52 protein-coding genes (2 of these 52 cut by a window edge) are annotated in these 56,295 nt (G+C 61.1%); 37 read left to right on the forward strand and 15 right to left on the reverse strand.

The features are described 5' to 3' along the window. Window positions 1-249 carry the 5' portion of a serine hydrolase gene (locus B9Z34_RS06340; protein ID WP_108427272.1) on the reverse strand. It extends 927 nt beyond the left edge of the window, so 249 of the gene's 1,176 nt are visible here — the first part of the coding sequence; the start codon lies at window positions 247-249; its stop codon lies off the left edge, out of view. Window positions 250-391: 142 nt separating this feature from the next. Here B9Z34_RS06340 and B9Z34_RS06345 point away from each other — a divergent pair, with 142 nt between their 5' ends. Both B9Z34_RS06345 and B9Z34_RS06350 read left to right on the forward strand, forming a co-directional pair. Further along, window positions 392-751: a MerR family transcriptional regulator gene (locus B9Z34_RS06345; RefSeq protein ID WP_108427273.1), complete on the forward strand. Its 360-nt coding sequence runs from the start codon at window positions 392-394 to the stop codon at window positions 749-751. Continuing rightward, the gene (locus B9Z34_RS06350) at window positions 748-1,158 is read left to right on the forward strand and encodes a PaaI family thioesterase (protein ID WP_108427274.1); all 411 of its coding nucleotides are present in this window, start codon (window positions 748-750) and stop codon (window positions 1,156-1,158) included. Before B9Z34_RS06345 ends, B9Z34_RS06350 begins: the two co-directional genes overlap by 4 nt. Window positions 1,159-1,192: 34 nt before the next feature. Here B9Z34_RS06350 and B9Z34_RS06355 read toward each other — a convergent pair whose 3' ends face one another. After that, window positions 1,193-1,807 (reverse strand): CYTH domain-containing protein, encoded by a 615-nt coding sequence (locus tag B9Z34_RS06355; protein ID WP_108427275.1) that lies wholly within the window; start codon window positions 1,805-1,807, stop codon window positions 1,193-1,195. A gap of 7 nt (window positions 1,808-1,814) precedes the next feature. Beyond that, window positions 1,815-4,751 (reverse strand): excinuclease ABC subunit UvrA, encoded by a 2,937-nt coding sequence (uvrA, locus tag B9Z34_RS06360; protein WP_233249450.1) that lies wholly within the window; start codon window positions 4,749-4,751, stop codon window positions 1,815-1,817. A 161-nt stretch (window positions 4,752-4,912) separates the two neighbouring features. Between uvrA and B9Z34_RS06365 the strand changes: the two genes are divergently transcribed. The 4 genes from B9Z34_RS06365 to B9Z34_RS06380 all read left to right on the forward strand — a co-directional run bounded on the left by B9Z34_RS06365 (window position 4,913) and on the right by B9Z34_RS06380 (window position 9,166). Then, window positions 4,913-6,100 carry an MFS transporter gene (locus B9Z34_RS06365; protein ID WP_108427359.1) on the forward strand — a complete coding sequence of 396 codons (1,188 nt, stop codon included), beginning with the start codon at window positions 4,913-4,915 and terminating at the stop codon, window positions 6,098-6,100. Window positions 6,101-6,167: 67 nt separating this feature from the next. After that, a complete protein-coding gene (gene ssb / locus B9Z34_RS06370) occupies window positions 6,168-6,665 on the forward strand; it encodes a single-stranded DNA-binding protein (protein ID WP_108427276.1) in 498 nt (165 codons plus the stop codon). A 72-nt stretch (window positions 6,666-6,737) separates the two neighbouring features. Then, window positions 6,738-7,733: a C4-dicarboxylate ABC transporter gene (locus tag B9Z34_RS06375; protein WP_108427277.1), complete on the forward strand. Its 996-nt coding sequence runs from the start codon at window positions 6,738-6,740 to the stop codon at window positions 7,731-7,733. 98 nt (window positions 7,734-7,831) lie between these two features. Beyond that, window positions 7,832-9,166 (forward strand): DUF3422 family protein, encoded by a 1,335-nt coding sequence (locus B9Z34_RS06380; protein WP_108427278.1) that lies wholly within the window; start codon window positions 7,832-7,834, stop codon window positions 9,164-9,166. 22 nt (window positions 9,167-9,188) lie between these two features. On the opposite strand, the gene mnmA is transcribed toward B9Z34_RS06380, so the two are convergent. Beyond that, window positions 9,189-10,325 carry a tRNA 2-thiouridine(34) synthase MnmA gene (mnmA, locus tag B9Z34_RS06385; protein ID WP_108427279.1) on the reverse strand — a complete coding sequence of 379 codons (1,137 nt, stop codon included), beginning with the start codon at window positions 10,323-10,325 and terminating at the stop codon, window positions 9,189-9,191. 137 nt (window positions 10,326-10,462) lie between these two features. On the opposite strand from mnmA, the gene B9Z34_RS06390 reads away from it, so the two are divergent. Then, window positions 10,463-11,128 carry a lytic transglycosylase domain-containing protein gene (locus B9Z34_RS06390; protein ID WP_233249452.1) on the forward strand — a complete coding sequence of 222 codons (666 nt, stop codon included), beginning with the start codon at window positions 10,463-10,465 and terminating at the stop codon, window positions 11,126-11,128. Window positions 11,129-11,142: 14 nt separating this feature from the next. On the opposite strand, the gene B9Z34_RS06395 is transcribed toward B9Z34_RS06390, so the two are convergent. Both B9Z34_RS06395 and B9Z34_RS06400 read right to left on the reverse strand, forming a co-directional pair. Further along, window positions 11,143-11,901, reverse strand: coding sequence for a sulfite exporter TauE/SafE family protein (locus tag B9Z34_RS06395; RefSeq protein WP_233249453.1), 759 nt, complete (start codon window positions 11,899-11,901; stop codon window positions 11,143-11,145). Continuing rightward, window positions 11,898-12,392, reverse strand: coding sequence for an NUDIX hydrolase (locus tag B9Z34_RS06400; RefSeq protein WP_108427280.1), 495 nt, complete (start codon window positions 12,390-12,392; stop codon window positions 11,898-11,900). The genes B9Z34_RS06395 and B9Z34_RS06400 overlap by 4 nt, the downstream gene beginning before the upstream one ends. A 144-nt stretch (window positions 12,393-12,536) precedes the next feature. Between B9Z34_RS06400 and B9Z34_RS06405 the strand changes: the two genes are divergently transcribed. From B9Z34_RS06405 to B9Z34_RS06420, 4 genes are all read left to right on the forward strand, one after another. After that, a complete protein-coding gene (locus B9Z34_RS06405; RefSeq protein WP_108427281.1) occupies window positions 12,537-14,114 on the forward strand; it encodes a Re/Si-specific NAD(P)(+) transhydrogenase subunit alpha in 1,578 nt (525 codons plus the stop codon). A 31-nt stretch (window positions 14,115-14,145) separates the two neighbouring features. After that, window positions 14,146-15,561: a Re/Si-specific NAD(P)(+) transhydrogenase subunit beta gene (gene pntB / locus B9Z34_RS06410; protein WP_108427282.1), complete on the forward strand. Its 1,416-nt coding sequence runs from the start codon at window positions 14,146-14,148 to the stop codon at window positions 15,559-15,561. A 206-nt stretch (window positions 15,562-15,767) separates the two neighbouring features. After that, the gene (locus B9Z34_RS06415; protein WP_108427283.1) at window positions 15,768-17,450 is read left to right on the forward strand and encodes a long-chain-fatty-acid--CoA ligase; all 1,683 of its coding nucleotides are present in this window, start codon (window positions 15,768-15,770) and stop codon (window positions 17,448-17,450) included. A gap of 97 nt (window positions 17,451-17,547) precedes the next feature. Continuing rightward, entirely contained in the window at window positions 17,548-18,309 is a 762-nt protein-coding gene (locus B9Z34_RS06420; protein ID WP_108427284.1) for a 5'-methylthioadenosine/adenosylhomocysteine nucleosidase, read from the forward strand. A gap of 7 nt (window positions 18,310-18,316) precedes the next feature. On the opposite strand, the gene corA is transcribed toward B9Z34_RS06420, so the two are convergent. Together corA and B9Z34_RS06430 are read right to left on the reverse strand one after the other, a co-directional pair. Then, entirely contained in the window at window positions 18,317-19,303 is a 987-nt protein-coding gene (gene corA / locus B9Z34_RS06425) for a magnesium/cobalt transporter CorA (protein ID WP_108427285.1), read from the reverse strand. Window positions 19,304-19,460: 157 nt separating this feature from the next. Next, window positions 19,461-20,699, reverse strand: coding sequence for a patatin-like phospholipase family protein (locus tag B9Z34_RS06430; protein WP_233249455.1), 1,239 nt, complete (start codon window positions 20,697-20,699; stop codon window positions 19,461-19,463). 67 nt (window positions 20,700-20,766) lie between these two features. On the opposite strand from B9Z34_RS06430, the gene B9Z34_RS06435 reads away from it, so the two are divergent. The 4 genes from B9Z34_RS06435 to hprK all read left to right on the forward strand — a co-directional run bounded on the left by B9Z34_RS06435 (window position 20,767) and on the right by hprK (window position 24,132). After that, on the forward strand, window positions 20,767-21,987 hold the full coding sequence (locus tag B9Z34_RS06435; protein WP_108427286.1) for an MFS transporter: 1,221 nt from the start codon (window positions 20,767-20,769) through the stop codon (window positions 21,985-21,987). Between the two features lie 223 nt (window positions 21,988-22,210). Then, the gene (gene hpf, locus B9Z34_RS06440) at window positions 22,211-22,540 is read left to right on the forward strand and encodes a ribosome hibernation-promoting factor, HPF/YfiA family (protein WP_108427287.1); all 330 of its coding nucleotides are present in this window, start codon (window positions 22,211-22,213) and stop codon (window positions 22,538-22,540) included. Between the two features lie 157 nt (window positions 22,541-22,697). Beyond that, window positions 22,698-23,165 carry a PTS sugar transporter subunit IIA gene (locus tag B9Z34_RS06445; protein ID WP_108427288.1) on the forward strand — a complete coding sequence of 156 codons (468 nt, stop codon included), beginning with the start codon at window positions 22,698-22,700 and terminating at the stop codon, window positions 23,163-23,165. Between the two features lie 25 nt (window positions 23,166-23,190). Continuing rightward, a complete protein-coding gene (hprK, locus tag B9Z34_RS06450) occupies window positions 23,191-24,132 on the forward strand; it encodes an HPr(Ser) kinase/phosphatase (RefSeq protein ID WP_108427289.1) in 942 nt (313 codons plus the stop codon). A 15-nt stretch (window positions 24,133-24,147) separates the two neighbouring features. Here the strand turns inward: hprK and fur are convergent, their stop codons facing one another. Further along, the gene (fur, locus tag B9Z34_RS06455) at window positions 24,148-24,576 is read right to left on the reverse strand and encodes a ferric iron uptake transcriptional regulator (RefSeq protein ID WP_108427290.1); all 429 of its coding nucleotides are present in this window, start codon (window positions 24,574-24,576) and stop codon (window positions 24,148-24,150) included. Between the two features lie 85 nt (window positions 24,577-24,661). Between fur and B9Z34_RS06460 the strand changes: the two genes are divergently transcribed. From B9Z34_RS06460 to B9Z34_RS06505, 10 genes are all read left to right on the forward strand, one after another. Then, window positions 24,662-25,201: an outer membrane protein assembly factor BamE gene (locus B9Z34_RS06460; RefSeq protein ID WP_108427291.1), complete on the forward strand. Its 540-nt coding sequence runs from the start codon at window positions 24,662-24,664 to the stop codon at window positions 25,199-25,201. A 57-nt stretch (window positions 25,202-25,258) separates the two neighbouring features. Next, complete coding sequence (gene dapB / locus B9Z34_RS06465; RefSeq protein ID WP_108427292.1) at window positions 25,259-26,074, forward strand: 4-hydroxy-tetrahydrodipicolinate reductase; 816 nt, start codon at window positions 25,259-25,261, stop codon at window positions 26,072-26,074. A gap of 14 nt (window positions 26,075-26,088) precedes the next feature. Beyond that, window positions 26,089-26,733, forward strand: coding sequence for a MotA/TolQ/ExbB proton channel family protein (locus B9Z34_RS06470; protein ID WP_108427293.1), 645 nt, complete (start codon window positions 26,089-26,091; stop codon window positions 26,731-26,733). A gap of 3 nt (window positions 26,734-26,736) precedes the next feature. Further along, entirely contained in the window at window positions 26,737-27,165 is a 429-nt protein-coding gene (locus B9Z34_RS06475) for a biopolymer transporter ExbD (protein ID WP_108427294.1), read from the forward strand. A gap of 113 nt (window positions 27,166-27,278) precedes the next feature. Continuing rightward, complete coding sequence (gene leuS / locus B9Z34_RS06480; protein ID WP_108427295.1) at window positions 27,279-29,996, forward strand: leucine--tRNA ligase; 2,718 nt, start codon at window positions 27,279-27,281, stop codon at window positions 29,994-29,996. A gap of 13 nt (window positions 29,997-30,009) precedes the next feature. Next, window positions 30,010-30,606, forward strand: coding sequence for an LPS assembly lipoprotein LptE (gene lptE, locus B9Z34_RS06485; protein ID WP_108427296.1), 597 nt, complete (start codon window positions 30,010-30,012; stop codon window positions 30,604-30,606). A 22-nt stretch (window positions 30,607-30,628) separates the two neighbouring features. Next, on the forward strand, window positions 30,629-31,681 hold the full coding sequence (holA, locus tag B9Z34_RS06490; RefSeq protein WP_108427297.1) for a DNA polymerase III subunit delta: 1,053 nt from the start codon (window positions 30,629-30,631) through the stop codon (window positions 31,679-31,681). A gap of 268 nt (window positions 31,682-31,949) precedes the next feature. Further along, window positions 31,950-33,230, forward strand: coding sequence for a glutamate-5-semialdehyde dehydrogenase (locus B9Z34_RS06495; protein WP_108427298.1), 1,281 nt, complete (start codon window positions 31,950-31,952; stop codon window positions 33,228-33,230). A 124-nt stretch (window positions 33,231-33,354) separates the two neighbouring features. Further along, the gene (gshA, locus tag B9Z34_RS06500; RefSeq protein WP_108427299.1) at window positions 33,355-34,650 is read left to right on the forward strand and encodes a glutamate--cysteine ligase; all 1,296 of its coding nucleotides are present in this window, start codon (window positions 33,355-33,357) and stop codon (window positions 34,648-34,650) included. 112 nt (window positions 34,651-34,762) lie between these two features. Then, a complete protein-coding gene (locus B9Z34_RS06505; protein WP_108427363.1) occupies window positions 34,763-36,631 on the forward strand; it encodes a potassium transporter Kup in 1,869 nt (622 codons plus the stop codon). Between the two features lie 117 nt (window positions 36,632-36,748). On the opposite strand, the gene asd is transcribed toward B9Z34_RS06505, so the two are convergent. Then, entirely contained in the window at window positions 36,749-37,606 is an 858-nt protein-coding gene (gene asd, locus B9Z34_RS06510) for an archaetidylserine decarboxylase (RefSeq protein WP_108427300.1), read from the reverse strand. Window positions 37,607-37,834: 228 nt separating this feature from the next. Here asd and B9Z34_RS06515 point away from each other — a divergent pair, with 228 nt between their 5' ends. Together B9Z34_RS06515 and B9Z34_RS06520 are read left to right on the forward strand one after the other, a co-directional pair. Beyond that, window positions 37,835-38,764, forward strand: a complete 930-nt coding sequence (locus tag B9Z34_RS06515; RefSeq protein WP_108427301.1) for an ATP-binding cassette domain-containing protein — start codon at window positions 37,835-37,837, stop codon at window positions 38,762-38,764. Between the two features lie 2 nt (window positions 38,765-38,766). Further along, window positions 38,767-39,573 carry an ABC transporter permease gene (locus B9Z34_RS06520; RefSeq protein ID WP_108427302.1) on the forward strand — a complete coding sequence of 269 codons (807 nt, stop codon included), beginning with the start codon at window positions 38,767-38,769 and terminating at the stop codon, window positions 39,571-39,573. Window positions 39,574-39,599: 26 nt separating this feature from the next. On the opposite strand, the gene B9Z34_RS06525 is transcribed toward B9Z34_RS06520, so the two are convergent. Together B9Z34_RS06525 and B9Z34_RS06530 are read right to left on the reverse strand one after the other, a co-directional pair. Then, window positions 39,600-40,124: a hypothetical protein gene (locus tag B9Z34_RS06525; RefSeq protein WP_108427303.1), complete on the reverse strand. Its 525-nt coding sequence runs from the start codon at window positions 40,122-40,124 to the stop codon at window positions 39,600-39,602. A gap of 129 nt (window positions 40,125-40,253) precedes the next feature. After that, on the reverse strand, window positions 40,254-41,498 hold the full coding sequence (locus B9Z34_RS06530) for a glycosyltransferase family 4 protein (RefSeq protein WP_108427304.1): 1,245 nt from the start codon (window positions 41,496-41,498) through the stop codon (window positions 40,254-40,256). A gap of 111 nt (window positions 41,499-41,609) precedes the next feature. Here B9Z34_RS06530 and B9Z34_RS06535 point away from each other — a divergent pair, with 111 nt between their 5' ends. From B9Z34_RS06535 to B9Z34_RS06545, 3 genes are all read left to right on the forward strand, one after another. Next, window positions 41,610-42,458, forward strand: a complete 849-nt coding sequence (locus B9Z34_RS06535; RefSeq protein WP_108427305.1) for a 3-hydroxybutyryl-CoA dehydrogenase — start codon at window positions 41,610-41,612, stop codon at window positions 42,456-42,458. A 110-nt stretch (window positions 42,459-42,568) separates the two neighbouring features. Then, complete coding sequence (locus tag B9Z34_RS06540; RefSeq protein ID WP_108427306.1) at window positions 42,569-43,375, forward strand: crotonase/enoyl-CoA hydratase family protein; 807 nt, start codon at window positions 42,569-42,571, stop codon at window positions 43,373-43,375. 27 nt (window positions 43,376-43,402) lie between these two features. Continuing rightward, the gene (locus tag B9Z34_RS06545) at window positions 43,403-44,422 is read left to right on the forward strand and encodes a serine/threonine protein kinase (RefSeq protein ID WP_108427364.1); all 1,020 of its coding nucleotides are present in this window, start codon (window positions 43,403-43,405) and stop codon (window positions 44,420-44,422) included. Between the two features lie 129 nt (window positions 44,423-44,551). On the opposite strand, the gene htpG is transcribed toward B9Z34_RS06545, so the two are convergent. From htpG to B9Z34_RS06560, 3 genes are all read right to left on the reverse strand, one after another. Continuing rightward, window positions 44,552-46,522 carry a molecular chaperone HtpG gene (gene htpG / locus B9Z34_RS06550; protein ID WP_108427307.1) on the reverse strand — a complete coding sequence of 657 codons (1,971 nt, stop codon included), beginning with the start codon at window positions 46,520-46,522 and terminating at the stop codon, window positions 44,552-44,554. Between the two features lie 261 nt (window positions 46,523-46,783). After that, the gene (locus B9Z34_RS06555) at window positions 46,784-47,692 is read right to left on the reverse strand and encodes a pseudouridine synthase (protein ID WP_108427365.1); all 909 of its coding nucleotides are present in this window, start codon (window positions 47,690-47,692) and stop codon (window positions 46,784-46,786) included. Between the two features lie 155 nt (window positions 47,693-47,847). Further along, window positions 47,848-48,558, reverse strand: coding sequence for a Crp/Fnr family transcriptional regulator (locus B9Z34_RS06560; RefSeq protein ID WP_199220082.1), 711 nt, complete (start codon window positions 48,556-48,558; stop codon window positions 47,848-47,850). A 156-nt stretch (window positions 48,559-48,714) separates the two neighbouring features. Between B9Z34_RS06560 and B9Z34_RS06565 the strand changes: the two genes are divergently transcribed. The 7 genes from B9Z34_RS06565 to B9Z34_RS06595 all read left to right on the forward strand — a co-directional run. After that, window positions 48,715-50,661: a long-chain fatty acid--CoA ligase gene (locus tag B9Z34_RS06565; RefSeq protein ID WP_108427367.1), complete on the forward strand. Its 1,947-nt coding sequence runs from the start codon at window positions 48,715-48,717 to the stop codon at window positions 50,659-50,661. Beyond that, window positions 50,658-51,440, forward strand: a complete 783-nt coding sequence (locus tag B9Z34_RS06570; protein ID WP_108427308.1) for an ABC transporter ATP-binding protein — start codon at window positions 50,658-50,660, stop codon at window positions 51,438-51,440. Before B9Z34_RS06565 ends, B9Z34_RS06570 begins: the two co-directional genes overlap by 4 nt. 12 nt (window positions 51,441-51,452) lie before the next feature. Continuing rightward, window positions 51,453-52,382, forward strand: a complete 930-nt coding sequence (locus tag B9Z34_RS06575; RefSeq protein ID WP_108427309.1) for a branched-chain amino acid ABC transporter permease — start codon at window positions 51,453-51,455, stop codon at window positions 52,380-52,382. A gap of 12 nt (window positions 52,383-52,394) precedes the next feature. After that, a complete protein-coding gene (locus B9Z34_RS06580) occupies window positions 52,395-53,471 on the forward strand; it encodes a branched-chain amino acid ABC transporter permease (protein ID WP_108427310.1) in 1,077 nt (358 codons plus the stop codon). Window positions 53,472-53,580: 109 nt separating this feature from the next. After that, on the forward strand, window positions 53,581-54,918 hold the full coding sequence (locus tag B9Z34_RS06585; protein WP_108427311.1) for an ABC transporter substrate-binding protein: 1,338 nt from the start codon (window positions 53,581-53,583) through the stop codon (window positions 54,916-54,918). Window positions 54,919-55,054: 136 nt separating this feature from the next. After that, the gene (locus tag B9Z34_RS06590; protein WP_108427312.1) at window positions 55,055-55,864 is read left to right on the forward strand and encodes an ABC transporter ATP-binding protein; all 810 of its coding nucleotides are present in this window, start codon (window positions 55,055-55,057) and stop codon (window positions 55,862-55,864) included. 45 nt (window positions 55,865-55,909) lie between these two features. After that, window positions 55,910-56,295, forward strand: the 5' end (the start) of a protein-coding gene (locus B9Z34_RS06595) for a phenylacetate--CoA ligase family protein (protein WP_108427313.1). 877 nt of this gene lie beyond the right edge of the window; only the first 386 of its 1,263 coding nucleotides appear in the window; it begins with the start codon at window positions 55,910-55,912; the stop codon falls past the right edge of the window.

Here is a 56,295-nt window from a genome sequence, read left to right on the forward strand (position 1 = left end):
CACCGGTTTGGTCATCGAATAGATGCGGAAGATGCTGTCGGTCTGCATGGGTGTGCCCGTGGCCGGGTCTTGCTGGCCCACGGCCTCGAACAGGGCGATTTGCCCGCGTCGCGCCACCATGGCCACGGCACCGGGCAGTCGGCCGTTGGCCACTTCGCGGCGCAACACGTCCATCAGCCGCTGTGTGCGGTCGGGGCACAGGCCCACGTCAGCAGGGTGGGCGTGGGGCAAAGCAGGGTGAGTGGTCATCGGGGACTCCTGAAGAATGATGTTTTGTACACCAGCACGGCGCAGCGGAGTATCACCTGCGGCGCAGACGCTCGCTTGGCTTGTCGCCCATGCGTCAAAGAGATCAACCTTTGCACTGCGCGAGCGTTGCTAGACTGAATTCATGCGCATTTCAGAACTTTCAGCCAAGACCCAGGTGTCGGTGCACCGCTTGCGGCGATACGAGGCCGACGGCCTCATTGAAAGCCAGAGACTGCCCAATGGCTACCGTGTGTACGACGAAAAAACCGTGCAGCACGTCATCTTCATCGCCATGTCTCGGGAGATGGGTTTCTCACTGCCCTTTATTGCCGATTATTTGCCGCGCTTCAAAACGGGCAAGTTGTCGGCGAAAGACATGATCGAGGCGATCCGCCAGCGTGTGGCCGACATCGACCAGGTCATCGCCGAACACCAAGCACAGCGTAAGAAGCTGATTGACCACATCGGCTGGTTCAAAAACAAGCAAAGGAAATCGAAATGAGTCCACTCGACATGTTGAAAAAGATCAACGCCGTGGCCGAATTCAACCGCTGGTGCGGCATCGAGGTGACAGTGGCTGAACCCGGCTTTGTGGAAATACAGATGCCTTGGCGACCGGAAGTTGGTCAGTATTCGGGCTTCCTGCACGCGGGCTTGATCGGCACCTTGATCGACACCGCCTGTGGTTTCGCAGCAGGTACCGTGGCGGGGCCGAATTTGCTGGCGGCCAATTTCTCGGTCAACTGCTTGCGGCCAGCGGTGGGGAAAAAGTTCTTTGCCCGGGCTCGGGTGGTCAGGCCGGGGAAAGCGCAGGTGTTCACCAGCTGTGATTTGTTCGCGGTGGACGCAGAGGGTGAAAAACTGGTGGCCAACGGTCAGACTTTACTGACGGTGGTTCAAGCCGCCTGAGTTTGTATGAGTTTGTGCGTGTCGGTTTGCCTTGTCAGTGGGTGCGCCGCCAAAGTGCCATCCCTCGCTGAGCCTTGCTCGCGTCGCTGGGCGTGAGCGCCACAAGGCCTTGCGGTGTTTGGCGCAGCACATCGGCCAGCGCCAACAGGGCCGATTCGGGGCCGCTCAGCAGTTCAAGCTCCAGCTCCAGCAGGGGCTCGCTCAAGTCGGTACCGGGCACATGGATGCGGCCCTGGTCCAGCGCCACTTCGATCTGTGCGCCTGCTTGGGAGATCACCCAGCGCTGGCGTTCAAAGTCGGTGCAAAACAGCGCTTTTAAACACGGCCGCATCGCCATCAAGTCGGCGGCCAGTGCGGCGTCATCGACCAGCGTGTCGAACTGCAAAGCGCTGGGTGTTGTGGGTGCTTCCCACTCTTGCCTGCGGGACAGGCCGTTTTCGCTTCGTCCTGCCGTCTTGACGGTCAGCAGCCATTGCTCGCCCGCCAGCCTTTCGCGCACCGCCATGCTGCGCTGTTGCAGGGTCAGGTCGGGTGTGTCGAAATAGGTGTTCAGCAGTCGTAGCGTGCTGCTCGTGCCCGTCAGCAACGGGTGGTCCAGCAGGCGAGGCAGGTCTTGCGCGCTCAGGCTGAGTTTGAGTTCGGTTTCCATGTGTACTTCATGGCTTGGGCAGCAGCCTTTGCAAATAGTGCCCCGTGAAGCTCGCCGGGTTTTTGGCCAGTTGCTCAGGCGTGCCTTCGCCCAGCACCGTGCCACCGCCTGCGCCGCCTTCGGGGCCCATGTCGATCAGCCAGTCGGCGGTTTTGATCACGTCGAGGTTGTGTTCGATGATGACGATGGTGTTGCCCGCGTCACGCAGCTGGTGCAGCACTTTGAGCAGCAAATCGATGTCGGCAAAGTGCAGGCCGGTGGTGGGTTCGTCCAAGATGTAGAGCGTGCGGCCGGTGTCGCGCTTGGACAATTCGAGTGCGAGCTTGACGCGCTGCGCCTCACCGCCCGAGAGCGTGGTGGCGCTTTGGCCGAGGCGGATGTAAGTCAGGCCCACATCCAGCAGGGTTTGCAGTTTGCGGGCGATGTTGGGCACGGCGCTGAAGAACTGATGTGCGGCTTCCACCGTCATGTTCAGGATCTGCGCGATGTTCTGGCCCTTGTATTGAATTTCCAACGTTTCGCGGTTGTAGCGCATGCCGTGGCACACATCGCAGGGCACGTACACATCGGGCAAAAAGTGCATCTCCACCTTCACCATGCCGTCGCCCTGGCAGGCTTCGCAGCGGCCCCCGGCCACGTTGAAACTGAATCGCCCGGGGCCGTAGCCGCGCTCGCGTGCGGCGGGCACTTCGGCCATCAGCTCGCGGATGTGGGTGAACAGGCCCGTGTAGGTGGCGGGGTTGCTGCGCGGCGTGCGGCCAATCGGCGACTGATCGACGTTGATGACCTTGTCGAAGTGCTCCAGCCCTTTGATCTCTTCATGGGCGGCGGCATCGCCCTGGGCGCGGTGAATCTGGTGCGCCGCAGCGGTGTAGAGCGTGTCGTTGACCAGGGTCGACTTGCCCGAGCCCGAGACGCCGGTCACGCACGTGAGCAACCCGACGGGAAACTTCACGTTCACGTTCTTCAGGTTGTTGCCGCTGGCCCCGATGATTTCGATAAAGTCCTTGCCAGCCTTGTGTCGCTTGGGGATCTCGATCTTTTTGCGGCCCGACATGTACTGACCGGTCACCGATTCAGCTGCAGCCATGATGTCGGCACAAGTGCCTTGCGCCATCACGCGCCCGCCGTGCACGCCCGCGCCCGGCCCCATGTCGATCACATGATCGGCCACGCGGATCATGTCTTCGTCGTGCTCGACCACCAGAACGCTGTTGCCGATGTCGCGCAGGTGTTGCAAGGTGCCGATCAGGCGGTCGTTGTCGCGTTGGTGCAATCCGATGCTGGGTTCGTCCAGCACATACATCACGCCCGTGAGGCCCGAGCCGATCTGGCTGGCCAAGCGGATGCGTTGCGACTCGCCGCCCGACAAGGTGTCGGCGCTGCGGTCCAGGCTCAAATAGTTCAGGCCTACATCGTTCAAAAACTTCAAACGCAAGGCGATTTCGCGCACCACCTTGTCGGCGATCTCGGCCTTGGCGCCATGCATTTTCAGGCCCTGAAAATACTGCTGCGACTCGCCCAGTGTGATGTGGCTGATCTCGTAAATGGCGCGGACTTGTGCGCCTTCACCAATGCGCACATGGCGGGCTTCGCGCCGCAAGCGCGTGCCTTGGCAATCGGTACAGGCCTGCGTGTTGCGGTAACGCGCCAGGTCTTCGCGCACCACGGCCGAGTCGGTCTCGCGGTAGCGCCGAGTCATGTTGGGGATGATGCCCTCAAACGGATGTTTTTTACTGACCTTTTTGCCCTGCGAGGCACCGGACTCCATCACATAGCTGAACTTGATTTCTTCGTCGCCCGAGCCGAACAACAAAACTTGTTGGTGTGTTGCAGCGAGTTTTTCAAACGGCGTTTCGATGTCGAACTGGTAATGTTTGGCCAGGCTTTCGAGCATGCTGAAGTAAAAGCCGTTGCGCCGATCCCAGCCCTTGATGGCCCCACTGGCCAGGCTCAGACTGGGGAAAGTGACCACCCGCTCGGGATCGAAAAACGCCATGGTGCCGATGCCGTCGCAAGTGGGGCACGCACCCATGGGCGAGTTGAACGAGAACAAGCGCGGCTCCAGCTCGCTGATGGAATAGCTGCACACCGGGCAGGAGAATTTGGCGTTCAACAGGTGTTCTTGTCCGGTGTCCATCTCCAGCGCCACAGCGCGGTGCTCGGCCAGGTGCAGTGCCGCCTCAAAGCTCTCGGCCAGGCGCTGGCGCAGGGCGTCGCGGGCTTTGGCGTCATCTTCCGACCGAACCTTGATGCGGTCCAACACCACGTCGATGTTGTGCTTTTCGGTTTTCTTGAGGGTGGGCAGGTCTTCCACCTCAAAGGTCTGGCCATTGATGCGAAAGCGCACATAGCCCAGCGCCTGCATCTGCTCAAACACCTTCTCGAACTCGCCTTTTTTCTCGCGCGCAATCGGTGCGAGGATCATCAGCTTGGTGTCTTCGGGCAGGGCCAGCACGGCATCCACCATCTGGCTCACGGTCTGTGCTTGCAGGGGCAAGTTGTGCTCGGGGCAATACGGCGTACCGGCGCGTGCGTACAGCAGACGCAGGTAGTCGTGGATCTCGGTGACTGTGCCCACGGTGGAGCGCGGGTTGTGGCTGGTGGCTTTTTGTTCGATGGAAATCGCGGGCGACAGGCCCTCGATCAGGTCCACATCGGGTTTGTCCATCAGCTGCAAAAACTGCCGGGCATAGGCCGACAGGCTTTCCACATAGCGGCGCTGGCCTTCGGCGTACAGCGTGTCAAAGGCCAGACTCGACTTGCCCGAGCCTGACAGCCCGGTGATCACCACCAGCTGGTTGCGCGGGATGTCGAGGTCGATGTTTTTCAGGTTGTGGGTGCGCGCTCCCCGCACACTGATGTGGCTTTGCCGCAGCGCCGAGGCCAGATACTTCGCTTCTGGCGGTTCGTCAGGCAAGAGAGGAGGGTCAACAAGGTTCACGGTGGGCGGTCAAATAAGCAAAACCTTTGATTATCCCCGCCCGCATGGTTTTGGGCACCGGGGGCCGTCAATCAGGGACAATCCGGCTTTTGGTTTTGCCCACGGGCGGGATTTTTTTTGTGGCCGACGCTTCGCATTCAATGGCTTTGGATTCTTTGGACATGACCCCCACCGAGCGCCGCGCCAGCGCCTCGCTGGCCAGCATTTTTGCGCTGCGCATGCTGGGTTTGTTTCTGGTGTTGCCGGTTTTTGCGCTGGAGGCCCGCCGTTATCCTGGCGGCGAAGACCCGGTGTGGCTGGGCTTGGCCATGGGCATTTATGGGCTGACACAAGGTCTTTTGCAGCTGCCCTTTGGCATGGCCTCGGACCGCTTTGGCCGCAAGCGTGTCATCGTGCTGGGCTTGCTGGTCTTCGCCTTGGGCAGCTTTTGGGCGGCTGCGGCCACCGACCTGACCGGTTTGCTGATGGGGCGCAGCCTTCAGGGGGCGGGGGCGGTGTCGGCGGCGGTCACGGCTTTGCTGGCCGACCTGACACGCGACGAGGTGCGCACCAAGGCCATGGCTTTGGTGGGCGGCAGCATTGGGTTGATGTTCGCCCTGTCCTTGGTGGTGTCGCCCCTGCTCACGGCCTGGATCGGTTTGCCCGGCCTGTTTGGGCTGACGGGTGTGCTGGCTTTGGTGGGCATCGGGGTGGTCATTTGGGGGGCGCCGCCTGCGCCCGAGCCGATGCCGGGGCAGGGTCGGGGCCGCTTGCGCGAGGTGCTGGCCCATGCCGACCTGATGCGCCTGAATGTGGGTGTGTTTGTGTTGCATGCGGTGCAGCTGGCCATGTGGGTGGCCGTGCCCGCCTTGTTGGTGCAGGCCGGGCTGCCGACGGCACAGCACTGGCAGGTGTATTTGCCAGCCGTGCTGCTGTCCTTCTTGTTTTTGGGCGTGGTGTTTGCCATGGAGCGCCGTGGGCATCTGAAAAAGGTGTTCCTGCTCTCGATCGGCCTGATTGTGCTGGTGCAAGCTGGCCTGTTCTTCCAATCGGTGGGCACCACCAGCTTGGGGACTTTGGCGGCCTTGCTGCTGGTGTTCTTCTGTGGCTTCAATGCGCTGGAAGCCACCCAACCCAGTTTGGCTTCGCGCATTGCCCCCCGTGCCATGCGCGGCACGGCCATGGGGGTTTACAACACCTTGCAGTCGCTGGGCTTTTTTGTAGGCGGACTCTCGGGTGGCTGGCTGGTCAAGTCCTGGGGCAGCCCGGCGCTGTTTTTGTGTTGTGGGGTGGCCATGCTGGCTTGGTTGCTGGTGGCCTGGCCGATGCAAACCCCGGGCCGAAGTGCACCGCTCGGGCAAGCGGCCTGAGGGCGGCCCCCTGCAGCTGCAAGGCCGGGGAATGGCCTCATAATTCAGACATCATCGAGGAGTTTTCATGGCATCCGTCAACAAAGTCATCATCGTCGGCAACCTGGGCCGCGATCCTGAAACCCGCTATTTGCCTTCGGGTGATGCGGTCAGCAACATCAATGTGGCCACCACCGACCGCTACAAGGACAAGGCCACGGGCGAGATGAAAGAAGCCACCGAGTGGCACCGCATCAGCTTTTTTGGCAAATTGGCCGAAATCGCAGGCCAGTACCTGAAAAAAGGCTCGCAGGTCTATGTGGAAGGCAGCCTGCGCACCCGCAAGTACACCGACAAAGACGGCATCGAGAAATTCGCCACCGAGATTCGGGGTGAAACCATGCAGATGCTGGGCGGTCGCCAGGGCATGGGCGGCCCGTCCGATGACGGCGGTGGCGGCTACGCACCGCGCCAGTCGGCACCCGCAGCACGTCCTGCCGCAGCGCCTGCGCAGCGTCCTGCGGCCGCAGCACCCAAGCCTGCTGCCAGCAGTTTTGATGACATGGACGACGACATCCCGTTCTGAAGACCGGCTCGTCTGCAAGCTCCCCAACCCGTGGTTTGCACCACGGGTTTTTTTACAGAAAAAAATTGCCACATGACAGAGCGTGTGTCTTTTGCATCCGTGCAGCATTTGGGTTTTGCGTGGTTTGCCATGGTCATGGGTCTGTGCGGCTTGTCACTGGCATGGTTGCGCGCTGTGCCGCACTGGGGGCCTGTGGCCTTGCAGGTGTCGCTGGTTGTGGGCGTGTTGGCGGGTCTGGTCTTTGTGGCGCTGATCGGGCTCAAGCTGTGGCGCTGGCTGCACTTTCCTGAAGCCTTGCTGGAAGATGCGCGCCACCCCTTGCGCCATGTGTTTGTGGCCACGCTGCCCTCTTCCGTGGTCTTGTTGCCCACGGTCTGGGTGGCGCACCACGGTTACAGCCTTTGGGCTGACGGGGTGTGGATGCTGGGGGCTGTCGGCTTGTTGCTGGGCACCGTCGGGGTAATTTGGCGCTGGTTGCAGCCGGGCATGACGGCAGACCATTTTTGGCGTGGCATGACCCCTGCGCTGTTCATTCCGGTGGTGGGCAATGTGCTGCCCGCCTTGGCTGGCGTGACGCTGGGCCATCCGGTGTGGGCCGCTGCGCAGTATGGCGTGGCCATTTTTCTGTGGCCAATCGCCTTGGTGCTTGTTTTGGCGCGCATCGGCATGGTGGGCTTGTGGCCCCAGCGCATGCTGCCCACCACCTTCATCACCATGGCCCCGCCTTCGGTGCTTGCTCTGTCCGGGCACCAGTTGGGCGCACCTGACACGCTGGTGCACATGCTTTGGGGTGTGTCCGTGTTTTTCACGCTGGTCTCGCTGACCGTGCTCAAACGCTGCCTTCAGCAGCCCTTTGGCATGCCTTTTTGGGGCATGTCTTTCCCCTTGGCGGCCTCTGCGGCGGTCTCTTTGCATCTGGCCCCCACCCAGGGCTGGGTCCATGTTTTGGCCATGGCCTGGCTGGTGGCGGCCTCGGGCGTGATCGGTGCCCTGTTGCTGGCCACGGTTCACGGCTTGTGGCACGGACGCTTGCTGGTGGCCGAAACCCCAGCACCGGCCCAGGCCTGAGCCATCGCACCCGGCAGGGGGGCGCTGCGCTCGGGCCTGGTGCATATTTCTGTACGCAGGGGGTGTTCTGTTTTCCATAAGGTCGTCAGAATGCAGGGATGAACGAAATCACCTCCCGGTTTTTGCCCCAAGAAGACGCCCTGCGGCGTGAATTGCATAACGAAGTACACGCCCGCCCATCGGCCCGGGTGCGCTTGCCGGCTTTGATTGTGTATGTGGCGGTGCTCAATGCCGGGGTCTCCCGCGAACAGGAATGGGCGCATTTGCGCCTTTTGCCGGGCCACGCAGATTTAAGTCTGGAGAGTCTGCAAGGCAATTTTCTGCGCTTGCGATGCGACCACTTCACCGTGAAATGGGAGCGACACACCGAATTCACACGCTACTCCATCGTGCAGGCTTTGCCCGCGCATGCCGGGTGGGGCGCTGAGCAGCCCGAGTTGGCCGCGCATGTGGTGGCCGGGACCGAGTGGGTCCGTGGCATACCCGGGCAAACCATGGCGGCCATCCATCTGGGCATGTTGCAAGCCGATATGGACCAGCCCGACCTGATCGCCACCGCCCAATCCTGGCTTGGGCCGGGGGCCGTGCTGGCCTCGCGCATGGGTAACACCACAGAAGGTTTGCCGCACTCGTGCATCCTGACCCATTTCCGCATTGGCGCCGATGGCTTTGAGCGCATGCTGGTGCTGGCCCCCGATGGCACCACCGAAGCGCGTGCCGGCCGCATTTCGCAACGCCTGCTGGAGATGGAAACCTACCGGTTGATGGCCTTGCGTGGCTTGCCTGTGGCCAAGAATTTGTCGGCCATGTTGTCAGCTGCCGAGGCCCAGCTGGCCGACATCACCGGTTTGCTCGAAAGCAAGGGCGAAAGCGACCAAGCCTTGCTCGACTTGCTGGTGTCCCTGGCCGCGCGCATCGAGCGGGCCACGGCCGAGCATGGCTTCCGGTTTTCGGCCACGCGGGCGTACGACACGCTCGTCAGCCAACGTTTGGCCGAGTTGCGCGAGCGGCCGATCTCGGGCACCCAAACCCTGGGCGAATTCATGCAACGCCGTTTGTCCCCGGCCATGGCCACGGTGCAGGCCACAGAAAAACGCCTGGCCTCTTTGGCCGAGCGGGTCTCACGCACAAGCGCCTTGCTGCGTACGCGTGTGGACATTGCCACCGAAGCCCAAAACCAGGTGCTGCTGGAAAAGCTCACCAAAGGCCAAGCCTTGCAACTGCGATTGCAAAGCACGGTGGAAGGCCTGTCGATCGCGGCGATCTCTTATTACGTGGTCAGTCTTTTGTTGTACGGCGCCAAAGCCGTCAAGGCTGCGGGCGTGCCGATTCAGCCGGAAGTGGCTGTCGGGGTGTTGGTGCCCTTGGTGTTGTGGGGCGTTTGGCGCATGACCCGCAGAATTCATGAAAAGCTGAAAAACGCCGGCCATTGAGTCAAGGCACGGCCCGAGCCGTTCAATCTGGCAGTGTGGACGCGAGAGAAATCACGCCACCGCCCAGGCACACTTCACCGTCATAGACAACAGCACTTTGTCCCGGCGTGACCGCCCACTGCTCGTCGCTGAAAGCCAGTTCAAACCCGGCTTGCCCATCGGCCAGCGTCAGGTGGCGCAAATCACAAGCCGCATCGGCTTGCCGATAGCGCGTCTTGGCTGCATAAGCCCCGGACGCAGGCGCTTGGCCCGCGCACCAGCTCACATCGGTGGCTTGCAGCTGGGGCGACAACAACCGGGGGTGGTCGTGCCCTTGAACCACCCACAGGGTGTTTTTCTCCACGTCTTTGCGGGCCACAAACCAGGGGGTGTGCTCGCTGCCGCCTTTTTGTGCGCCTTGGGTTTTGATGCCGCCAATGCCCAAGCCCTGGCGCTGGCCCAGGGTGTAAAAGCTCAGCCCCACATGTTTCCCAATGGTGCGCCCTGACGGGTCCTTGATCGGACCGGGTTCCTTGCTGATGTAGCGGTTCAAAAACTCACGGAAAGGCCGCTCGCCAATGAAGCAGATACCGGTCGAGTCTTTCTTTTTGGCGTTGGGCAGGCCGATCTCTTCGGCGATGCGGCGCACTTCGGATTTGTGCAGCTCGCCCACCGGGAATAGGGTCTTGGACAACTGAGCCTGGTTCAGGCGGTGGAGAAAATAGCTTTGGTCCTTGCTGGGGTCGAGGCCCTTGAGCAGCTCGTGCCGACCTGTTGCCGTGTTCAAACGCACTCTGGCGTAGTGGCCGGTGGCGATTTTTTCGGCGCCCAGCCGCATGGCATGGTCCAGAAAGGACTTGAACTTGATTTCTGCGTTGCACAGGATGTCCGGGTTGGGCGTGCGCCCGGCCTGGTATTCGCGCAGAAACTCCGAAAAAACACGGTCTTTGTAATCGGCCGCAAAATTGACGTGCTCGATCTCGATGCCCAGCACATCCGCCACGGCGGCGGCATCCACGAAGTCGATGTTGGAAGAGCAGTATTCGCTGTCGTCGTCGTCTTCCCAGTTTTTCATGAAGATGCCAATGACCTCATGGCCCTGTTGCTTGAGCAAATGGGCGGTGACAGCAGAATCGACGCCGCCGGACAAGCCGACGACCACACGGTGGAGTTGGGACATGCCGCAATTATCCCGCGACCACCCGACCGGCCCAACAAGGTCGAAAATTTATAATGCCCGATGGGCCCAAATTCATGACCAAGCACTGCACCTGGTGCCAACACGGCAGAACATTCTTGCGCGATGTCGCGCATGGGATGTTCATCATCACCCACAGTGGTTTGGCCATGGTGGGCTTGACTGCGCTCAGCCTGGTTCTGGCCTTGTGGCTCAACCCGCAATGGCTGCACTCGGCCGAAGGCGCGGTGTTCAACTGGTTGCGGGAGCGGCAGGTTTTGTTGCCGTGGTTGCCCGAGAACACCGCAGAACGCGCCACGGCCGTGAGTTTGCAGGATCTGCCGCCCGCCCAGGCGGCTGTGGCCGAATGGTTGGGGCGCAAGTACAAAGTCGCACCGGAGCCCTTGGCCGCTTTGGTGGCCGAAGCGCATGTCTTGTCCAAAAAAACCAAACTGGCACCGCACTTCATTTTGGCGGTGATGGCCATCGAGTCCAATTTTCACCCGTATGTCCAGAGCCAGGCCGGCGCACAGGGCTTGATGCAGGTGATGACCGATATCCACGCCAAGCGCTACGAAGCTTATGGCGGGCGTTTGGCCGCTTTTGACCCGATTACGAACATGCGCGTGGGGGCAGCGGTGCTGTCGGATGCGGTCAAGATGCGTGACGGTTCTCTGGAAGAGGGCCTCAAGTTTTATCTTGGGGGTTATGCCTTGACGGAAGATGGGGGCTATGTGGCCAAAGTCTTTGCCGAACAAGCCCAGCTGGACCAAGTGGCTGCAGGGCAAAAGCCTTCTTTGCCCTGAGCGGCTTGGGGCGATCAGCTGCGCACAAAAAAGACGGCGCTCATCAACAGACCGGTGACCATGACCAGCCAGCGCACCCAGCGCACGGGCAGGCGTTTGGCCAAGCGTGCGCCTGCCCAGCCTCCGGCTGTGGCCAGAACCATCATCCACAGCGCTTGTGGCCAGACGATGGCGCCCGCCACAGCAAAAGCGGCCACCGACAGCAGCGACAGCACAAAGGAGTTGAGGTTTTTCAGCGCATTGACGGTGTTGAGCCGGCTCTCTCCCGTCAGGGTGTACAGCGCCATCAGCAAGATGCCCAGTCCGCCGTTGAAGTAACCGCCATAAATGGCCACGCCCATCAGGCCTGGCAGTCGCCATGCGGGGTGGCCCTGGCCTGCGTTGCGCCGGGCCAGCCAGGGGCCAGCGGCAAACAGCGCCGTGGCCAGCAGCAGCAACCAGGGCACCAGGCCTGAAAACACCCGCGCCGGGGTGAGCAGCAGCAAGCCCGCACCGATCAGGCCACCCACCGCAGCAATGGCCACTTCGCGTTGCAGCAGGGCGCGGGGCAGGGTTTGCAGCTCCACCCGAAAACCCAGCACGCTGCCCAGGTAGCCCGGGCTGACGGCCATGGCGCTGGTGGCATTCGCTGCCAAGGGGGGCACACCGGCAAACACCAGGGCGGGAAAGGTGAGGAAGCTGCCGCCGCCCGCGATGGCGTTGAGCACGCCCGCGGCGAAAGCGGCCGCACCCGTGAGCAGCCACAGCGCTTCGGTAGGCAGATCGGGGCTCACGTTGACAGGGGGGGCAAGTTGGCCACCGCTGCGTCGGTGTGGATCACGCTCAAGGGGAAGCGTTGGCCTGCCAGGTGGTCTTCGATGCAGCGCAAGACCAGGGGGCTGCGGTGGCGCTCGGCACTGGCGCGGATTTCTTCGGGCGTCATCCACAGGGTGCGCACGATGCCCTCGTCCAAGCTCAGGTGGGGCTGCAGCTCGCCGATGTCGCCGCAAAAAGCCATGCGCACATAGGTGATGTCTTCGCCCGTGGCCGGCCGTTGAAAACGCGACAAATAGATGCCCACCAGGGCGGTCGGGGTGAAGGGGTGGGCCGTTTCTTCCAAGGCTTCTCGGGCGCAGGCTTGTGCGGGCGATTCACCGGGGTCCAGGTGGCCTGCCGGGTTGTTCAGGCGCAAACCCTCTTGGGTGTGTTCTTCGATCATGAGGTAGCGGCCATCGCGCTCGATGATGGCGGCCACGGTGACATTGGGTTTCCAGCGAGTGTCCATCTGGGGATTATCCGTTTGGATGGATCAGGGTATGCCCGGGGTGGGTCTGGGAGGGGTACTGTAAGTTTCGGTATATATTGAACGATTGACTTGGCCTTTAACATGGACGAGTCCACCGATTTCATCATTTCCAGGAGATAAACCATGCGCATAGGCGTGCCCAAAGAGATATACCCCGGTGAAAAACGGGTGGCCACTGTGCCCGATGTGGTGACCAAACTGGTCAAACTCGGTTTTGAGGTGGTGGTGGAACAAGGGGCGGGTGCGCTGGCCGACCTGTCTGACGAGGCCTATGTCGAAGCCGGTGCCACAGTCGCACCCAACGCCGCGGCCTTGTGGAGCGGCAGCGACATCGTCTTCAAGGTGCGTGCCCCCACGGCCGACGAAGTGGCGTTGATGCACGAAGGCCAGACCCTGATCGGCTTTTTGTGGCCCGCGCAAAACCCCGATTTGATGCAGCAGCTCGCGGCCAAGAAAGTCACCGCGCTGTCGATCGATGCCCTGCCCCGCACCTTGAGCCGCGCCCAGAAGATGGACGCGTTGACCTCGATGGCAGGTGTGAGCGGCTACCGCGCCGTGGTCGAGGCGGCCAACGCCTTTGGCCGTTTCTTCAACGGCCAGATCACGGCCGCAGGCAAAGTGCCCCCCGCCAAGGTCTTCATCGCCGGTGCCGGTGTGGCCGGTTTGGCCGCCATCGGCGCCGCTGCCAGCCTGGGTGCGATCGTGCGCGCCAACGACACGCGTGCCGAAGTGGCCGACCAGGTCGTGTCGCTGGGCGGTGAATTCGTCAAGGTGGATTACGAAGAAGAAGGCTCGGGCGGTGGCGGTTACGCCAAGGTCATGAGCGAGGGCTTCCAGGCCGCGCAACGCGAGATGTACGCGCAGCAGGCCCGCGAGGTGGACATCATCATCACCACCGCGCTGATTCCCGGTAAACCCGCGCCCAAGTTGATCACCGCCAAGATGGTGCAAAGTATGAAGCCCGGCAGTGTCATCGTGGACATGGCCGCCGAGCAAGGCGGCAACTGCGAACTGACCGAGCCCGGCAAGGCCGTGGTCAAGCACGGCGTGACCATCGTGGGTTACACCGACCTGGCTTCGCGCATGGCGCGCCAGTCGTCCACCTTGTACGGCACCAACCTGTTCCGCCTGACGGAAGAGCTGTGCAAGACCAAGGACGGCGTGATCAACGTCAATATGGCCGACGACGCGATCCGGGGCCTGACGGTCATCAAGGATGGCGAGATCACCTGGCCCGCGCCGCCCCTGCCTGCCGCTGCGCCCAAGCCCGCCGCCAAGCCGGTTGCCGCCGCTGAAAAGAAAAGCGCGCACGGCCACGGCAGCAGCGGCCCCATGCCGGTCAAAACATTGGCCATGGTGTTCGGTCTGGGGGCCTTGGCTTTCTGGGCCATTGGCGCATATGCCCCTGCGGCTTTCCTGGGCCACTTCACCGTGTTTGTGCTGGCCTGCTTCATCGGCTACATGGTGGTGTGGAACGTGACGCCTGCGCTGCACACCCCGCTCATGAGTGTGACCAACGCGATCTCCAGCATCATCGTCATCGGTGCCTTGGTACAAATCCTGCCGCCCGAGGCCGGTACCAACGGGCGACCTGATCAGCTGATTCAGTGGCTGGCTTTTGCCGGCATTGTGCTGACGGCCGTCAACATGTTCGGTGGCTTTGCGGTCACACGCCGCATGCTGGATATGTTCCGCAAGTAACGACCTGATCGAATAAAGAAAAGAGACCTTCATGACCTCTAGCTTGGCAACGGTCGCCTACATTGGCGCGGCCATCCTCTTCATCCTCAGCCTGGGTGGCCTGTCCAACCCGGAAACCTCGCGCCGAGGCAACCTCTATGGCGTCGTTGGCATGGCGCTGGCCGTGCTCGTCACCATCGCGGGGCCACGTGTGGCCGCCGCAGGCGTGCCCTGGATCGTGGCGGCCTTGGTGATCGGTGGCGGCATTGGCCTTTATGCGGCCAAAACCGTCAAGATGACCCAGATGCCCGAACTCGTGGCGCTCATGCACAGCCTGGTGGGCCTGGCCGCTTGCCTGGTGGGTTTTGCCAGCTACGTGGACACCTCGATCCAGTACACCGGGGTGGAGAAGACCATCCACGAAGTCGAGATTTACATCGGCATTCTGATCGGTGCGGTCACGTTCTCGGGCTCGCTCATCGCTTTTGGCAAGCTCAACGGCAAGATCGGTGGCAAGCCGCTTTTGCTGCCTGCGCGCCACTGGCTCAACTTGGCGGGTCTGTTGGTCGTGATCTGGTTTGGCCGTGAATTTGTCAACGCGCACGACGTGCAAAGCGGCATGATCCCGCTGATTGTGATGACCGTGATTGCTTTGCTGTTCGGCATCCACATGGTCATGGCCATTGGCGGTGCTGACATGCCCGTGGTGGTGTCCATGCTCAACAGCTATTCGGGCTGGGCCGCGGCGGCCACCGGTTTCATGCTCGGCAACGACTTGCTGATCGTGACTGGCGCTCTGGTGGGCTCGTCCGGTGCCATCCTGTCCTACATCATGTGCAATGCGATGAACCGCAACTTCATCAGCGTGATCGCAGGGGGCTTTGGCGGCGGTGCACCCGCTGCGCCCAAGGCCGACGGCGCGGCGGCCGAGCCCCAAGGCGAGGTGGTGCCGGTCAGTGCCACAGACACCGCCGAGCTGCTGCGCGATGCCAAGAGCGTGATCATCGTGCCCGGTTACGGCATGGCCGTGGCCCAGGCCCAGCACACCGTCAACGAGATCACCCGGACCTTGCGCGACAAAGGCGTGACCGTGCGGTTTGGCATCCACCCGGTGGCGGGCCGTATGCCCGGCCACATGAACGTGCTGCTGGCCGAAGCCAAGGTGCCCTACGACATCGTGCTGGAAATGGACGAGATCAACGACGACTTCCCGGACACCGATGTGGTCATGGTCATCGGTGCCAACGACATCGTGAACCCTGCCGCGCAGGATGACCCGACCAGCCCGATCGCGGGCATGCCCGTGCTCGAAGTCTGGAAGGCCCGCACCAGCATCGTGATGAAGCGCTCCATGGCCAGCGGCTATGCGGGCGTGGACAACCCGCTGTTCTACAAGGACAATAACCGCATGCTGTTTGGCGATGCCAAGAAGATGCTCGACGAGGTGTTGGTGGCCCTTAAAGGCTGACCGGCCCCTTGCGCAGCATGCACAGGGGGCCCGAGGGCCCCTTGTTTTTTGGGTGCCCACGCATCACCAACCGGTGTCTTCAGGCCCGAGCTGGGCACGGCGTCATGGGCGCGCTGCAAGCGGCCTGCAACCTCGGGAAATCCAGTACCCCTGCGAGTCAGTTAGCCGTCAGTTGTGCGGTAGACTGAGCCGCAGGAGAACCCCACATGAACCTGAACCCCGTTTGGCTCAAGAGTTACCCCGAAGGCGTTCCAGCCGACATCGATCCCACCCAGTACAGTTCTTTGGTGGGCTTGCTCGAAGAGAGTTTTTCCAAATACGCAGACCGTGCGGTCTACAGCTTCATGGGCAAGGATTTCAGCTTTGCCCAAACCGACCGTGATAGTCTGGCCATGGCGGCTTACCTGCAGTCGCTGGGTCTGAGCCAAGGCGACCGTGTCGCCATCATGATGCCCAATGTGCCGCAGTACCCGGTGGCCGTGGCGGCCATTTTGCGTGCGGGTCTGGTGGTGGTCAACGTCAACCCCCTCTACACCGCCCGTGAGCTGGAGCACCAGCTCAAGGACTCGGGGGCCAAGGCCATCGTGATCATCGAGAACTTTGCCGCCACGCTCGAAAAATGCATCGCCCAAACTCCGGTGCAACATGTGGTGCTGGCCGCCATGGGTGACCGGCTGGGCCTGCTCAAGGGGGCCTTGGTCAACTACGTGGTGCGCAACGTCAAGAAAATGGTGCCGGCCTTCCAGCTGCCGCAGGCGGTGCGTTTCAACGACGCTTTGTCCAAAGGCCGTCAACAAGCCTTCCGCAAACCCGAGCTGTCGGCCGACGACATCGCGGTGCTGCAGTACACCGGGGGCACCACGGGTGTGTCCAAGGGGGCGGTGCTGTTGCACCGCAATGTGATCGCCAACGTGCTGCAGTCCGAGGCCTGGAACGAGCCTGTCATGAAGCGCATTCCCGCCGGGGAGCAGCCCACGGCGGTGTGCGCATTGCCGCTGTACCACATCTTCGCTTTCACGGTGAACATGATGCTGAGCCTGCGCATGGGCGGCAAGACCATCCTGATTCCCAACCCGCGTGACTTGCCCGCCGTGCTCAAGGAGTTGTCCAAGCACACCTTCCACAGCTTCCCGGCGGTGAATACCTTGTTCAACGGCCTGGCCAACCACCCGGATTTCGGCACCGTCAACTGGTCCAACCTCAAGGTGTCCTTGGGCGGCGGCACGGCCGTGACGCCCAATGTGGCCAAACTCTGGTTGGAGAAAACCGGCTGCCCGATTTGTGAAGGTTACGGTTTGTCGGAGACCAGCCCCTCGGCCAGCTGCAACCCCACCACCAGCACCGAATTCACCGGCACCATCGGTGTGCCCTTGCCCGGCACCTTCATGAAACTGCTCGACGACGATGGCCACGAAATCACCACGCTCGGCACGCCGGGCGAGATCGCCATCAAGGGCCCGCAGGTGATGGCGGGTTACTGGCAACGCCCTGACGAAACCGCCAAGGTCATGACCGCCGACGGTTATTTCAAGTCGGGGGACATCGGCACCATGGACGAGCGTGGCTACTTCAAGATCGTGGACCGCAAGAAGGACATGATTTTGGTGAGCGGTTTCAACGTCTATCCCAACGAAGTGGAGGAAGTCGCCTCGGCTTGCACGGGCGTGCTCGAATGCGCAGCGATTGGTGTGCCGGACGAGAAAACCGGCGAGGCCGTCAAGCTGGTGGTGGTGCGCAAAGACCCGGCGCTGACCGAGGCGCAGGTCATCGCTTACTGCCGCGAAAACATGACGGCGTACAAGGTGCCGCGCGTGATCGAGTTCCGCGACGAATTGCCCAAGACGCCAGTGGGCAAAATCCTGCGCCGCGAGTTGCGGGCCAAGGCCTGACCGGAGCACTGCGGGGCCAAGGCCCCCATACAGGGCGCAGCGGCCACCCGTTCACGGGTGGCCGTTTGACTTTGAGTCATTGAACAAGGGGTGATCCATGGCAGTGATCGGCATCATGAGTGCCATGCACGAAGAACTGGCGGCGGTGTTGGCGGCCATGCCCGATGAGCAGCGCGTTCAGGTGGCCGGGCGGGACTTTTGGGTCGGCCATTGGCAAGGCCACTCGGTGGTGGCGGTGCTCTCGCGCATCGGCAAGGTGGCTGCAGCCACCACCGCCACGGTGCTGCTGGAGCGCTTTGGGGTCGATACCCTGGTGTTCACCGGCGTGGCGGGTGGCCTGGGTACCGATGTGCGGGTGGGCGATGTGGTGGTGGCGCAGGGTTTGCTGCAGCACGACATGGACGCTTCGCCGCTCTTCCCACGCCATGAGGTGCCTTTGTACGGCCGCGCCCATTTTGAGGCTGATGCCGGCTTGTCGGCCCAATTGGCTGCGGCCAGCCAGCAGGTGCTGGCCCATGCAGGGCAACATCTGGGCGCGGGAACACTGGCCGAATTTGCGCTGAACGCCCCGCGGGTGCACCAGGGCATGGTCATCAGTGGCGACCGCTTTGTCTCGACCTCGGCCGAAAGCCAGGCGTTGCGGCAGGCTTTGCCCGAGGCTTTGGCGGTGGAGATGGAGGGCGCAGCAGTGGCGCAGGTCTGCCACGATTACGGCGTGCCCTTTGCGGCGGTGCGCACCATCTCGGACCGGGCGGACGATGGAGCGCACACCGACTTTCAGCGCTTCATCCGCGAAGTAGCCAGCCGTTACAGCCTGGCGATTTTGTCGCAGTGGCTGAGCCGTCGCCAGCCCGCTTGAGCCGGTCTTATTTGAGCCAGCCCCGGCGGCGGAAGTACCACATGGGCACCACGGCGCTGGCGGCCATCAAGGCGAGCGCATAGGGGTAGCCCCATTTTTGCGACAGCTCGGGCATGTACTGGAAGTTCATGCCGTACAGGCTGGCGATCAAGGTGGGGGGCAGCAAGGCGACGCTGGCCACCGAGAAGATCTTGATGATCTTGTTCTGGTTGATGTTGATGAAACCGACGGTGGCGTCCATCAGGAAGTTGATCTTGTCGAACAGGAACGCTGTGTGCGAGTCGAGCGAGTCGATGTCGCGCAGAATCTGACGGGCTTCTTCAAACTGCTCGGCGTTGAGCATCTTCGAGCGCATCATGAAGCTCACCGCGCGGCGGGTGTCCATGACGTTGCGGCGGATGCGGCCGTTCAGGTCTTCCTGGCGGGCGATGGCACCCAGCACTTCACCGGCCATGGCGTCGGTCACGTCGCCCGACAAGACCTGCTTGCCCGCTTTTTCGAGCTGGTCGTAAATGCCTTCGAGCGTGTCGGCCGAATACTCGGCGTCGGCGTCAAACAGCTTGAGCAGCACTTCCTTGGCGTCTTCGATCAGGCCCGGGGCGCGGCGCGCGCGCATGCGCAAGAGGCGAAAGACCGGCACATCCTCGTCGTGGATGGAAAACAGCACACCCTGGCTTTTGAGGTTGGCGTTGTGCTGGTTCAGGATGAAGGCGCAGCGCACCGTGCGGGGCTCGTCTTCGTCGGCGATCAAAAAGTCGGAGCGGATGTGCAGTTCGCCGTTGTCTTCTTCGTAAAAGCGCGCGGATTCCTCGATGTCCTCGTCCATCGCGTCTTCCGGGATGGACAGGCCGAAATACTGTTTGATCCAGCGTTTTTCTTCCAGCGTGGGCGACTCCAGGTCGACCCAGATGGGTTGGAAGCGGGAGAGTTCTTCCAGCGACTCGATCTCTTCCTGGAAGAGGCGGCCGTTGGCGAGGGTGAAGATGTTGAGCATGGCGAATCCGAAAAATGGCCAGGTGCCAAAAGTTCAAAGGGGCGGCGAAGGGGGTTTTCTGCAGCTTTCGAACGATGGGCAGGGTGCTCAGCGCGTTCGAAAGCTACCGACTCGGGGTAGTTTCCACGGCAATGTGTCTCCAGAATGAATCGGCGGATTATCGCACCGGATGTGCCCCTGCGGGGGCCAGAAAAGCCAGGATGTCGTCGGCGCGGGCCTGCACATCCGCCTGGCCCAAGGCCATCAGCGCGGCAATGAACGCCGGCTCGAACAACAAATAGCTCGCCAGGGCTGCGCCACTGCCGCGCAATGCACCCAGACCCTCCAGCACCCGCAGAATGGGTCGGGGCAGGGTGTGGGCGTGCGCTTGCGCCAAGGCGTCGAGCGAGGCACTGGGCTGCAGCGTCAGCACCTGCACCGGGCGCAGGGGCAGGCTTGCACGTACCGCCTCGGGCAAGCTGTCCAGGGCCTGGTTGATGCGGCTGATCTGCTCGACATCGGCCTCCAGCGTGTCGTGGAACACGCTGGCCATGGCGTGGCCAGCGATCGTGCCCAGCGAGGGGCGTCCTGTGGCGCGGGCGGGTGCCACCAGGCTGGCCCGTTGGGGTTGGCTCACGCCAATCGCCAAAATCCGGTCGGCCCCGAGGTGCACGGCCGAGGACAAGGGCGAGATTTGCCGCATCGAGCCATCCCCGAAATACTCCATGCCACCGTCTACCCACAGCGGGGTGGACGGGAAAATGAAGGGGATGGCGCTGGACGCCATCAGGTGCTCGATGGTGATGGGTTGCTGCTCGGCACGGCGGCCTGGACGGCTCCAGGGGATGGGCTGGCCATCGCGGGTCTGGCAAAACGTCCAGTGCACACCGCTCGAGTAGCTCGATGCGGTGACCGCCAGAGCCTGCAGCACCCCGCTGTGCAAGGCGGTGTCGATCCGCTCCAGGGCGATCGCCTGGTGCAAGGTGTTGACCAGGGCCAGGCTGTCCATGGCGGCGGCATGGGCGCGGACAGAGCGCAGCAAACCCACTGCGGTGGCCCAACGGCTGAATTTGTCCAGCGGGGTTTGGGGCAGGCGGTAGACCGCCTCCGTGCGGATCCGGGTCCAGAAATGGGCCAGATCGTCCAGGCCGGCCAGACCGTCCAGCGCCTTGCTGGCCAGAAAAGTGGCGTTCAAGGCCCCGGCCGAGGTGCCCGCCAGCACCTGGAATGGAAAAGCGGGGGATGGCCCCGCTGTGCGGCGCAGCAGTTGGCCGATGGCCTGCAGCGCCCCGGCTTGGTAAGCGGTGCGCGCTCCGCCACCCATCAGCACCAGCCCCATCACGGGCTGCGGGGGTGGCGAGAGGGCTTGTTCAAGGGCTGATTTGGGCGGGGTGGGCGTCACGGGGTCCATGGGCATGTGAAGTTGGACAGAGGCTCTGGGGGGCTGCGGGTGTTAGATTCAGACCATTCAACGGCATTGTTCCATGACCCCACATTTGACCCCACGGCGTGAGCGCTGGCTGCTCTTCACGCTGGCTGGCATCCAGTTCACCCACATCCTCGATTTCATGATCATGATGCCGCTGGGGCCGCAGTTCACGGCCTTGTTCGGCATCAGCAACGCCCAGTTCGGTCTGCTGGTCTCGGCCTACACCTTGTCGGCGGGCCTGTCCGGCCTGATGGCGGCCACCTACATCGACCGTTTCAGCCGCAAGCGCCTGCTGCTGGTCATGTACGCCTTGTTTGGCCTGGCCACCCTGGCGTGTGGTCTGGCGCCCGACTATGTCTGGTTGATGGTGGCCCGCGTGGCCGCTGGTTTGTTTGGCGGGGTGTTGTCGGCTTTGTCCCAAACCATCGTGGCGGATGTGATCCCCTTTGAGCGCCGAGGTCGCGCCATGAGCGTGGTGATGACCTCGTTTTCCGTGTCCACCGTGGCGGGGGTGCCGCTGGGGCTGTTTTTGGCGGCGCACCTGAGCTGGCATGCGCCGTTTTTTGGCATCGCCGCGCTGGTGGGGCTGCTGTCCTTGGGGGCCTGGCAAACCTTGCCCCGTCTGGATGCGCATTTGCACCACCCTGAGCGGGTGAGTGTCTGGCGCGGCATTGGCCAGGTACTGGCCGAGGGCAACCACCTCAAGGCCTTCGGGGTGTCGGCCCTGATGATGTTTGCGGCGTTCACCGTCATCCCCTACATCACCATTTACCTGCAGTCCAACGCCGGGATGCAGACCGCCGAAGTGCCCTGGATCTATCTGTGCGGTGGGGTGGCCACCTTGCTCAGTGCCCGTTATTTCGGGCGGCTGACCGACCGGGTGGGCAAGGTCCGGGTGTTCCAGCGCCTGGCTTTGGCGGTGACGGTGCCGCTGATGGCCACCACGCTCACGCAAGGCTTGCCCTTGTGGGGTTTGCTGACCGTGTCGACTTTGTTTTTCACGGTCATGAGCGGGCGCATGATTCCTGGCATGGCGATGATTTCATCGGCCGTGGAGCCGCGTTTGCGCGGCACCTTCATGACCCTGAATTCGGCGGTTCAGTCGGCCGCCATGGGTTTCGCGGCGCTGGTGGCCGGGCTCATCATTGGGCGAGATGCGCAAGGACAGCTCACTGGGTATTGGGTGGCGGGTTTGTTGGGGGTGTTGGCCAGCATCATCAGCGCCTGGCTGGCTGGGCGTTTGCGTCTGCATGGGGCGCCGACCGCTGCGATTTGAACTGTCAGGCCTTAAATGCCCGCTTGTTCTTGGGCTTCAAATCGAACAATAGCACTGAAAACGGGTTTTGGGTGCAAAGCCAGCCGACGTTACAGGTTTAGTTGTTGGCGTCTTGCATTTCGCTGGGGTGCGGCGCATAGTGGGGTCGAACCACCCCCACAGGTGGTTTCGGAGCCCCGCTTCAGCGGGGCTTTTCATACCCTGAATCATGGAGGCGACGACTATGAATTTAACCATCAGCGGGCACCATCTGGAAGTGACCCCGGCATTGCGTCAGTACGTCACGGGGAAGCTCGACCGGATCACCCGGCACTTTGACCAAGTGGTCGATGTCAAAGTGCTGCTGACCGTCGAAAAGCAGAAGGAAAAAGAAAAACGCCAACGCGCCGAATGCAACATCCACGTCAAGGGCAACGACTTGTTTGCAGAAAGCGCTCACGAAGATTTGTATGCCGCTGTGGATGAACTGGTAGACAAGCTGGACCGACAGGTGGTCAAGCACAAGGACCGCATCACGGACCATCAACACAGCGCGCCCAAGCGCATGATGTGATCGGGTGAATGTTTCGCTCACAACAGGGCCACAAGCTTGTGGCCCTTTTTCATGCAGGCGCCTAGCCTGTTCAGAGGCGCAAACACCGCCCATGTCGCCCGGCTTTCAGGCCCCATGACCGGGGTGCCCGCGCAAGGTGCATAATCCGGCCTCGACCATGAATCGCCTCTCATCCATATTGCCCGTTGACCAGGTTCTTGTTGGGGTGGAAGCCACCAGCAAGAAACGCGCATTCGAAGAAGCCGGACTTCTCTTTGAGAACCTCCACGGCTTGTCCCGTGCTTTGGTGACCGACAGCCTGTTTGCCCGTGAACGGTTGGGCTCCACGGGGCTGGGGCATGGTGTGGCCATTCCGCACGGCCGCATCAAGGGCCTGAAAGCGCCCATGGCCGCCGTATTCCAGCTGGCGCAGTCGATTGGCTTTGACGCCCCTGACGAACAGCCGGTCAACCTGTTGATCTTTTTGCTGGTGCCCGAAGCCGCCACCCAAAAACATCTGGAAATCCTGTCCGAAATCGCTGAATTGCTCAGCGACACCGCTTTGCGTGAAAACATCAAGAACAGCACCGTCCAGCAGGACCTGCACCAGCTGATCGCCCAGTGGCAGTCTGCCCAGACGGTCTGACCCTCCTTTTTTCGAGGTTTTTGCGATGAAGCCCAGCGTCATCAGTGCCGATGTCCTGTTCGAGGACCATCGCGGCAAGCTCAAATGGCAATGGGTGGCCGGTCTGGGCGCCTCGGAGCGACGCTTTGATGAAGTCGCTGTGCGCGAAGCCCGCTCGGGCGCCGACCTGGTCGGTTATCTGAACTACATCCACCCCTACCGTGTGCAGATTCTGGGGCCCCGCGAGGTGGCTTACTTGACCAACTCCACGCCCGATGACTGCGCGCGCCGGATTGCCCGCATCGTGACGCTGGAGCCCCCGGTGCTGGTCTTGGCCGATGGCCAGGCGGCTCCCGAAGCCCTGCTGTCCATGTGCGAGCGGGCCCAGATCCCGATGTTCTCGACCGAGCACTCGTCGGCCTTTGTGATCGATGTGCTGCGGGCCTACCTGTCCAAGCATTTCGCCGACCGCACCACCATGCACGGGGTGTTCATGGACATTTTGGGCATGGGCGTGTTGATCACGGGTGAGTCCGGCTTGGGCAAGAGCGAGTTGGGGCTGGAGCTGATTTCGCGCGGCAATGGCCTGGTGGCCGATGACGCGGTGGACCTGTACCGCATCAACCAGACCACCATCGAGGCGCGCTGCCCCGACTTGCTGCAAAACCTGCTGGAGGTGCGCGGCATTGGTCTGCTCGACATCCGCGCCATCTTTGGCGAGACGGCAGTGCGCCGCAAGATGCGCCTCAAACTCATTGTTCACCTGGTGCGCCGCGAAACGCTGGAGCGGGATTACGAACGCCTGCCTTCCGAGCCGCTGGTGCAGGATGTGCTGGGCATTCCGGTGCGCAAAGTGGTCATCCAGGTGGTGGCGGGGCGCAACATCGCGGTGTTGGTCGAGGCCGCTGTGCGCAACACCATCTTGCAGATGCGCGGCATCGACACCTACCAGGAATTCATTGAGCGCCAGCGCCGGGCGATGGATTGAAGACGCCCGGCCTGCTCAACCCTGGCGGTGCGGGCAAGGCTTTTGGGTGCAATGGGCGTACAGGCTCAGGGCGTGGTCGGCGATCACAAAACCTTTGGCTTCGGCCACCGCTTGCTGCCTGGACTCGATTTCCGGGTCGTAAAACTCCTCCACCCGCCCGCAGTCCAGACACACCATGTGGTCGTGGTGCTGGCCTTCGTTGAGTTCGTAAACGGCTTTGCCGCTTTCAAAGTGGTTGCGGCTCAGGATGCCCGCCTGCTCAAACTGCATCAGCACCCGGTACACCGTGGCCAGACCGATGTCGGTGTTTTCGCTCAACAGGAGGCGAAACACGTCCTCGGCCGTCATGTGCCGTTGCTGCCCGCGCTGAAAGACCTCCAGGATCTTCAGGCGTGGCAGCGTGGCCTTCAGACCATTGTTTTTCAGTTCGTCGATTTGGGTCATGTGAAGGGGTGTCGGGATAGGCAAAGCCGGTGTGGGCGCGAAGCTGCCGCTACAATGACCCGATCATATCGGCCAGCCCTCAACCATGACAGCATCCCTGACTTTTTCCGTGACAGGCACACGCCTGGCCATGCTTTTCATGTGCGCCAGTTTGGCCGGTTGCGCCAACATGGCCAGCTTCACCAGCGACACCTTCAAACCCTATGTCCCCGAGGTGGTGCAGGGCAACTTTGTCTCCAAAGAGCAGCGCCAGGCGATCACCACGGGCATGCCACGGGCGCAGGTCCGCGACACTTTGGGCACCCCCCTCGTCACCAGCCTGTTCCATGCCGACCGTTGGGATTACGCCTTCAGCATCCGCCGCCAGGGTGTGCCACCCCAAAGTTTCCAGCTCACCGTCTACTTCAAAGACGATGTGGTCTCGTCGGTGGAAGGCGGTGACCTGCCCAGCGAGTCCGAATTTGTCGAGCGCCTGGTGGTCCAGCGCAAAGCCGCCAGCGTGCCCAACTTGCAGGCCAGCGAAGAAGACCTGAAAAAGTTCCCCGCACCGAAGGCGGCTGACGATGCGCCGCGCACTGCGCCGCTGCCTGCGACTTACCCTCCTCTGGAGCCCACAGCCCGTTGATGGGCCCTTGTTCGGGCAGCACGCCCGATGGCGCGTACTTTTCATTCCATTCATCACATGACCCCATCGACTCCCTTGCCCATCACCGTTGCCGGCGCGTCTGGCCGCATGGGCCACATGCTCATCGAAGCCATTCTGGCCTCCGGCGATTGCCGTCTTGCAGGCGCGCTCGACATGGCCGCCAGTCCCGCCTTGGGCCAAGATGCCGCCGCGGCGCTGGGCCAGTCCAGTGGCGTGCGCGTCACATCCGACCTGCGGGCGGGCCTGAAGGATGCCGCTTGCCTGATTGACTTCACCCGCCCCGAGGGCACGCTGGCGCATTTGCAGGTGTGCCGTGAACTGGGGGTCAAGGCCGTGATCGGCACCACCGGCTTCACCGACGCGCAAAAAGCCGAAATTGCTGAAATCGCCAAAGACATCGCCATCGTGATGGCCCCTAACATGAGCGTGGGCGTCAACGTCACGCTCAAGTTGCTGCAAATGGCCGCGCAAGCCATGTCCACGGGCTACGACATCGAAATCATCGAAGCCCACCACCGCCACAAGGTGGACGCGCCCTCGGGCACGGCCCTCAAGATGGGTGAAGTCATTGCCGAGGCCATTGGCCGCGACCTGAAAGACTGCGCCGTTTACGAGCGCTATGGCCACACGGGGGAGCGTGACCCGTCCACCATCGGTTTTTCCACCATCCGGGGTGGCGACATCGTGGGCGATCACACGGTGCTGTTTGCCGGTATTGGCGAGCGCATCGAAGTCACGCACAAATCCTCCAGCCGATCTACTTACGCCCAAGGCAGCCTGCGTGCCGTGCGTTATCTGGCGACCCAGCAGCGCGGCCTGTTTGACATGTTTGACGTGTTGAATTTGCGCTGACCAGACCGGCACCCATGAGCCTCAACGACTTTTTGTTGCACAGCGATGGGGTCAGCCGTGTGCTGGCGCTGGTTTTGCTGGCGCTGTCGGTGGGCAGTTGGGTGGTCATGGTCTGGAAGTGGCGCTTGCTCGCGCGCGTGGGCCTGGATGTGCGCCGCAGCGTGGCCGCGTTCTGGCAGGCCCCGGGCCTGGACCAGGCCCAGCAGCGCGTGGCCCAGTTTGACCGCGACGCCTGCATCACCCCCCTGCTGGAAGCCACCTTGCTCCCGGTGGGCGGCACCCTGGCTTCAGCAGCTGACCGCCGCCAACAACTGACCCGTGCCTTGCGCGATGCGCTGCAGGGCGTGGTGCGCCGTTTGCAATGGGGCCAGGTCTGGTTGGCCACAGCGGGCTCCATTTCGCCATTTGTGGGTCTTTTGGGCACCGTTTGGGGCATCTTCAATGCTTTGACGGGCATGGCCGAAGCCGGACAGCTCACCATCGACAAAGTGGCCGGACCCGTGGGCGAAGCCCTGATCATGACCGCTGCCGGGCTGGCCGTGGCCATTCCGGCGGTGTTGGGCTACAACCTGCTGGGCCGCAAAGTGAACCAGATCGAGGCCGAACTCGAGGGCTTTGCCCACGATTTGCGTGGCTTGCTGGCCGACCCGCAGGACTGAGCCATGGCCTTCGGTCGCCTGGAAACCCGCAAGCCGGACGCCCCCATGAGCGAGATCAATGTCACCCCCATGGTCGACGTGATGCTGGTTTTGCTGGTCATTTTCATCCTGACCGCCCCCTTGATGACCAGCGCCATCCGCCTGGACCTGCCCCAAAGCGAGGGCGGACAGTCGGGCGCAGCCCCGCAGGCGGTGTCTTTGGTGGTGGACGCCCAGGGGGCCTTGTTCTTGAACGACCAGCCCATCACCCCTGAAGCCTTGCGCCAGCGCCTGTCGGAAGTTGCTTGGCGCAACCCCGATACCGAGCTGGAGCTTCGCGCCGACCAGTCGGTGCCCTACGGCCGGGTGGTGGAGGCCATGGGCCTGGCCCAAAAAGCCGGTCTGTCGCGTATCGGTTTTGTGGCGCAAACAACCCCGGCGCTCACGCGCTGAGTTTTCACACCCTTGGCCTGACTTTGTGGGAGGCCGCCCTGGCGGCCGAATGCCTGCCAAGGGCTTGTCGCCATGTGCCGAGCCCACACCCCGCCCCTCTACAATCGCAGGCTATGCAAGACAAGTACAACCACCTCGAAGTCGAACCTGCTGCGCAGTCCCGCTGGACCGCCCGCGATGCCTACCGCGTGACCGAAGACGCCAGCAAAAAGAAGTTTTACGCCTGCTCCATGCTGCCTTACCCCAGCGGCAAGCTGCACATGGGCCATGTGCGCAACTACACCATCAACGACATGCTCACGCGCAGCCTGCGCATGAAGGGCTACAACGTCCTGATGCCCATGGGCTGGGACGCGTTTGGTCTGCCCGCCGAAAACGCCGCCTTGAAGAATGGCGTGCCCCCGGCCAAGTGGACGTACGAGAACATCGCGTACATGAAAAAGCAGATGCAGGCCATGGGCCTGGCCATCGACTGGTCGCGCGAAGTCGCCACCTGCGACCCGACCTATTACAAGTGGAACCAGTGGCTGTTCTTGAAGATGCTGGAAAAAGGCATCGCCTACCGCAAGACCCAGGTCGTCAACTGGGACCCGGTGGACCAGACCGTGCTGGCCAACGAGCAGGTGATCGACGGCAAAGGCTGGCGCACGGGTGCCCCGGTGGAAAAGCGTGAGATCCCGGGTTATTACCTGAACATCACCGCTTACGCGCAAGAGCTGCTGGACCATGTGCAGATCGGCAACGACAAGGCCACGCTCAACGGCTGGCCTGACAAAGTGCGGCTGATGCAGGAAAACTGGATCGGCAAATCGGAAGGCGTGCGCTTTGCGTTCACACACGACATTGCCGGTGCCGACGGCAAGTTGATTGGCGACGGCAAGATGTACGTCTTCACCACGCGTGCCGACACCATCATGGGCGTGACCTTTTGTGCGGTGGCGGCGGAGCACCCGCTGGCGCTGCATGCTGCGGCAAGCAACCCCGCGTTGGCGGCGTTTTTGGAAGAGTGCAAGACAGGCGGCACCACCGAAGCCGAGTTGGCCACACAAGAGAAAAAAGGCATGCCCACGGGCTTGTTCGTCACGCACCCCCTGACCGGCGTGAAGGTTGAGGTCTGGGTGGGTAACTATGTGCTGATGTCTTATGGCGACGGCGCGGTGATGGGCGTGCCCGCGCACGACGAGCGCGACTTCGCATTTGCCCTCAAGTACCAGTTGCCGATCCGTCAGGTGGTGTCGGTCAAGGATCAGGCCTTTGATGCCTCGGTTTGGCAGGATTGGTACGGCGACAAGCAAAGCTGCGTCTGCATCAACTCCGGCGAACTTGATGGCTTGAACCAAAAAGCTGCCGTCAGCAAAGTCGCCGAGCTGCTGGCCGCCAAAGGCTTGGGCGAGAAGAAAACCACCTGGCGTTTGCGCGACTGGGGCATCAGCCGCCAGCGCTATTGGGGCACACCGATCCCGATCATTCACTGCGACGAACACGGCGCTGTACCTGTGCCCGAAAAAGACCTGCCCGTGGTGCTGCCGCCAGACTGCATCCCCGACGGCTCGGGCAACCCGCTGCACAAGCACGAAGGTTTCCATGCGGGTGTGACTTGCCCCGTGTGTGGCAAGCCCGCTCGTCGCGAGACCGACACCATGGACACCTTCGTGGATTCGTCCTGGTACTTCATGCGCTATTGCGATCCGACCAACACCGAGGCCATGGTGGCCGAAGGCGCGGACTATTGGATGCGGGATCAGAACAATGCCACTGGCGGCAGCGGCATGGACCAATACATCGGCGGCATCGAGCACGCCATCCTGCACCTGCTGTACGCCCGTTTCTGGACCAAGGTCATGCGCGATCTGGGTCTGGTCAAGGTGGATGAGCCCTTCAGCAAGCTGCTCACGCAGGGCATGGTGCTCAACCACATCTACTCGCGCCGCACCGCCAAGGGCGGTAAGGACTATTTCTGGCCACACGATGTGGAGCATGTTCTCGATGGCTCAGGCAAGGTCATCGGTGCCAAGCTCAAGAACGAAGCGGACAGCGGCGATGGCCGTTTGCCCGTGGGCACGCCCATCGACTACGAGGGCGTGGGCACCATGTCCAAGTCCAAGAACAACGGTGTGGACCCGCAAGACCTGATCGAGCGTTACGGCGCTGACACGGCCCGCCTGTACACCATGTTCACCGCGCCGCCCGAAGTCACGCTGGAGTGGAACGACTCGGCCGTGGAAGGCAGCTACCGCTTTTTGCGCCGCGTTTGGAATTTTGCGTTCAAGCACCACGAATTGCTGCGCTCGGCCACGGGTCAGGACCTGAGCCAAGCGGCTTTGGGCGATTCGGCCAAAGCCTTGCGCCGCGAGATGCACCTGGTGCTCAAGCAAGTGGGTTACGACTACGAGCGCATGCAATACAACACGGTGGTGTCCGGGTGCATGAAGCTGCTGAACGCGCTGGAAGACTTCAAGCCCGATGGCAGCGCGGGTGACACCGCCGCCCTGTGCGAAGGCGTCTCGCTTTTGACGCGCATGCTCTACCCCGCCTGCCCGCACATCACCGACGAAATCTGGCAGCAACTGGGCTACGCCAAGGCCGTGGGTGAATTGCTGGATACCCCTTGGCCCGAGGTGGACGAATCGGCCCTGGAGCGTGACCAGATTGAGCTGATGCTGCAGATCAACGGCAAGCTGCGCGGGTCTATTCTCGTGCCCGCCAGTGCCGACAAGGCCCAGATCGAAGCCGCTGCCATGGCCAGCGAAGCTTTCGTCAAGCAGGCCGCAGGTGCCGCACCGAAGAAGGTCATCGTGGTGCCGGGTCGTCTGGTCAACGTGGTGATTTGAGAGCGCACACCCCATGAAACCCACACGCCGATTCTTTTTGACCGCTGCGAGCTTGGGCACCTTGCCCGTTTGGCTCGCGGGCTGCGGGTTTCAGCTGCGCCAAACCAACGATTTCGCGTTCAAGACCCTCTATGCGAATTTCTCGACCACCTCGCCCTTGGGGGTGGAGTTGCGGCGCAACTTGCTCGGCACGGGGCGCATTGAGCTCTTGACCGAGCCCAAGCAAATGCTCCAGGCCGATGCGATCCTCGACATCCTGAGCGAAGACCGCCAGCAGGTGGCGGTGGGCGTGAGTGCGACGGGTCAGGTGCGTGAGTTGCAGCTGCGGCTGCGTGTGCGTTTTCGCCTGCGCACACCACAGGGCGTGGAGTTGATCGAGCCGGTCGAGCTGTTCCAGCAACGCGATTTGAGTTTCAACGAAACGGCGGCGCTGTCCAAAGAAATCGAGATGGGCATTCTGTACCGCGACATGCAAACCGACATCGTGCAGCAGATCATGCGCCGTTTGTCGGCGGTCAAGCCGCGCAGCCTGCCCAAGCCGACGGGTGCGGCAGAACCCGCAGCAGCGCCTGCGCCAGAGGCCTCGTCCAATCCGGCAACCCGGCCTTGATGCGCCGGGATTGAGCGCATCCATGCAGTTGGCCCTTCCTCAGTTGTCTGCGCACCTGCAAAAAGGCTTGCGCAGCCTGTATGTGCTGCACGGCGATGAGGCCTTGTTGATCCAGGAAGCCGCCGATGCCATCCGGGCAACGGCCCGATCTCAGGGCTACACCGAGCGCAGCGTGCACACCGTCTCGGGCGCCCACTTTGACTGGAGCGAAGTGCTGGCCGCAGGCGGCTCGCTCAGCCTGTTTGCCGACAAACAAATCGTGGAAGTGCGCGTGCCTTCGGGCAAGCCTGGCAAAGAGGGCAGCACCGCCATTCAGCAACTGGCCGCTTCAGCCCAAGGCAACGACAGCACCTTGACCCTGTTTTTGTTGCCGCGCCTCGATGCCGCCACCCGCAAAGGGGCCTGGTTCGGCGCTCTGGAAAACTCGGGCGTGTCGATCCAGATCGATCCGGTGGACCGCAACGCCTTGCCCCAGTGGATTGCCCAGCGTTTGCATCAGCAAGGCCAGCGCGTGGTGGCAGGCGAAGAGGGCCAGCGCACCCTGCAGTTTTTTGCCGACCGCGTGGAAGGCAACCTCTTGGCTGCGCACCAGGAAATCCAAAAACTCGGTTTGTTGCACCCACCCGGTGAGCTCAGCCAAGAACAAGTCGAGTCGGCTGTGGTCAATGTGGCCCGCTACGACGTCTTCAAACTGTCCGAGTCGGTGCTGTCGGGCCAGGTGGCCCGCGTGCAGCGCATGCTCGACGGCCTGCAGGCCGAGGGCGAAGCCGCCGTGCTGGTGCACTACACCTTGGCCGAAGACATCCGCGCCCTCAAACGCGTGAAAGACGCCATCGCCAGTGGCAAACCCATGCCCCTGGCCCTGCGCGAGCAGCGGGTGTGGGGCCCGCGCGAGCGCTTGTTTGAACGCGTGCTGCCCCGCATGAGCGAAGCCCGTCTGAACGGTTTGCTGCAAGCGGCGCATCAGGTGGATGGCATCGTCAAAGGCCTGAAAGTGCCCGACTGGCCGACCGACCCCTGGCAAGCCTTGCAACGTCTCGCGGTGCGCTTTTCGCGCTTTTGCATCGTCCGTTGATGCGGCCTGTGGCGGCCATGCTGGCTCCAACATCGTCATACCCGGCTTGACCGGGTATCCAGGGTCAACGAAGGCATGGACCCCCGATCGAGTCGGGGGTGACGGCTCCTCTGTGTGACGGCTCCTGTGGGTGCCTGATTCCTGTGGGCGCAAGCCCCTGCTCGCGAAGGGTGTGCCTGGCGCAGTCGTGTCAATGTGCTCATGCAGACATTCGGCCGCAGGGGCAGCCTCCTGCAAAAAACCGGTTTCCATCTGCGAAAATGTCCCGATGACTGAATTGAACACCGCCGAACACGTCCAGGCCTTGGGCCAGCAGGCCAAAAAAGCCTCGGCGCTGATGGCCAAAGCCTCGGCTGCCACCAAAAACCAGGCTTTGCGCCATCTGGCGGCCTTGTTGCGCGCCAACACCGACGCCTTACAACGGGACAATGCCAAAGACCTGGAGCGCGCCCGCGCTGCCGGGCTGGCCGAGCCGATGGTGGACCGTCTGAAACTCACACCCAAAGTGCTGGAGACTTGCGCCCAGGGGTGCGAACAGTTGGCGGCTATGCCCGATGTGATCGGCGAAATCATCGGCATGAAGCAGGTGCCCAGCGGTATCCGCGTGGGCCAGATGCGGGTGCCGATTGGCGTGTTCGGCATGATTTTCGAGAGCCGCCCGAACGTGACCATTGAGGCGGCCAGCTTGTCGATCAAGAGCGGCAACGCCTGCATTTTGCGCGGCGGCTCTGAGGCGATTGAATCGAACAAGGCCTTGGCCCAACTGGTGCAGCAGGCGCTGACCGAGCTCGGTTTGCCAGTCGATGCGGTGCAACTGGTGCAAACCACCGACCGCGCCGCCGTGGGCCAGCTCATCACCATGCCGCAGTTTGTGGACGTCATCATTCCGCGCGGCGGCAAGGGCCTGATCGAGCGCATCAGCGCCGAGGCCAAAGTGCCGGTCATCAAACACCTGGACGGCAACTGCCACACCTATGTGGACGATCCGTGCGACATCGACATGGCTGTGAAAGTGGCCGACAACGCCAAAACCCAAAAGTACAGCCCTTGCAACGCCAGTGAGAGTTTGCTGGTGGCGCGTGGCGTGGCCGCCGAATTCCTGCCCAGAATCGGCGCGATCTATGTGGCCAAAGGTGTCGAGATGCGTTGCTGCCCCAAGGCCAAAGCCATTTTGAGTCAGGTGCCGGCTGCGAACCTGAAAGACGCCACCGAACAGGACTGGTTTGAGGAATACCTCGCCCCCATCATCAGCATCAAGTTGGTCGACGGTGTGGATGAGGCGATTGCCCACATCAACCACTACAGCAGCCACCACACCGACGCCATCCTGACCCGCGACCACATGCACGCCCAGCGCTTTTTGCGCGAGGTGGACTCGGCCAGCGTCATGGTCAACGCCAGCACCCGCTTTGCCGACGGCTTTGAATACGGTTTGGGCGCCGAGATCGGCATCAGCACCGACAAATTCCACGCCCGGGGCCCGGTGGGCATCGAGGGGCTGACCTCACTCAAGTACGTGGTGCTGGGCGAGGGCGAGGTCCGCGGCTGAGCCCGGTCTTTTTGTGGCGTGGTGCACAAGCCCCTCGCTTCTGTCCGGTCAGTGCTTGCAAAGGCGTTCTCCGGCCCCATATGATTCTTTTGTTTTTGTCATTTCAGCCCCATAAAGGTCGCCCATGGTTCCCCATCTTGTCACTGCCCTGACCGGCCCCATCAATGAGCTGGAGCAGCGCATCCTCGACTCCATGCCCGCGATTGAACGCTGGTTCCGGTTGGAGTGGATGGAGCACACCCCACCGTTCTACACCTCGGTCGACATCCGCAATGCCGGCTTCAAGCTGGCCCCGGTGGACACCAACCTCTACCCTGGTGGCTGGAACAACCTGACCCCCGAAATGCTGCCTTTGGCGGTGCAGGCGGCCCAGGCGGCCGTGGAGAAGATCTGCCCCGAGGCCAAAAACCTGCTGATCATTCCGGAAAACCACACCCGCAACACCTTTTACCTGACCAATGTGGCGCAGCTGCAGCGCATCTTCCACATGGCGGGTTTGAATGTGCGCCTGGGCTCGATCAACCCCGAGATCAAGGAAACCACCACCATCGAGTTGCCCAACGGCGAAAGCGTGACGCTCGAACCTGTGGTGCGCAGCAAGCACCGCCTCGGCCTGAAAGACTTCGACCCCTGCACCATCTTGCTCAACAACGACCTGTCGGCAGGTGCTCCGGGCATTCTCGAAGACCTGCACGAGCAATACCTGCTGCCGCCCTTGCACGCGGGCTGGAGCGTGCGCCGCAAGACCAAGCATTTCCAGAGCTACGAAGAGGTGGCCAAGCGTTTTGGCAAGCTGCTGGGCATCGACCCGTGGCTGATCAACCCCATGTTCAGCCAGTGCGGCGATGTCAACTTTGCCGAAGGCACGGGCATGGACTGCTTGCGCAGCAATGTGGACGCGCTGCTGACCAAGATCAAGCGCAAGTACAAGGAATACGGCATCAACGAAAAGCCGTTTGTGGTGGTCAAGGCCGACAACGGCACCTATGGCATGGGCATCATGACGGTGCGCGATGTGGCCGATCTGGACGCGCTCAACCGCAAAACCCGCAACAAGATGAATGTCATCAAGGACGGCCAGACCGTCAACGACGTGATCATCCAGGAAGGCGTGCTGACCAACGAGCGCATCAACGACGCCGTGGCCGAACCCGTCGTTTACATGATGGACCGCTATGTGGTGGGTGGTTTCTACCGTGTCCACGCCGAGCGCGGTGTGGACGAAAACCTGAACGCCCCGGGCGCGAGTTTTGTGCCTTTGGCCTTTGCCGACACCCCCCACCTGCCCCAGCCGGGCGTCAAACCCGGGGCCAGCGTGCCCAACCGCTTTTACATGTATGGCGTGATTGGCCGTTTGGCCATGCTGGCGGCCAGCTACGAACTCGAAGCCACCGACCCCGAAGCCGAGGTGTACGACTGAAGTTGCTGCGCTGCAACAAAATCCCCAAAGAGACGGTGACACGGGCCTGAAATCGGGCGCAAAATAGCGCCCTTGTATGTCATCCGGCTTGACCCGCGTCAGGTCATTGCCTGTGTCTTCCACCCGTTCTTCTCTTGTCGCATTGACTTTGGGCGCCATCGGCGTCGTGTACGGCGACATTGGCACCAGCGTGCTGTATGCGATGAAAGAGGTCTTTGGCTCCGGCCATGTGCCTTTCACGCACGACAACGTCTACGGCATCCTCTCCATCTTTTTCTGGACGCTGACCACCATCGTGTCGGTCAAGTACGTGGTGCTGGTGCTGCGCGCCGACAACCACGGCGAAGGCGGTTTGGTGGCCATGTTAGCCCTGGCTTCGCAATCGGTCAAAGACCGGCCCCAGCTGCGCAAAGTGCTGTTGGTGGTGGGCATCTTCGGGACCTGCCTGTTTTATGGCGATGGCGTCATCACCCCGGCGATTTCGGTGCTGTCGGCAGTCGAAGGCCTAGAGGTCATCTCCCCCGCTTTCAAGAAATATGTCATCCCGCTGACGCTGGTGATCCTGTTCGGGCTCTTCTGGGTGCAAAAGCGTGGCACGGCCGGGATCGGCCAATTCTTCGGCCCCATCACACTGGTCTGGTTTGTCACCATCGCGGTGCTGGGCGTGTCACACATCGTGCACCACCCCGAAATCTTGTTCGCCATCAGCCCGCACTATGCCCTGGGCTTCATGTGGAACGAGCCCGGCACCACGTTCATCATCTTGGGTGCGGTCGTGCTGTGTGTCACAGGCGGCGAAGCGCTGTATGCCGACATGGGGCACTTTGGCAAAAAGCCCATCCGCCTGGCCTGGTTCAGCGTGGTCATGCCGTGCCTGACCTTGAACTATTTTGGCCAAGGTGCATTGCTGCTGGCCGAGCCCGAGGCTGTGAAAAACCCCTTCTTCATGATGGCCCCGGACTGGGCCTTGCTGCCACTCGTGGGCCTGGCGACCATGGCCACGGTGATCGCCTCGCAGGCCCTCATCTCGGGTGCCTTCAGCGTGACCAAGCAGGTGATCCAGCTGGGTTATTTGCCACGCCTGCAGGTGCTGCACACCAGCGAAACCGACACCGGGCAAATCTACATGCCCTTTGTGAACTGGGGTTTGTTCACGGCCATCGTGCTGGCTGTGGTGATGTTCAAGTCGTCCAGCAATCTGGCCGCAGCCTATGGCATTGCGGTGTGCACCGACATGCTCATCACCACCGTGCTCACCTTCTTCGTGATCCGTTACGCCTGGAAACTGCCGCTGGCGCTGTGCATCGGGGCCACTGGCTTTTTCTTTGTGGTCGATCTGGCCTTCTGGGCGTCCAACCTGCTCAAGCTGTTCGACGGCGGCTGGTTTCCGCTGCTCATCGGCGCGGCCGTATTCACCCTCATGCTGACCTGGCACGACGGCCGCAGCTTGCTCAATGAGTCACTGCGCTCCGACGCGCTCAAGCTGAATGATTTTCTAGAGGCGGTTTTCGTCGCCCCGCCCACGCGGGTCGAGGGCACGGCCGTGTTCCTGACGGCCGAACCTGGCAATGTGCCCAATGCCTTGCTGCACAACCTCAAGCACAACAAGGTGCTGCACCAGCGCAACCTGTTTGTGACGGTGCGCAGCCACGAAGTGCCGCGCATGGACGCCCAGCAGCGTCTGGAAGTCACCCCGCTGGGTCACGACTGCTGGCAGGTCATCGTGAACTACGGCTTCAAGGACAACCCGGACCTGCCATCGGCCTTGGCCACCATCGAAGGTGAGGGCTACCAGCTCGACCCGATGATGACCAGCTATTTCCTGTCACGCGACATCGTGATCCCGACCATCGGCGGCGGCATGGCCACTTGGCGCGAAAAACTCTTCGCCCAGATGCACCACAACGCCAGCGCTGCGGCCGAGTTCTTGAACCTGCCGACCAACGCGGTGGTCGAGCTGGGCTCCAAGATTGAAATTTGACCCCCCAATGTCACACCCGGCTTGACCGGGTGTCCATGACTTCTGGATACCTGCATTCGCAGGTATGACAAAGCAATGAATCGGGGGTGGCCCTGTTTAATTGGGGTCAGATCCCAATTAAATCAACGCGCCCATTGCCTCACCCATGGCAATCGGCCGCGTGGCTGTCCAGTCGGGGTTGAACTGCATCACCCCTTTGGGGAACAGCATCACCACGGTAGAGCCGAGCAAAAAGCGGCCCATCTCTTCGCCTTGGGCCAGGCTGATGTTGCCCATCTCGTAGGTCCACTCTCGCACCGTCCCCGGGCGCGGTGGGTTGACCACCCCGTGCCACACGGTCGCCATGCTGCCCACAATGGTGGCACCCACCAGCACCATCACAAATGGGCCGTGCTCGCCTTCAAACACGCACACCACACGCTCGTTGCGGGCAAACAAGCCCGGCACACCACGTGCCGTGGTCGGGTTCACCGAGAACAGATCGCCCGGCACGTAAATCATGCGGGTTAGGCGACCTGCGCAAGGCATGTGGATGCGGTGGTAGTCGCGTGGGCTCAGGTACAAGGTGGCAAATTCGCCATCCTGAAACTGTGCGGCCAGTGCTGCGTTACCGCCTACCAAGGCGCGAGTGCTGTAGCTGTGGCCCTTGGCCTGAAAGACTTGATCGCCAGTGATGGGGCCGCACTGGCTGATGGCGCCATCCACCGGGCTGACGAAATCAGCCGCAGCCAGTGGACGCGCATCGCCGCGCAGGGGGCGGGTGAAGAATTCGTTGAAGCTTTTGTAGCTGGCCGTGTCCGGGTTGGCTGCTTCGGCCATGTTCACGTTGTAGCGCTTGACGAACCAGTCAATGATGCCGGTGGTCGCGCTGCCCCATTGGCTGCCCGCCACCCAGCCCGCAAAAGCAGTCAGGGCTTGTTTGGGGATCAGGTACTGCGGCAAGACCGCCAGGCGGTCAGAGAAAGAGCTGGACATGGAGAGGCCGCCGGGGCGTTTCTGAAGGAGGCCCCGATTTTATCGGTCAGCCTGCCCGGGTTTCCCCTTGTGGAGGCCCTTGTGGGAGGCTGCCCTGCGGCCGAATGCTTGCTGTGGCCAATCGGTCATTCGCGAGCAGGGGCTCGCTCCCACATAAGTCTGCTCTATTCCCTGCGGGAGGCGGCCCCTGCAGCCGAATACTGACGAACCAGCAGGCACAATCTGCGCATGAACTCCCCATTGCTTTCGGTTGAACATCTGGTCAAACGCTACGGCGACACCACGGTGGTGAACGACCTGTCTTTCCACATCGAGCCCGGCGAATGCCTGGGCGTGATCGGCCCCAACGGCGCGGGAAAAACCACTACGCTGCGCATGTGCCTGGGCTTGTCCGAGCCAGGCAGTGGCAGCATTCGTTACTTTGAAGGCCGGCAAATGCCGCGTGACGCGCTGGCCATCAAAGCCCGCTTGGGCGTGGTGGCACAAATGGACACGCTGGACCCGGACTTCACCGCCGAAGAAAACCTGCTGGTCTTTGGCCGCTACTTTGGCCTGCCCGACGCTGTGATCCGAGAGCGCATTCCGCAGCTGCTCGAATTTGGTGCCCTCAGTCACAAAGCCCAAGCCAAGCCCGGCGAGCTGTCGGGCGGCATGAAACGGCGCTTGAGCCTGTCGCGCGCCCTCATCAACCACCCGCAGCTCTTGATGCTGGACGAGCCCACCACGGGCCTGGACCCGCAAGCGCGCCACCTGATGTGGGAGCGCCTGCAGGTGCTGCTGCAAGAGGGCAAGTCCATCTTGCTGACCACCCACTTCATGGACGAAGCCGAGCGCCTGTGCAGTCGCCTGTTGGTGCTGGACCAGGGCCGCAAGATCGCCGAAGGCAAACCCCGTGACCTGATCGCCGAGCACCTGGAGCCCGAAGTGGTGGAAGTGTTTGGCCAAGGCGCGGTGGCGTTGGCGCACGAAGCCAGCTTGAAAGCCCTGGCCGGGCGCGTTGAGGTCAGCGGCGAAACGGTGTTCTTCTACACCGAGGACAGCCGCGCCTTGATGCACGCCCTGGAGGCCTGGCCCGCGCTGCGCACCTTGCACCGACCTTCTAATTTGGAAGATCTGTTTTTGAAATTGACCGGACGCCAGATCCGGGAGGAAGGCTGACCATGAGCCAAATTCAAAACAACATCTGGGCTGCGCCCCGCCTGTCCATGCGCTGGTGGCCTGTGTTCCAGCGCAACTGGCTGGTCTGGAAAAAGCTGGCCATTCCCAGCCTGGTGGGCAACATTGCCGAGCCGCTCATGTGGTTGGTCGCCTTTGGTTACGGCCTCGGGGCCTTGGTCGGGCAGATCGAGCTGGGCGGCGAAAAAGTGTCCTACATCCTGTACCTGGCCAGCGGCAGCATTTGCATGAGCGCCATGAATGCAGCCACCTTTGAGGCGCTGTACTCGGCGTTTTCGCGCATGCATGTGCAAAAAACCTGGGACGGCATCATGAACGCCCCGGTGCGGCTGGACGATGTGGTGCTGGCCGAAATGCTCTGGGCCGCGTTCAAAGCGCTGTTCACCGTCACGGCCATCCTGGGCGTGATGCTCGCTTTGGGCATCAGCCACAGCTGGAAGCTGCTGGTCGCTTGGCCCGTGCTGCTGGGGGTGGGCATCACCTTCAGCTGCATGGCGCTGATCTTCAATGCGTTGGCCAAAGGCTATGACTTCTTCACCTACTACTTCACCCTGTTCCTCACGCCCATGATGTTCCTCTCGGGCATCTTTTTCCCGCGTGAGCAACTGCCCGGTTTCGTGCGTGTGATCGCCGATTGGCTGCCGCTGTCGGTGGCGGTGGACTTGGTGCGGCCTCTCTTCATGGACCGCTGGCCGGATCAAGCGCTGCGCCATGTGCTGGTGCTCGCGGGGTTTGCGGTGGTGTCGTTTTGGGTGGCGTTGGCGCTGACTAGGAAGCGGTTCAGGAGCTGACCAGAAACCTGGCCGATGCGGCGCGATCAATGGGCGCGCTTGAAAGGCAAGAACAGGTTTGTTCTGTCTTTGATTTCGGGCATGCGACTGGCATTTTTGATCGCCATGTAAAACACCCATAACAAGACAAGCCGCATCAGCAGGAACACGGTGAAAAAAGGTGTGGGATTGGCCAATCGCTCGGGGTAGACCGTGAAAATATCAGAGACCAGATTCGTTAAACCCACCACCAAGGCTGCACTGAATACGATGGCGGGGTACCAGTTTCTGAGGTACGAATAAGAACCCACCGTCAATGCGCTCAGCATGAACCAGCCTCTGAAGTACAGGAAGTTTTGCAGTCGAGCTTGGTTGACAGGATCTGGACTAAGCATTTTTGCAGCGCTGGCGGAATCGAACAGCAACCAAAGCGCAGCAATCAAAATCATCAAAAATGCGTAGAAGAATCGGGCCGGGAAAAATTTATCCACCGATTGACTGGGCACGGCGCCCCAGCCTTGAATAAGCGCTTCCAATTCCTCGGCACTGACCAGCGGTTTGGCTTCTTTCATGACGCAAGGGCTTTTGTCAGTAATTTCAATTTAATGATTTTAAAGAAATTGCTGATGGGGCATTGCTGTCCGGTCAACTTGGCAAACGGGGTGGCCGTTTCGCTTTTCGCAGTGTTGGAAGCGCTGCTTTCAGGGGCGGGCCAGTTCTTGGACCCATTTCATCTGCTCAGGCAAACACCGCGTCTCCAAATCGTAGTGTTCCACCGCAAACGCTCGTGCCTGAGCCCCCAGTCTGGCCCTTTCAGCCGGGTCGTCGCACAGCGCAATCACCTGCTGCGCCAGCGCCGCAGGATCAAAGAAGTCCTCCAGTTGCCCGGTTTCGCCGTGGCGAATCGCTTCGCGAACCGGGGCGGTGTCGCTGGCCACGATGGCGCAGCCTGCACTCATGGCTTCGAGCAGGCTCCAGCTCAGCACAAAGGGGTAGGTCAGGTACACGTGCACGGTGGACACTTGCAGCACCCGCAAGAAATCGGCATAGGGCACCTTGCCCACAAAGTGCACCCGTGACAGGTCCAACTCGCCTTTGACTTCGTTCAGGAAAATTTCGCGCCACGTTTGGGCTTGGCCATCGGGCCCCGGTGGCGGCGCAGCGCCGTAGCTGACTTCGTTGCCACCGATGATCACCACGCGTGCCTTGGGGCGGGCTTTGAGGATGGCGGGCAGAGCCCGCATGAATTGGTGGTAGCCGCGGTAGGGCTCCAGGTTGCGGTTGACGAATGTGATGACTTCATCGTCACGGCCCAGTTGCAATACGCCTTGCGCGGTTTGCACCCGGATGCGCGCGCTGGGGTCGGGCTTGATCTGGTCGGTGCGGATGCCGTCGTGGACAACGGCGATGCGCGAGGCAAAAGGCTCGGGGAAGAGCGAGGCCTGCCAGTGGGTGGGTGCGATGCCCGCGTGCGCACGCGGAAAGTGCAGTTCGTAGTTAGCGTTTTTCATCTGCAGACGGCAAGCGCTGTCGGCCTCGGGTGGGCCAAACTCCGGGTCAAACCCGGTGTCGGCGCCTTGGGCTTGGTAAAAAAACTCGCAATAAATGCCCAGCCTCGCTTGCGGCCAGACATGCTGCAAAAACAGGCTTTCGCCCCAACCGGGGTGGGCCACGATGACATCGGGCGCAAAGCCTTGTTCGCGCAGCTTCAGGGCGGCTTGCCAGGCGGCTTCGCCCCGCAAGGTTTTGACTTCCAGGTCGGCCAGCCAGCGGTGTGTGCCTTGCCCGGGGCGAGCTGTGACGGCGTAACGCACCAGCTCCACGCCCGGCACAGGCGGGCAGGCGTTGATGTGCAGGGCCACCACGCGGTGACCCTGGCGTGCCATGGCGGGGGCCAGATGCTTGAACTGGCCGGGGAAATTCTGGTGGACAAAAAGGATGTTCATGGTGTCTTGCCTAAGGATGAATCATCGCATGTCGACAGGGCGTCAGGTAGGCGTGAACCCGTCCCGTTAAGATGGCTGTTGAACCTATTTATCCAGTTTGAAAGGAAGAACATGAGCATCCAGACCGTAGGCATCATTGGCGCAGGCACCATGGGCAACGGCATCGCACAGGCGTGTGCGGTGTCGGGCATTCAGGTGGTGATGGTCGACATCTCGGACGCGGCCGTGGCCAAAGGTGTGGCCACCGTGGCCAGCAGCCTGGACCGTCTGGTCAAGAAAGAAAAAATCAGTGAAGCCGACAAGGCCGCAGCGCTGGCCCGCATCCAGGGCTCTAGTAACTACGACGACCTAAAAGGCGCCCAGCTGGTGATCGAAGCCGCCACCGAGAACCACGAACTCAAGGTCAAGATCCTGAAGCAGCTCGACGCCCTGCTGGCCCCCAATGTGATCATCGCGTCCAACACCTCGTCGATCTCGATCACCCAGCTGGCCGCCGCCACGCAGCGTGCGGACCGCTTCATCGGCATGCACTTTTTCAACCCCGTGCCCATGATGGCGCTGGTGGAAATCATCCGCGGCCTGCAGACCAGCGATGCCACGCACGACGCGGTGCACGACATGGCGCTGGCCCTGGGCAAGACCCCGATCACTGTGAAAAACGCCCCCGGCTTTGTGGTCAACCGCATCCTGGTGCCCATGATCAACGAGGCTTTCTTTGTGCTGGGTGAGGGCCTGGCCGAAGCCGAAGCCATCGATGCTGGCATGAAGCTCGGTTGCAACCAGCCCATTGGCCCGCTGGCGCTGGCCGACATGATCGGTCTGGACGTGTGCCTGGCCGTGATGGAGGTCTACCTCAAGGAGTTCGGCGACAGCAAATACCGCCCCAGCCCCTTGCTCAAGGAAATGGTGGCCGCAGGCCGCCTGGGCCGCAAGACCGGGCAGGGCGTTTACAAGTACTGAGGTCCTATTCCCTGTGGGAGCGAGCCCCTGCTCGCGAATGTGTGCATTGGACACTTCACGCATTCGGCTGCAGGGGCAGCCTCCTACAGAAATACAACAGAGCGAGTGCCATGAACACCACCCCTCATCCCGAAGGCCAGATCGACTGCTCTGTGCATGGCGCGGTCCTTCAAATCTGTATCAACCGCCCTGCCAAGCGCAATGGCTTCACGCCCAAGATGTTCCGCGAACTGGGCGAAGCCTACACCCGGCTGGATGACGACCCGGCCCTGCGCGTGGGCGTGCTGTGTGCGGCGGGTGCGCATTTCACGGCTGGGCTGGACTTGCCCACCATCGCGCCGCTCATGCAACGTGGCGAAAAGTCGGTGCCGCTGGGCTTGGTCGATCCGCTGAACCTGGGCATGGACGGTTACCGTCGCCGCGTCAAACCCATGGTGGTGGCTGTGCAGGGCATCACCTATACCTTGGGCATCGAGCTGATGCTGGCCGCCGACATCGTGGTCGCGGCCGACGACTGCCGGTTCTCGCAACTGGAGGTGCAGCGCGGCATCATGGCCACGGGCGGGGCCACGCTGCGCATGGCCGAACGGGCGGGCATGGGCAATGCACTCTTGCATTTGCTCACGGCCGATGTGTTTGACAGCGCCGAAGCCCTGCGCCTGAACTTTGTGCAAAAGGTGGTGTCTGCGGGCAGCCTCTTGCCCGAGGCCCTGCGCATTGCCGAGCAGATCGCCGCCCAGGCCCCGCTGGCGGTGGTGGCCACACGGCAAAACGTGCTCAAAGCGGTGGAGCATGGCCCGCTGGTGGCCATGCACGACTTTTTGTCCGTGCAGCAACGCTTGTCGTGCAGCGAAGATGCGGCCGAGGGGGTGCGCTCGTTTGTGGAAAAACGCGCCGCACGTTTTACCGGCCAGTAGACGCCGGGCGTGCGCCACAATCGGTGCATGACCGATGCCCACGCCTTGCACCCCTACGCCGAACTCACCCCTGACCGGGTGATGGACGCCCTGACCGATCTGGGCCTGTGGCCCGACGGCCGTTTGCTGGCGCTCAGCTCTTACGAAAACCGTGTGTACCGTGCGCACCTGGACGAACCCGTGCAGGGCCACTCTGCGTTGGTCCTCAAGTTTTACCGGCCGGGCCGCTGGAGCCAGGCACAGATTCAGGAAGAGCACGACTTCGCGGCCGAACTCCTGGCCAATGAAGTGCCCGTGGTTGCGCCCCTGGTGCTGAACGGCCAGACCCTGCACCAAAGTGCGGGCTTTGATTTCTCGGTCAGCCCTTTGCGTGGTGGCCGCACGCCCGAGCTGGACGATTTTGAAGTGCTCGAATGGATCGGCCGCTTTCTGGCCCGCATCCACACTGTGGGCGCGGCCAAGCCCTTTGCGCACCGCCCCACGCTGGATGTGCAGACCTTTGCGCTGGAGCCCGCCGAGTGGCTGCAAACGCACCAAATGATTCCACTGGAAGTCGAGCGCGAATGGCGCGAAACCTTTGCGGCCGCACTGGCCTTGGTGCAAGAACAAATGGCGGAAGGTGCATCGGAACGCTGCCTGATTCGCCTGCACGGCGACTGCCACCCGGGCAACATCCTGTGGACACCCACCGAGCTGCCGGGTGGCGGCCCGCACTTTGTGGACCTGGACGACGCCCGCATGGGGCCTGCGGTGCAAGACCTGTGGATGCTGCTGTCGGGCGATCGCCGCCAGCGCACGCAGCAGCTGTCAGCCCTGCTCGATGGGTACGAGCAGGTGCGCGACTTTGACCGGGCGGAGTTGAAACTGATCGAGCCCCTGCGCACCCTGCGTTTGATCCACTACAGCGCCTGGCTGGCAAGGCGCTGGGAAGACCCGATTTTTCCGGTCAACTTCCCCTGGTTCGGCACGCCCGACTACTGGCGCGGCCAGGTGCTGATGTTGCAAGAGCAGGTCGAGCAAATGCAGGAAGCGCCGCACAGCGTTTGAAACTCAGCTAGGTGGGTCGGCTGTGCAAGCATTCGCGAGCAGGGGCTCGCTCCCACAAAGACCCCCAATCTTGTTCCCTGTGGGAGGCTGCCCCTGCAGCCGAAGGGTTACCTGCCCACTGCAGCGCGTTCAGCTCAACAACGCATTCACCCGCTTCACATAAGCCGCAGGGTCTTCGGGCAAGCCGCCCTCGGCCAGCAGGGCTTGGTCAAACAGGATGTGGGCCAGGTCGTGGAATTGGACCGAGCCGTCGAGCTTTTTGACCAGCGCGTGCTCGGGGTTGACCTCCAGCACGGGCTTGACTTCAGGGGCTTGTTGACCGGCTTGCTTGAGCATGCGGGCCAGTTGCATGCTCATGCCGCCGTCGGTCACCACCAGGCAGGCGGGGCTGTCGACCAGGCGGCTGGTCACGCGCACGTCTTCGGCTTTGTCTTTCAGCGCTTCTTTCAGCTTGGCCAGCACAGGCTTGAAGTTTTCGGCGGCGGTCTCGGCCGCTTTCTTTTCTTCCTCGTCCTGCAGCTTGCCCAGGTCCACCGCGCCTTTGGCCACGCTTTGCAACGGCGTGCCGTCGAACTCGTGCACAAAGTTGAGCGCCCACTCGTCCACGCGGTCGGTCATGAGCAGCACCTCGATGCCTTTTTTCTTGAAGACTTCGAGTTGCGGGCTGTTCTTGGCTGCGGCCAGGGTGTCGGCGGTGATGTAATAAATCGCGTCCTGGCCGTCCTTCATACGGGCTTTGTAGTCGGCAAAGCTGACGCTCACGGTGTCGCTGGTTGTGGACGCGAAACGCAGCAGCTTGGACAGGCGGTCTTTGTTGGCAAAGTCTTCGCCCAGGCCTTCCTTGAGCACGGCGCCGAACTCGGCGTAGAACTTCGAATACTGGCCTTGTTTGGCTTTGTCTTCTTCACTCAGGACATCTGTCACGCCATCGGCACCGGCCTCGGGGGCCTTGTCGTATTTGGCCAGGTCTTCCAGCATGGACAGCACACGCTTGGTGCAGCCTTCGCGGATGGCTTTCACGTCGCGGCTTTCCTGCAGCAGTTCGCGGCTCACGTTCAGCGGCAGGTCGGCCGAGTCCACCACGCCTTTGACAAAGCGCAGGTAGCTGGGCATCAGTGCTTCGGCGTCGTCCATGATGAACACGCGCTTGACGTACAGCTTGATACCCGCCTTCTTGTCGCGATTCCACAGGTCCATGGGAGCCTTGGATGGGATGTAGAGCAGCTGGGTGTATTCGGTGCTGCCTTCCACGCGGTTGTGGGTCCAGGTCAGCGGGGCTTCAAAGTCGCGGCTGATCTGTTTGTAGAAGTCGGCGTACTGCTCGTCGGTGATGTCTTTCTTGGGGCGGGTCCACAAAGCGCTGGCCTTGTTGATGGTTTCCCACTCGCCCGTCTTGACCATGCCGCCGGGTTTGCGGCCGCCGTTTTCGTCTTTGGGGTCGATCAGCTCGCCGTCTTTCCACTCTTCCTTTTCCATCAGGATGGGCAGGCTGATGTGGTCGGAATATTTGCCGACAATTTCCTTGAGCTTCCAGGTGTTGGCGTACTCCAGCGCGTCTTCGCGCAGTTGCAGGATCACGCTGGTGCCCCGCTCGGCGCGGGTGATGGTCTCGACCTCGAAGTCACCCGTGCCGCCGCTGATCCAGCGCACGCCGTCTTCGGGCTTGGCGCCTGCGCGGCGGGTTTCCACGGTGATTTTTTCGGCCACGATGAAGCCCGAATAAAAACCCACACCGAACTGGCCGATCAGCTGTGCATCGGCTTTCTGGTCGCCGCTCAGCTTGCTCATGAAGTCCTTGGTGCCGCTCTTGGCGATCGTGCCCAGGTGGTCAATGGCTTCTTGCGCCGTCATGCCGATGCCGTTGTCGGTGATGGTCAGGGTCTTGGCGGCTTTGTCGAAGGACAGGCGCACCTGCAACTCGGGCGCGTCTTCGTACAGGGCGTTGTTGTTGAGGGCTTCAAAGCGCAGCTTGTCGCAGGCGTCGGATGCGTTCGAGATCAGCTCGCGCAGAAAAATCTCCTGGTTGGAGTACAGCGAGTGGGTGACCAGGTGCAACAGTTGTGCGACTTCGGCCTGAAAGGCATGGGTTTGCTTGCTCATATCGGTTTGAAAAAGTTCAAGGATCAAAAGGTGAGATAACCAAAACGGTGCTTATCTGGGGGCGGGCGTTTGGAATTCAAGGGGCGAGGATGTGCGGGACAGGATCGCCTGGTTTTTGTGGGAGGTTGTCCCTGCGGCCGAAAGGGCAATGGCCTCATGGATTGAATTGGATCAGTGGTCTTTGCAGACATTCGCGAGCAGGGGCTCGCTCCCACGAAGGCCTGCTCTCTCAAGCCCGCAGATGAGCAAGCCCGTCGTACGTCAGAACGACTCGTTGGGACCCAAATAACGCCACTGTCCGGGCGGCATTTGGCCCAGCTGCACATTGCCCATGCGGATGCGTTTGAGGCCCACGACTTTCAGGCCCACTTGCTCGCACATGCGGCGAATCTGGCGCTTTTTGCCTTCGGTCAGCACAAAGCGCAGTTGCTCGGGGTTTTGCCAGTCGACCTTGGCGGGCTTGAGCGGTTTGCCATCCAGGCTCAGGCCATGGCGCAGGCGCTCCAGTTGCGCTTTGGGGAAGACGGCCTGCACATTGGCACTCACGCGGTCGAAGTCGCCAATGGCCGTGAGCTGGTTGGCTTTGCCGCCATAGGTGGCCGATGCGGCAGAGGCCGCCGCAGTGTTCTCGTGACCGGTGTAGGCCACGCGCACCAAATATTCCTTCTCCATCTCGGAGTCTTCGCCGATCAGCTGGCGCGCCACGCGGCCGTCTTGCGTCAGCACCAAAAGGCCCGTCGAATCAATGTCGAGCCGCCCAGCCGGGGCCAAGCCGCGCAGGTGCGGCGGGGTGAAGCGCAGTTTGGACGGGTCGCCCGCCCAGTGGCTGCGCGGGTTGATCAGGGTGATGGCGGGCTCGTGTCCGTCTTCGGCCTGGCCGCTCACATAGCCCATGGGCTTGTGCAGCAAGATGGTGACTTGCCGGTCTTGCTGCTGTTCAGCGGCTTTGTCGACGGTGATGCGGTCCGACAGCGTGACCTGCTGGCCCATGCTGGCGGGCTGGCCGTTGACGAACACCCAGCCTTGCTCGATCCAGGCATCGGCCTCGCGGCGCGAGCACATGCGCAGCTCGGCCATGCGCTTGTTCAGGCGCGAGGTGCCGCTGGGTGTGGCGGCTTCGCCCTTGCCTTCGGGGCGGGGGGCGCGTTTGAAAACCGGGGGCTGGGTCATGGTTCGGTGGGGCAAAAAGAAGTTGACCGATTGTCCGTTGTTTTTGTTGGGGGCAGAACATGGGTCCCTGGTCTGCCTTTTGCTGTAGGTCGATGGCTTCAGCCCCGACATGTGCTGGTGGGCCGCAAGCATGCGTCTGAGCTAAGGCCACCGACCTACAAAAACTGTGCTGTGCGCAGCCCCTGCAAATCCAGAATGCGCAGCCCGCCGTATTCCACGCGGATGAGCTGACGCGCTTCGAGCACGCGCAGCGCTTCGTTCACGCGCTGACGTGACAGGCCCACCAGATAAGCCAGCTCTTGCTGGGTGATGCGCAGCACCTCGCCCACACCGGAAAACAGTACCGGGTTGAACAAAGTGGCCAAGTGCCGGGCCAGGCGCAACTCGGGGTTGGTCATGCGGTCCAGTTCGCGTGCGGCGATGAACTGCCCCAGCCGCTCGTTGAGCTGCTGCATGATGAAACGGTTGAAGCCCAGCGAGTGGTCGATCAGCCAGTGAAAGGTCTCCAGCGGCAAGCCAGCGACCACGCTGGGGCGCAGCGGCTGGATGTTGTAGCGGTAGACCTCGCGCTTGAGTGCTGTGCCCTCGCCAAACCAGCCCCCGGGCGGCACGCCCGTGAAGGTCATGGTCTGGCCGCTTTCGTTGTCGCTGCTCATTTTCAGCAAGCCTGAGATCACGCCAAACCAAAAGGTCACTGGTCGGCCCACGCGGCACACATAGTCGCCCACCTGGGGGTCGCTCACCACCAGTTGCGGCACGATCTCCAGGCGCTCTTGGGGGCGCAGCAGGTGCAGCCACGGGATCATTTGCAGCTCGGATTCGGTGGGCGCGCGGCGGCGCTGGTACACGCTGTTTTCTTTGGCCATGTTGAATTTGATGTTTGTCAGGAACCGGTCAGATGGGCTAGGGGTCTTCCCTGAATTGTCGTCCAAACGACAACTTGGCGTCAAATGAGTGCCTACGATCCGCCCCAGTTCAGTCGCATTGCATTCGATGCACCGTTTTTGGAGACAGGTCAGGTCATGCAAACAACGTTTCCCCGTTTGATGCTCAAACACGCTGCCGAGCGCCCCACCGCGCCCGCCCTGCGAGAAAAAGAATATGGCATTTGGCAGGCCACCTCGTGGGCGGCCTTGTCCCAGCTGGTCGAGTCCATCGCCTGCGGTCTGCACCAGGCAGGCCTGCAGCGCGGTGAGCACCTGATCGTGGTGGGGGCCAACCGGCCTCGGCTTTACGCCACCATGCTGGCCGCCCAGTCGTTGGGTGCGATCCCTGTGCCGCTGTACCAGGATGCAGCGGCTGCCGAATGCGTGTTCCCCATCACCAACGCCGAAGTGCGCTTTGCCGTGGTGGAAGACCAGGAGCAGGTCGACAAGATGCTGGAAGTGCGCGAGCAGTGCCCGCAGCTGACCCACATTTATTACGACGACCCACGCGGCCTGCGCAAGTACACTGAAGATGGCCTCGGTTCGCTCGAAGAGCTGATCGCTGCAGGCGCGGTGTTCGCCAAGCAGCACTCCCAGTTTTTCTCTGAAGAAGTCGAAAAAGCCCAATACACCGATGTGGCCGCGATGTTCTTCACCTCGGGCACCACGGGCAACCCCAAAGGCGTGGTGCACACGCACAGCTCCTTGATCGACCGCGCCGAAGCGGGCGCTGAGTTTGACAAGTTGACCAACGCTGAAGACGTGCTGGCCTACATGCCACCTGCCTGGATCGGCCAGAACATCTTCAGCTACGCGCAGTGGTTGGTGTGTGGCTACGTGGTCAACTGCCCCGAGTCGGGGGCTACCGTGACCATCGACCTCAAAGAGATTGGCCCCACCTACTACTTCGCGCCGCCACGCGTGTTCGAGGGCATGCTCACCAGCGTGATGATCCGCATGGAAGATGCGGGCAACTTCAAGCGCAAGCTGTTTCACTACTTCATGGGCGTGGCCAAGAAAGTCGGTCCCGCTTTGATGGATGGCCAGTCGGTCGGTCTGATGGACCGTTTGGTGTACAGCCTGGGCAACCTCATGGTGTATGGCCCCTTGCGCAACAACATGGGTTTCAGCCGCGTGCGCGTGGCCTACACCGCAGGCGAGGCGATTGGTCCGGATTTGTTCACCTTCTTCCGCTCGATCGGTGTGAACATCAAGCAGCTGTATGGCTCGACCGAAACCGCTGTGTTCGTCTGCCTGCAGCCTGACAACCAGGCCCGTGCCGACACTGTGGGTGTGCCGTGCAAAGGCGTGGAGATCAAGGTGGCAGACAACGGCGAAATCCTGGTCAAGTCGCCCGGCTTGCTCAAGGGCTATTACAAAAACCAGAAAGCCACCGACGAAGTGCTCACGCCGGACGGCTGGTACCACACCAGCGACGCAGGCTTCATCGACAGCCATGGCCACCTCAAGATCATCGATCGCGTCAAAGACGTGGGCCGCATCCAGGGCGGTGCCAACGACGGCGCCATGTTCGCACCCAAGTACGTTGAGAACAAACTCAAGTTTTTCCCGCACATCAAAGAGGTTGTGGCCTACGGCGACCAGCGCGAGAAAGTCTGCGTGATGGTCAACATCGACTTTGACGCGGTGGGCAACTGGGCCGAGCGCCGCAACCTGCCTTATGCCGGATACACCGACTTGGCCCAAAAGCCCGAGGTGTATGAGTTGATCAAGGAGTGCGTGGAAAAAGTCAACGCCGACCTGGCCGAAGACGCTTTGCTCGCGGGCAGCCAGGTTTCGCGTTTCCTGGTCTTGCACAAGGAGCTGGACGCCGACGATGGCGAATTGACACGCACGAACAAGGTCCGCCGTGGCTTCATTGCCGACAAATACAAACCGCTGGTCGATGGCCTGTATGGCGGCAAAACCGAGCAATTCATCGAGACGGTGGTGAAGTTCGAAGACGGCCGTACCGGCAGCGTCAGCGCCACGCTCAAGATTTCCGACGCCAAAACATTCACACCCGTGAAGGCAGCAGCATGACCAAAAAAATCGGCGACGTCATCCTCGACGTCAACAACATCAGTTTGCGTTTCGGCGGCGTGAAGGCGCTGACCGACATCTCGTTCAACGTGCGCGAGCATGAAGTGCGCGCCATCATCGGCCCTAACGGCGCGGGCAAGAGCTCGATGCTCAACTGCATCAACGGGGTCTACACACCCCAAGAGGGCAGCATCACTTTCCGTGGCCAGACCTTTGACCACATGAACAGCCGCCAGGTGGCCGAGATGGGCATTGCCCGCACCTTCCAGAACCTGGCGCTGTTCAAAGGCATGAGCGTGATCGACAACATCATGTCGGGCCGCAACCTCAAGATTAAAAGCAACCTGTTCCTGCAGGCGTTGCGCGTGGGCCCGGCCCAGCGCGAGGAAGAGGCACACCGCGAAAAAGTCGAGCACATCATCGACTTCCTGGAAATCCAAGCCTTCCGCAAGACGGCCGTGGGCCAGTTGCCTTATGGCCTGCAAAAGCGGGTGGACTTGGGCCGTGCCCTGGCCATGGAGCCGCAAGTGCTGCTGCTCGACGAGCCCATGGCTGGCATGAACCTGGAAGAAAAGCAGGACATGTGCCGCTTCATCCTGGACGTGAACGACGAGTTCGGCACCACGGTGGTGTTGATCGAGCACGACATGGGCGTGGTGATGGACATCTCGGACCGCGTGGTGGTGCTGGACTACGGCAAGAAGATTGGCGACGGAACCCCCGAAGAAGTGCGCAACAACGAAGAAGTGATCAGTGCCTATCTGGGCACCAGCCACTAAGGAGAAAAAGACATGGCATTTTTTCTGGAAGCTCTTTTTGGCGGCCTCATGGCTGGCATGCTTTATGCGTTGGTGGCGCTGGGCTTTGTTTTGATTTTCAAGGCCTCAGGCGTGTTCAACTTTGCGCAAGGCGCGATGGTCTTGTTCGCGGCATTGGCCATGGCGCGGTTTTCCGAATGGATTCCCGGCTGGCTGGGCATCGAAGACAAGTTTCTGGGCAACCTGATTGCCTTCGTGTTGTCGGCCGCCATCATGTTCGTGCTGGCTTGGTTGATTGAGCGCTTCGTTTTGCGCCATCTGGTCAACCAGGAGGGCGTGACTTTGCTGATGGCCACGCTGGGCATCACCTATTTCCTGGACGGTCTGGGTCAAACGATTTTCGGAAGCGCCATTTATCAAATCGATGTAGGCATGCCCAAAGAGCCTGTCTTCCTTTTGGAATCGATTTTTGATGGCGGCGTTTTGATCAGCTTGGAAGATGTGTATGCAGCTTGTATCGCAGCGTTGCTGGTGGTTGTGCTGTCACTTTTCTTCCAGAAAACCAGTACTGGCCGCGCCCTCCGTGCTGTGGCCGATGATCACCAAGCAGCACAGTCGATTGGTATCCCACTCAACCGCATTTGGGTGATTGTCTGGTTCGTGGCTGGAATTACAGCATTGGTTGCCGGCATCATTTGGGGGTCAAAGCTCGGAGTTCAGTTCTCTTTGACAACCGTGGCTTTGCGGGCCTTGCCGGTCATCATTTTGGGTGGCCTGACCTCGGTGCCCGGCGCCATCATCGGTGGGCTGATCATCGGTGTGGGTGAGAAGCTGTCCGAGGTGTACCTCGGCCCCTATGTGGGCGGCGGCATCGAAATCTGGTTTGCTTATGTGTTGGCGCTGGTGTTCTTGCTGTTCCGTCCGCAAGGCCTGTTCGGCGAAAAAATCATCGACCGCGTGTAAGGAGAGAAAAACATGTTTTACAGAGAAAACGGTCAATTCAAGACTTCTTACCGCAGCGACCAGCAGATCTTCGCGATTGCGCAAGACCGCTGGGCCATCCTGGCGCTCATTGCCTTTGCGTTCATTGGCGTGCCCTTCATTGCCGATGAATACATGTTCCGGGCTATTTTGGTTCCTTTCCTCATACTCTCATTGGCAGCTTTGGGGGTGAACATCCTGGTTGGTTATTGCGGTCAGATTTCGCTTGGCTCGGGCGCTTTCATGGCTGTGGGCGCTTACATGGCCTACAACACCTATGTGCGGATAGAAGGTATGCCGCTGATTGTGGCGCTCCTTGCAGGGGGCTTCTTTGCTACTGTGGTGGGCATCTTTTTTGGTATTCCCAGCTTGCGAGTCAAGGGTTTGTATTTGGCTGTGGCCACATTGGCAGCGCAATTTTTTTGCGACTGGGCCTTCAGCCGCATAAGCTGGTTCACGAATAACAGCTCTTCTGGCTCAGTCGCCGTTTCTGATTTGCAGGTTATGGGCTGGTTGATTGATACGCCTGTTGAAAAATATCTTTTTTGCTTGGTATTTCTGGTCGTGTTTGGTTTGCTATCCAAAAATTTGGTTCGCTCTGCGATTGGTCGCGAGTGGATGGCCATCCGTGACATGGACGTTGCAGCATCAGTGATTGGTATTCGTCCGGTGTATGCCAAGCTCAGCGCCTTTGCTGTCAGCTCTTTTATCGTGGGAGTCGCAGGTGGTTTGTGGGGCTTTGTCCACTTGGGTTCTTGGGAGCCCGCTGCCTTCTCCATCGATAGGTCCTTTCAACTTTTGTTCATGGTCATCATCGGTGGCATGGGCTCCATCATGGGTAGTTTTTTCGGTGCAGCGTTCATCGTTATCTTGCCGATTTTTCTGAACCAATTCTTGCCAGCTTTAGGTGCTGTAGTTGGGATTGAGATTTCTACGGCAGCCGTATCGCATGCCGAATACATGATTTTTGGTGCATTGATTGTCTGGTTTTTGATTGCTGAGCCTCACGGTTTGGCCAAGCTCTGGAGCATTACCAAACAGAAGTTGCGGTTATGGCCTTTCCCGCACTGAGTGACTGTCCTTTGCCGACGCAGACTGGTCTCAGTCATGCAGGCACAGTGATCAAGCTTGACTGATGGGCCCATTGATTTTTTTACTCACAAACGAAGGAGACAGTTTCATGAAACTCAAAAAATTAGCTTTGCTGGCCACTCTGGCATGTGCAGGGTTGTCTGCAGTGGTTACCAGTACCGCTGTTATGGCGCAATCAAAAGTGCAGTTTTTCCCAAGCTTGACAGGGCGCACAGGCCCTGTTGCACCCAACGCAACCCCATTTGCGAACGGGTATGCCGATTACATGAAGTTGGTGAATCTGCGTGGAGGTATCAACGGTGTTCAGACGCTTGTCGAGGAGTGCGAAACCGCCTATGCCACGGATCGTGGCGTTGAGTGCTACGAGCGCTTGAAGGGCAAGCATGGCGGTGCTACGGTCTTCCAGCCGCTGTCTACAGGTATCACATTTGCGCTCACAGAAAAGATTCCAGGGGACAAGATTCCGATGATTACATCGGGCTACGGCCGCAGCGATTCAGCAGATGGTGGGGTCTTCAAATGGAACTTTCCATTGATTGGTCACTACTGGGTTGCAGGAGACGTTCTGTTGCAACACATTGCCAAACAGGCTGGTGGTTGGGACAAGCTTAAAGGTAAGAAAATTGCAGTCGGTTATCACGACAGCCCCTTCGGTAAGGAGTTGTTGCCGATTGTGCAAGAGCGAGCAGCCACCCACGGCTTTACCCTTCAGTTGTTGCCCATACCTGCTCCGGGGGTTGAGCAAAAAGCCATTTGGCTTCAAATTCGTCAACAGCGCCCTGATTACGTGATGCTGCAAACATGGGGTGTTATGACCGCCACATCGATCAAGGAAGCCATTGCAACAGGCTATCCCCGGGAAAAGATGTTTGGTACATGGTGGTCTGGTGCTGAACCAGATATCAAGGATATCGGTGCTGCTGCTAAAGGCTACAACGCCGTGATGATGCAGCACGGTGCCGAGCCTCAGTCTGATGTAGTCAAGGAAATCCTGGCAAAAGTGCACGACAAAGGCCAAGGTACGGGTCCTAGGGCTGAAGTGGGCGAGGTGCTGTACATGCGTGGCGTCGTTGGCGCGATGCTGGCTGTCGAAGGCGTCCGTCAAGCACAAGAAAAGTACGGTAAGGGCAAGTGGGTTTCTCCGGAGCAAGCGCGCTGGGGTTATGAAAACCTCAATTTGACGCAGGCCAAGCTGGATGCCTTGGGCTTCAAGGGTGTCATGCGTCCCGTTTCCACATCCTGTGCTGATCACATGGGATCTGCTTGGGCTCGGGTTCACACTTGGGATGGCAGCAAATTCGTTTGGGCCTCGGATTGGCTGCAGGCGGATGAACAGATCATCAAGCCTATGGTCAAAGCTTCCGCTGATAAGTATGCCTCTGAAAAGAAGCTGACACGCCGCACTCCTGCGGATTGCCAGTCCTGATCGGTGAACAGCCCGCTGCGCAAGTGGCGGGCTGCAGTTGCTCGGTGGCTTGCGCTACCGGCAGCTGCCAAATGAAACCTTTGCGTGCAGCGGTTTCATTTGGCTTGAACCCCAGAGTAAAGAAAAGGCAAAGTCCATGAGCGACAAAAAAATTGTTCTGAACGTCAATGGCATCGAAGTCATCTACAACCACGTCATCCTGGTTCTCAAGGGCGTGTCCTTGCAGGTGCCCGAGCAAGGCATCGTGGCTTTGCTGGGCGGCAACGGCGCGGGTAAGACCACCACGCTGCGGGCCATCTCCAACTTGCTCAAGGGCGAACGGGGGGAAGTGACCAAGGGCTCCATTGAATTGCATGGCGAGCGGATCGAAAACCTCTCGCCTGCCGACCTGGTCAACCGGGGTGTGGTGCAGGTGATGGAAGGCCGTCACTGCTTCGCCCACCTGACCATCGAAGAAAACCTGATGACCGGCAGTTACACCCGCACCGACAAGGGCGAAATCGCGGCCAATCTGGACAAGGTCTACACCTACTTCCCACGCCTCAAAACCCGCCGCACTTCGCAAGCGGCCTACACTTCGGGTGGCGAGCAGCAAATGTGTGCCATTGGCCGCGCCCTCATGACCAACCCCAGTGTGGTGTTGCTCGATGAACCTTCGATGGGTCTGGCCCCACAGATCGTGGAAGAGGTGTTCAACATCGTGAAAGACTTGAACGACAAGGAAAAAGTCACTTTCCTGATCGCAGAGCAGAACACCAACATGGCCCTGAAATACGCCGACTACGGCTACATCATGGAGTCGGGGCGTATCGTGATGGACGGCGCGGCTGAAGACCTGCGCACCAACGAGGATGTGAAAGAGTTTTACCTGGGTATGGGCGGCGGCGAGCGCAAGAGTTTCAAAGACGTCAAGAGCTACAAGCGCCGCAAGCGTTGGTTGGCTTGATCTTTGCCTGATTTGTTTTCCCCGAAGTACCCAGAAATTTCACACATGTCGCAGCACTTTGATACGTTAGAAACACGCACACCACAAGAGCGTGAGGTGGCTCTGATGTCAGCTTTGCCTGCTCAGATTGCAAACGCCAAGGCACATGCACCAGCCTTTGCAGAGTTGCTCCGTGATGTGGATGGGACCCAAATCAATAGCCGGGTTGCGTTGGCACGCTTACCAGTTTTGCGCAAACACCAGTTACTCGAACGACAGCATGCTTTGCGTGATAAGGATCCATTGGGCGGTTTTTCGACGATTGGTTGGAAAGGCATGATTCGTCCGAATGGTGTGCGCCGCATTTATCAGTCTCCTGGTCCGATTTATGAGCCTGAGGGACATGCGTCTGATTATTGGCGTGCAGCGCGTGCCATGAAGGCGGCTGGTTT

Origin of the sequence: Limnohabitans sp. Hippo3, assembly GCF_003063665.1 — a bacterium.
In the GTDB taxonomy this organism is placed as follows: Bacteria; Pseudomonadota; Gammaproteobacteria; order Burkholderiales; family Burkholderiaceae_C; genus Limnohabitans_A.

Coding starts and splice junctions, on each gene's coding strand:
- B9Z34_RS06355 (WP_108427275.1), bottom strand. CDS start 1,807: ATGGAAACCGAACTCAAACTCAGCCTGAGCGCGCAAGACCTGCCTCGC.
- B9Z34_RS06380 (WP_108427278.1), top strand. CDS start 7,832: ATGAACGAAATCACCTCCCGGTTTTTGCCCCAAGAAGACGCCCTGCGG.
- B9Z34_RS06545 (WP_108427364.1), top strand. CDS start 43,403: ATGACCGATGCCCACGCCTTGCACCCCTACGCCGAACTCACCCCTGAC.
- B9Z34_RS06445 (WP_108427288.1), top strand. CDS start 22,698: ATGAATCGCCTCTCATCCATATTGCCCGTTGACCAGGTTCTTGTTGGG.
- B9Z34_RS06555 (WP_108427365.1), bottom strand. CDS start 47,692: ATGACCCAGCCCCCGGTTTTCAAACGCGCCCCCCGCCCCGAAGGCAAG.
- B9Z34_RS06400 (WP_108427280.1), bottom strand. CDS start 12,392: ATGGACACTCGCTGGAAACCCAATGTCACCGTGGCCGCCATCATCGAG.
- mnmA (WP_108427279.1), bottom strand. CDS start 10,325: ATGTCCCAACTCCACCGTGTGGTCGTCGGCTTGTCCGGCGGCGTCGAT.
- B9Z34_RS06520 (WP_108427302.1), top strand. CDS start 38,767: ATGAGCCAAATTCAAAACAACATCTGGGCTGCGCCCCGCCTGTCCATG.
- B9Z34_RS06345 (WP_108427273.1), top strand. CDS start 392: ATGCGCATTTCAGAACTTTCAGCCAAGACCCAGGTGTCGGTGCACCGC.
- B9Z34_RS06530 (WP_108427304.1), bottom strand. CDS start 41,498: ATGAACATCCTTTTTGTCCACCAGAATTTCCCCGGCCAGTTCAAGCAT.
- B9Z34_RS06470 (WP_108427293.1), top strand. CDS start 26,089: ATGAGCCTCAACGACTTTTTGTTGCACAGCGATGGGGTCAGCCGTGTG.
- B9Z34_RS06535 (WP_108427305.1), top strand. CDS start 41,610: ATGAGCATCCAGACCGTAGGCATCATTGGCGCAGGCACCATGGGCAAC.
- fur (WP_108427290.1), bottom strand. CDS start 24,576: ATGACCCAAATCGACGAACTGAAAAACAATGGTCTGAAGGCCACGCTG.
- pntB (WP_108427282.1), top strand. CDS start 14,146: ATGACCTCTAGCTTGGCAACGGTCGCCTACATTGGCGCGGCCATCCTC.
- ssb (WP_108427276.1), top strand. CDS start 6,168: ATGGCATCCGTCAACAAAGTCATCATCGTCGGCAACCTGGGCCGCGAT.
- B9Z34_RS06420 (WP_108427284.1), top strand. CDS start 17,548: ATGGCAGTGATCGGCATCATGAGTGCCATGCACGAAGAACTGGCGGCG.
- holA (WP_108427297.1), top strand. CDS start 30,629: ATGCAGTTGGCCCTTCCTCAGTTGTCTGCGCACCTGCAAAAAGGCTTG.
- htpG (WP_108427307.1), bottom strand. CDS start 46,522: ATGAGCAAGCAAACCCATGCCTTTCAGGCCGAAGTCGCACAACTGTTG.
- B9Z34_RS06580 (WP_108427310.1), top strand. CDS start 52,395: ATGTTTTACAGAGAAAACGGTCAATTCAAGACTTCTTACCGCAGCGAC.
- B9Z34_RS06590 (WP_108427312.1), top strand. CDS start 55,055: ATGAGCGACAAAAAAATTGTTCTGAACGTCAATGGCATCGAAGTCATC.
- B9Z34_RS06365 (WP_108427359.1), top strand. CDS start 4,913: ATGACCCCCACCGAGCGCCGCGCCAGCGCCTCGCTGGCCAGCATTTTT.
- B9Z34_RS06495 (WP_108427298.1), top strand. CDS start 31,950: ATGACTGAATTGAACACCGCCGAACACGTCCAGGCCTTGGGCCAGCAG.
- gshA (WP_108427299.1), top strand. CDS start 33,355: ATGGTTCCCCATCTTGTCACTGCCCTGACCGGCCCCATCAATGAGCTG.
- B9Z34_RS06435 (WP_108427286.1), top strand. CDS start 20,767: ATGACCCCACATTTGACCCCACGGCGTGAGCGCTGGCTGCTCTTCACG.
- B9Z34_RS06540 (WP_108427306.1), top strand. CDS start 42,569: ATGAACACCACCCCTCATCCCGAAGGCCAGATCGACTGCTCTGTGCAT.
- asd (WP_108427300.1), bottom strand. CDS start 37,606: ATGTCCAGCTCTTTCTCTGACCGCCTGGCGGTCTTGCCGCAGTACCTG.
- B9Z34_RS06560 (WP_199220082.1), bottom strand. CDS start 48,558: ATGGCCAAAGAAAACAGCGTGTACCAGCGCCGCCGCGCGCCCACCGAA.
- B9Z34_RS06460 (WP_108427291.1), top strand. CDS start 24,662: ATGACAGCATCCCTGACTTTTTCCGTGACAGGCACACGCCTGGCCATG.
- B9Z34_RS06525 (WP_108427303.1), bottom strand. CDS start 40,124: ATGAAAGAAGCCAAACCGCTGGTCAGTGCCGAGGAATTGGAAGCGCTT.
- B9Z34_RS06475 (WP_108427294.1), top strand. CDS start 26,737: ATGGCCTTCGGTCGCCTGGAAACCCGCAAGCCGGACGCCCCCATGAGC.
- leuS (WP_108427295.1), top strand. CDS start 27,279: ATGCAAGACAAGTACAACCACCTCGAAGTCGAACCTGCTGCGCAGTCC.
- B9Z34_RS06405 (WP_108427281.1), top strand. CDS start 12,537: ATGCGCATAGGCGTGCCCAAAGAGATATACCCCGGTGAAAAACGGGTG.
- B9Z34_RS06350 (WP_108427274.1), top strand. CDS start 748: ATGAGTCCACTCGACATGTTGAAAAAGATCAACGCCGTGGCCGAATTC.
- B9Z34_RS06430 (WP_233249455.1), bottom strand. CDS start 20,699: ATGCCCATGGACCCCGTGACGCCCACCCCGCCCAAATCAGCCCTTGAA.
- B9Z34_RS06570 (WP_108427308.1), top strand. CDS start 50,658: ATGACCAAAAAAATCGGCGACGTCATCCTCGACGTCAACAACATCAGT.
- B9Z34_RS06585 (WP_108427311.1), top strand. CDS start 53,581: ATGAAACTCAAAAAATTAGCTTTGCTGGCCACTCTGGCATGTGCAGGG.
- lptE (WP_108427296.1), top strand. CDS start 30,010: ATGAAACCCACACGCCGATTCTTTTTGACCGCTGCGAGCTTGGGCACC.
- hprK (WP_108427289.1), top strand. CDS start 23,191: ATGAAGCCCAGCGTCATCAGTGCCGATGTCCTGTTCGAGGACCATCGC.
- corA (WP_108427285.1), bottom strand. CDS start 19,303: ATGCTCAACATCTTCACCCTCGCCAACGGCCGCCTCTTCCAGGAAGAG.
- dapB (WP_108427292.1), top strand. CDS start 25,259: ATGACCCCATCGACTCCCTTGCCCATCACCGTTGCCGGCGCGTCTGGC.
- B9Z34_RS06375 (WP_108427277.1), top strand. CDS start 6,738: ATGACAGAGCGTGTGTCTTTTGCATCCGTGCAGCATTTGGGTTTTGCG.
- B9Z34_RS06575 (WP_108427309.1), top strand. CDS start 51,453: ATGGCATTTTTTCTGGAAGCTCTTTTTGGCGGCCTCATGGCTGGCATG.
- B9Z34_RS06515 (WP_108427301.1), top strand. CDS start 37,835: ATGAACTCCCCATTGCTTTCGGTTGAACATCTGGTCAAACGCTACGGC.
- B9Z34_RS06565 (WP_108427367.1), top strand. CDS start 48,715: ATGCAAACAACGTTTCCCCGTTTGATGCTCAAACACGCTGCCGAGCGC.
- hpf (WP_108427287.1), top strand. CDS start 22,211: ATGAATTTAACCATCAGCGGGCACCATCTGGAAGTGACCCCGGCATTG.
- B9Z34_RS06415 (WP_108427283.1), top strand. CDS start 15,768: ATGAACCTGAACCCCGTTTGGCTCAAGAGTTACCCCGAAGGCGTTCCA.
- B9Z34_RS06390 (WP_233249452.1), top strand. CDS start 10,463: ATGTTCATCATCACCCACAGTGGTTTGGCCATGGTGGGCTTGACTGCG.